Origin of the sequence: Streptomyces sp. NPDC007088 (assembly GCF_042869355.1) — a bacterium.
Classification (GTDB): domain Bacteria; phylum Actinomycetota; class Actinomycetes; order Streptomycetales; family Streptomycetaceae; genus Streptomyces.
Map to the genome: position 1 here is coordinate 338621 of NZ_JBIAFO010000002.1, position 56895 is coordinate 395515.

General features: G+C 69.9%; 54 protein-coding genes and 1 tRNA gene (1 of these 55 running past the window's edge). 39 read left to right on the plus strand and 16 right to left on the minus strand.

Annotated elements, in window-relative coordinates:
• Positions 1–17 precede the first annotated feature (17 nt).
• On the minus strand, positions 18–848 hold the full coding sequence (locus ACFYMP_RS04585) for a hypothetical protein (RefSeq protein WP_388851001.1): 831 nt from the start codon (positions 846–848) through the stop codon (positions 18–20).
• 544 nt (positions 849–1392) lie between these two features.
• Here ACFYMP_RS04585 and ACFYMP_RS04590 point away from each other — a divergent pair.
• The 5 genes from ACFYMP_RS04590 to ACFYMP_RS04610 are packed head-to-tail and all read left to right on the plus strand — an operon-like array spanning position 1393 to position 7472.
• Positions 1393–4665, plus strand: coding sequence for a nitrate- and nitrite sensing domain-containing protein (locus tag ACFYMP_RS04590; protein ID WP_388851004.1), 3273 nt, complete (start codon positions 1393–1395; stop codon positions 4663–4665).
• A gap of 35 nt (positions 4666–4700) precedes the next feature.
• A complete protein-coding gene (locus ACFYMP_RS04595; RefSeq protein ID WP_388851007.1) occupies positions 4701–5198 on the plus strand; it encodes a roadblock/LC7 domain-containing protein in 498 nt (165 codons plus the stop codon).
• Positions 5195–5602 (plus strand): DUF742 domain-containing protein, encoded by a 408-nt coding sequence (locus ACFYMP_RS04600; protein WP_388850396.1) that lies wholly within the window; start codon positions 5195–5197, stop codon positions 5600–5602. The genes ACFYMP_RS04595 and ACFYMP_RS04600 overlap by 4 nt, the downstream gene beginning before the upstream one ends.
• Entirely contained in the window at positions 5583–6218 is a 636-nt protein-coding gene (locus ACFYMP_RS04605) for an ATP/GTP-binding protein (protein WP_388850399.1), read from the plus strand. Before ACFYMP_RS04600 ends, ACFYMP_RS04605 begins: the two co-directional genes overlap by 20 nt.
• 18 nt (positions 6219–6236) lie before the next feature.
• On the plus strand, positions 6237–7472 hold the full coding sequence (locus ACFYMP_RS04610; protein WP_388850402.1) for a styrene monooxygenase/indole monooxygenase family protein: 1236 nt from the start codon (positions 6237–6239) through the stop codon (positions 7470–7472).
• A 209-nt stretch (positions 7473–7681) separates the two neighbouring features.
• Here the strand turns inward: ACFYMP_RS04610 and ACFYMP_RS04615 are convergent, their stop codons facing one another.
• The gene (locus ACFYMP_RS04615) at positions 7682–8020 is read right to left on the minus strand and encodes a hypothetical protein (RefSeq protein ID WP_388850405.1); all 339 of its coding nucleotides are present in this window, start codon (positions 8018–8020) and stop codon (positions 7682–7684) included.
• 68 nt (positions 8021–8088) lie between these two features.
• On the minus strand, positions 8089–9018 hold the full coding sequence (locus ACFYMP_RS04620) for a diiron oxygenase (protein WP_388850408.1): 930 nt from the start codon (positions 9016–9018) through the stop codon (positions 8089–8091).
• A gap of 172 nt (positions 9019–9190) precedes the next feature.
• Here ACFYMP_RS04620 and ACFYMP_RS04625 point away from each other — a divergent pair, with 172 nt between their 5' ends.
• Complete coding sequence (locus ACFYMP_RS04625; protein ID WP_388850411.1) at positions 9191–10420, plus strand: hypothetical protein; 1230 nt, start codon at positions 9191–9193, stop codon at positions 10418–10420.
• Between the two features lie 215 nt (positions 10421–10635).
• Here the strand turns inward: ACFYMP_RS04625 and ACFYMP_RS04630 are convergent, their stop codons facing one another.
• From ACFYMP_RS04630 to ligD, 5 genes are all read right to left on the minus strand, one after another.
• A complete protein-coding gene (locus ACFYMP_RS04630) occupies positions 10636–12111 on the minus strand; it encodes a penicillin-binding transpeptidase domain-containing protein (protein WP_388850414.1) in 1476 nt (491 codons plus the stop codon).
• Entirely contained in the window at positions 12108–13499 is a 1392-nt protein-coding gene (locus ACFYMP_RS04635; RefSeq protein ID WP_388850417.1) for an FtsW/RodA/SpoVE family cell cycle protein, read from the minus strand. Before ACFYMP_RS04635 ends, ACFYMP_RS04630 begins: the two co-directional genes overlap by 4 nt.
• Positions 13500–13654: 155 nt before the next feature.
• Positions 13655–14098, minus strand: coding sequence for an SH3 domain-containing protein (locus ACFYMP_RS04640; protein WP_388850420.1), 444 nt, complete (start codon positions 14096–14098; stop codon positions 13655–13657).
• Between the two features lie 233 nt (positions 14099–14331).
• Entirely contained in the window at positions 14332–15312 is a 981-nt protein-coding gene (locus tag ACFYMP_RS04645; RefSeq protein WP_388850423.1) for an ATP-dependent DNA ligase, read from the minus strand.
• Positions 15309–16190 carry a non-homologous end-joining DNA ligase gene (gene ligD / locus ACFYMP_RS04650; RefSeq protein ID WP_388850426.1) on the minus strand — a complete coding sequence of 294 codons (882 nt, stop codon included), beginning with the start codon at positions 16188–16190 and terminating at the stop codon, positions 15309–15311. The genes ACFYMP_RS04645 and ligD overlap by 4 nt, the downstream gene beginning before the upstream one ends.
• Positions 16191–16316: 126 nt before the next feature.
• Between ligD and ACFYMP_RS04655 the strand changes: the two genes are divergently transcribed.
• Together ACFYMP_RS04655 and ACFYMP_RS04660 are read left to right on the plus strand one after the other, a co-directional pair.
• On the plus strand, positions 16317–17360 hold the full coding sequence (locus ACFYMP_RS04655; RefSeq protein ID WP_388850429.1) for a Ku protein: 1044 nt from the start codon (positions 16317–16319) through the stop codon (positions 17358–17360).
• Positions 17361–17693: 333 nt separating this feature from the next.
• Complete coding sequence (locus tag ACFYMP_RS04660; protein WP_388850432.1) at positions 17694–18926, plus strand: HNH endonuclease; 1233 nt, start codon at positions 17694–17696, stop codon at positions 18924–18926.
• Here ACFYMP_RS04660 and ACFYMP_RS04665 read toward each other — a convergent pair.
• Positions 18849–20780 (minus strand): DNA/RNA helicase domain-containing protein, encoded by a 1932-nt coding sequence (locus ACFYMP_RS04665; protein ID WP_388850435.1) that lies wholly within the window; start codon positions 20778–20780, stop codon positions 18849–18851. The genes ACFYMP_RS04660 and ACFYMP_RS04665 overlap by 78 nt on opposite strands.
• 157 nt (positions 20781–20937) lie before the next feature.
• Positions 20938–21489 (minus strand): hypothetical protein, encoded by a 552-nt coding sequence (locus ACFYMP_RS04670; RefSeq protein ID WP_388850439.1) that lies wholly within the window; start codon positions 21487–21489, stop codon positions 20938–20940.
• Positions 21490–21594: 105 nt separating this feature from the next.
• Between ACFYMP_RS04670 and ACFYMP_RS04675 the strand changes: the two genes are divergently transcribed.
• On the plus strand, positions 21595–22518 hold the full coding sequence (locus ACFYMP_RS04675; RefSeq protein ID WP_388850442.1) for an FkbM family methyltransferase: 924 nt from the start codon (positions 21595–21597) through the stop codon (positions 22516–22518).
• A 101-nt stretch (positions 22519–22619) separates the two neighbouring features.
• Here the strand turns inward: ACFYMP_RS04675 and ACFYMP_RS04680 are convergent, their stop codons facing one another.
• Together ACFYMP_RS04680 and ACFYMP_RS04685 are read right to left on the minus strand one after the other, a co-directional pair.
• The gene (locus ACFYMP_RS04680; protein WP_388850445.1) at positions 22620–23378 is read right to left on the minus strand and encodes a glycosyltransferase family 2 protein; all 759 of its coding nucleotides are present in this window, start codon (positions 23376–23378) and stop codon (positions 22620–22622) included.
• 5 nt (positions 23379–23383) lie between these two features.
• Positions 23384–24172, minus strand: a complete 789-nt coding sequence (locus tag ACFYMP_RS04685; RefSeq protein WP_388850448.1) for a GntR family transcriptional regulator — start codon at positions 24170–24172, stop codon at positions 23384–23386.
• Between the two features lie 955 nt (positions 24173–25127).
• Here ACFYMP_RS04685 and ACFYMP_RS04690 point away from each other — a divergent pair.
• The 5 genes from ACFYMP_RS04690 to ACFYMP_RS04710 all read left to right on the plus strand — a co-directional run bounded on the left by ACFYMP_RS04690 (position 25128) and on the right by ACFYMP_RS04710 (position 31533).
• Positions 25128–26534, plus strand: a complete 1407-nt coding sequence (locus ACFYMP_RS04690; RefSeq protein WP_388850451.1) for a DNA cytosine methyltransferase — start codon at positions 25128–25130, stop codon at positions 26532–26534.
• 192 nt (positions 26535–26726) lie between these two features.
• A complete protein-coding gene (locus ACFYMP_RS04695; RefSeq protein ID WP_388850454.1) occupies positions 26727–27689 on the plus strand; it encodes a hypothetical protein in 963 nt (320 codons plus the stop codon).
• A gap of 535 nt (positions 27690–28224) precedes the next feature.
• Positions 28225–28719, plus strand: a complete 495-nt coding sequence (locus ACFYMP_RS04700; RefSeq protein WP_388850457.1) for a phosphohydrolase — start codon at positions 28225–28227, stop codon at positions 28717–28719.
• Between the two features lie 543 nt (positions 28720–29262).
• Positions 29263–30435 (plus strand): DNA cytosine methyltransferase, encoded by a 1173-nt coding sequence (locus ACFYMP_RS04705; protein ID WP_388850460.1) that lies wholly within the window; start codon positions 29263–29265, stop codon positions 30433–30435.
• Positions 30436–30453: 18 nt separating this feature from the next.
• Positions 30454–31533 carry a restriction endonuclease, SacI family gene (locus tag ACFYMP_RS04710; RefSeq protein ID WP_388850464.1) on the plus strand — a complete coding sequence of 360 codons (1080 nt, stop codon included), beginning with the start codon at positions 30454–30456 and terminating at the stop codon, positions 31531–31533.
• Positions 31534–31949: 416 nt separating this feature from the next.
• Here the strand turns inward: ACFYMP_RS04710 and ACFYMP_RS04715 are convergent, their stop codons facing one another.
• Positions 31950–33437: a hypothetical protein gene (locus tag ACFYMP_RS04715; RefSeq protein ID WP_388850467.1), complete on the minus strand. Its 1488-nt coding sequence runs from the start codon at positions 33435–33437 to the stop codon at positions 31950–31952.
• Positions 33438–34043: 606 nt separating this feature from the next.
• Between ACFYMP_RS04715 and ACFYMP_RS04720 the strand changes: the two genes are divergently transcribed.
• Positions 34044–34604, plus strand: coding sequence for an HDIG domain-containing metalloprotein (locus ACFYMP_RS04720; RefSeq protein ID WP_388850470.1), 561 nt, complete (start codon positions 34044–34046; stop codon positions 34602–34604).
• Here ACFYMP_RS04720 and ACFYMP_RS04725 read toward each other — a convergent pair.
• Positions 34592–35062 (minus strand): NUDIX hydrolase, encoded by a 471-nt coding sequence (locus ACFYMP_RS04725; RefSeq protein WP_388850473.1) that lies wholly within the window; start codon positions 35060–35062, stop codon positions 34592–34594. The two genes, ACFYMP_RS04720 and ACFYMP_RS04725, sit on opposite strands and share 13 nt — an antisense overlap.
• 46 nt (positions 35063–35108) lie before the next feature.
• Positions 35109–35840, minus strand: coding sequence for an XRE family transcriptional regulator (locus tag ACFYMP_RS04730; protein ID WP_359341910.1), 732 nt, complete (start codon positions 35838–35840; stop codon positions 35109–35111).
• A 156-nt stretch (positions 35841–35996) separates the two neighbouring features.
• Between ACFYMP_RS04730 and ACFYMP_RS04735 the strand changes: the two genes are divergently transcribed.
• From ACFYMP_RS04735 to ACFYMP_RS04795, 13 genes are all read left to right on the plus strand, one after another.
• Entirely contained in the window at positions 35997–36353 is a 357-nt protein-coding gene (locus ACFYMP_RS04735; RefSeq protein WP_007387638.1) for a hypothetical protein, read from the plus strand.
• A 3-nt stretch (positions 36354–36356) separates the two neighbouring features.
• Complete coding sequence (locus ACFYMP_RS04740; protein WP_388850478.1) at positions 36357–37712, plus strand: FtsK/SpoIIIE domain-containing protein; 1356 nt, start codon at positions 36357–36359, stop codon at positions 37710–37712.
• Positions 37713–37732: 20 nt separating this feature from the next.
• Positions 37733–37930, plus strand: a complete 198-nt coding sequence (locus ACFYMP_RS04745; RefSeq protein WP_388850481.1) for a hypothetical protein — start codon at positions 37733–37735, stop codon at positions 37928–37930.
• Positions 37931–37947: 17 nt separating this feature from the next.
• Positions 37948–38613: a DUF2637 domain-containing protein gene (locus ACFYMP_RS04750; protein WP_388850484.1), complete on the plus strand. Its 666-nt coding sequence runs from the start codon at positions 37948–37950 to the stop codon at positions 38611–38613.
• Positions 38614–38633: 20 nt separating this feature from the next.
• Positions 38634–38825 carry a mobile element transfer protein gene (locus ACFYMP_RS04755; protein ID WP_007387681.1) on the plus strand — a complete coding sequence of 64 codons (192 nt, stop codon included), beginning with the start codon at positions 38634–38636 and terminating at the stop codon, positions 38823–38825.
• A 9-nt stretch (positions 38826–38834) separates the two neighbouring features.
• Entirely contained in the window at positions 38835–38990 is a 156-nt protein-coding gene (locus ACFYMP_RS04760; protein ID WP_359341902.1) for a hypothetical protein, read from the plus strand.
• Between the two features lie 21 nt (positions 38991–39011).
• Positions 39012–39332 carry a SpdD-like protein gene (locus tag ACFYMP_RS04765; RefSeq protein ID WP_359341900.1) on the plus strand — a complete coding sequence of 107 codons (321 nt, stop codon included), beginning with the start codon at positions 39012–39014 and terminating at the stop codon, positions 39330–39332.
• Between the two features lie 92 nt (positions 39333–39424).
• On the plus strand, positions 39425–39607 hold the full coding sequence (locus ACFYMP_RS04770) for a hypothetical protein (RefSeq protein WP_388851010.1): 183 nt from the start codon (positions 39425–39427) through the stop codon (positions 39605–39607).
• A 5-nt stretch (positions 39608–39612) separates the two neighbouring features.
• Positions 39613–39858 carry a hypothetical protein gene (locus tag ACFYMP_RS04775; protein ID WP_388850487.1) on the plus strand — a complete coding sequence of 82 codons (246 nt, stop codon included), beginning with the start codon at positions 39613–39615 and terminating at the stop codon, positions 39856–39858.
• A complete protein-coding gene (locus tag ACFYMP_RS04780; RefSeq protein WP_388850490.1) occupies positions 39855–40520 on the plus strand; it encodes an SAM-dependent methyltransferase in 666 nt (221 codons plus the stop codon). Before ACFYMP_RS04775 ends, ACFYMP_RS04780 begins: the two co-directional genes overlap by 4 nt.
• 14 nt (positions 40521–40534) lie before the next feature.
• Positions 40535–41893, plus strand: a complete 1359-nt coding sequence (gene repSA / locus ACFYMP_RS04785) for a replication initiator protein RepSA (RefSeq protein WP_388851013.1) — start codon at positions 40535–40537, stop codon at positions 41891–41893.
• A 16-nt stretch (positions 41894–41909) separates the two neighbouring features.
• The gene (locus ACFYMP_RS04790) at positions 41910–42080 is read left to right on the plus strand and encodes an AlpA family transcriptional regulator (protein WP_053637576.1); all 171 of its coding nucleotides are present in this window, start codon (positions 41910–41912) and stop codon (positions 42078–42080) included.
• Positions 42077–43450 (plus strand): tyrosine-type recombinase/integrase, encoded by a 1374-nt coding sequence (locus ACFYMP_RS04795; protein WP_388850493.1) that lies wholly within the window; start codon positions 42077–42079, stop codon positions 43448–43450. Before ACFYMP_RS04790 ends, ACFYMP_RS04795 begins: the two co-directional genes overlap by 4 nt.
• A 214-nt stretch (positions 43451–43664) precedes the next feature.
• Here ACFYMP_RS04795 and ACFYMP_RS04800 read toward each other — a convergent pair.
• Positions 43665–43736 (minus strand) — tRNA-Arg (locus tag ACFYMP_RS04800).
• 270 nt (positions 43737–44006) lie between these two features.
• Here ACFYMP_RS04800 and ACFYMP_RS04805 point away from each other — a divergent pair.
• From ACFYMP_RS04805 to prmC, 11 genes are all read left to right on the plus strand, one after another.
• Positions 44007–44558 carry a response regulator gene (locus ACFYMP_RS04805; RefSeq protein WP_388850496.1) on the plus strand — a complete coding sequence of 184 codons (552 nt, stop codon included), beginning with the start codon at positions 44007–44009 and terminating at the stop codon, positions 44556–44558.
• 91 nt (positions 44559–44649) lie between these two features.
• On the plus strand, positions 44650–45657 hold the full coding sequence (nrtL, locus tag ACFYMP_RS04810; RefSeq protein ID WP_388850499.1) for an ArgS-related anticodon-binding protein NrtL: 1008 nt from the start codon (positions 44650–44652) through the stop codon (positions 45655–45657).
• A 20-nt stretch (positions 45658–45677) separates the two neighbouring features.
• Positions 45678–47075, plus strand: a complete 1398-nt coding sequence (lysA, locus tag ACFYMP_RS04815) for a diaminopimelate decarboxylase (RefSeq protein WP_388850500.1) — start codon at positions 45678–45680, stop codon at positions 47073–47075.
• A gap of 96 nt (positions 47076–47171) precedes the next feature.
• Positions 47172–48473 (plus strand): homoserine dehydrogenase, encoded by a 1302-nt coding sequence (locus ACFYMP_RS04820; protein WP_388850502.1) that lies wholly within the window; start codon positions 47172–47174, stop codon positions 48471–48473.
• Positions 48474–48479: 6 nt separating this feature from the next.
• Entirely contained in the window at positions 48480–49538 is a 1059-nt protein-coding gene (thrC, locus tag ACFYMP_RS04825) for a threonine synthase (protein ID WP_388850505.1), read from the plus strand.
• Positions 49539–49955: 417 nt separating this feature from the next.
• A complete protein-coding gene (thrB, locus tag ACFYMP_RS04830) occupies positions 49956–50873 on the plus strand; it encodes a homoserine kinase (protein ID WP_388850508.1) in 918 nt (305 codons plus the stop codon).
• A 428-nt stretch (positions 50874–51301) separates the two neighbouring features.
• Positions 51302–53458, plus strand: a complete 2157-nt coding sequence (gene rho, locus ACFYMP_RS04835; RefSeq protein ID WP_388850511.1) for a transcription termination factor Rho — start codon at positions 51302–51304, stop codon at positions 53456–53458.
• Between the two features lie 362 nt (positions 53459–53820).
• The gene (locus ACFYMP_RS04840; protein WP_388850514.1) at positions 53821–54927 is read left to right on the plus strand and encodes an LCP family protein; all 1107 of its coding nucleotides are present in this window, start codon (positions 53821–53823) and stop codon (positions 54925–54927) included.
• A gap of 152 nt (positions 54928–55079) precedes the next feature.
• The gene (gene rpmE / locus ACFYMP_RS04845; RefSeq protein ID WP_388850517.1) at positions 55080–55304 is read left to right on the plus strand and encodes a 50S ribosomal protein L31; all 225 of its coding nucleotides are present in this window, start codon (positions 55080–55082) and stop codon (positions 55302–55304) included.
• Between the two features lie 120 nt (positions 55305–55424).
• Positions 55425–56501 (plus strand): peptide chain release factor 1, encoded by a 1077-nt coding sequence (prfA, locus tag ACFYMP_RS04850; RefSeq protein WP_363148446.1) that lies wholly within the window; start codon positions 55425–55427, stop codon positions 56499–56501.
• 76 nt (positions 56502–56577) lie between these two features.
• On the plus strand, positions 56578–56895 hold the 5' end (the start) of the coding sequence (prmC, locus tag ACFYMP_RS04855) for a peptide chain release factor N(5)-glutamine methyltransferase (RefSeq protein WP_388850520.1). 528 nt of this gene lie beyond the right edge of the window; 318 of the gene's 846 nt are visible here — the first part of the coding sequence; it begins with the start codon at positions 56578–56580; its stop codon lies off the right edge, out of view.

Sequence of the window (56895 nt, forward strand, 5' to 3'; positions counted from 1 at the left end):
GCCCCCGATCAGCCCGGTCACGGTTCGAGCAGTGCCGCCGTCGCGTCGTCGTGCTGCTTGCCCGCCACCGGTGTGGTGGCCTCCAGGGCGCGGACCTCGTCGATCAGGGACTGCGGGCCCCGCGCGCGCAGGAGGTGGAAGAGGTCCGTCCAGGTGCCCCGGGAGAAGACGTCCACCCAGCGGCCCGCCCCGTCGGTCACCGCCGCGAAGGCGCGCAGCCGGGCCCTCGGCAGGGAGCCGGTGACGGCCAGTTCCGCCACCGAGGGGTCGGCGGCGGCGGTGAAGAAACCGCCCGGGGCGTTGCGCAGCGCCTCGACCCCGTCGACGTACGCGCGCGCGGCGGCGGCCCGCTCCGGGCTCCCGTCGGGGAGGGCGCGGACCGCGGCGCGCAGTGCGTCGATGTGTGGCGGCAGCCGGTCGAGCCGGTCGTCGAGGACCGGGACGACGGTGCCGTCGCTCTCCTCCAGCAGCAGCACCGAGTCCGACAGGACGAGGTACTCCAGGGCCGCGTCGTCCCAGCGGGCCAGCACCACGGTGGCCTGCGGTGTGCGCGGGTGAGAAAGGTCACAACCCGTTCGGTGAACCTCGGACGTGCGGAGGATGGACAGGCCAAGAATCTCCCGCAGCGTCAGATCCCCGCGCGAAACGGACAGTTCCGCCAGCGCCCCGCCCAGCCGCGCCGTGAACCACGGAACCGAGTGCTCGCATCCGCTCGGGCCCCGCGGCGGGGTGACCCCGTCCAGAAGGACCAGTGATCCTCCCTGACCGGAGGCGGGAAGCGTGACGGACAGGAAGTCCTCGTTGAGGTGGTCGGGCACGCTCGGCTCGGTGGCCAGTTCGATCCGCATGTCGACAGTCTGCACGAGCCCTTCACTCCAGCCCCCGGAATGTGGAGTCCTTCCAGGTCAGCGCCGGATTTCCGCCGGAATGATCAGCTCCGTCGGGAGGGGGCGGGGTATCTTGCCAAAGGCCGCGCGGCGCGTCCAACCGGCCCCCCGCGCGGTGCCGTGCTCGGCGGTGTGGGAACTTGCCCACCAACTCCCGGTGCATGTTCACTCCTTCGGGTGGCGGGGCAGGCGGTGCGCGCGACTACTTCCGCACAGGCACTGGAATGGTCGAGGACACGCGGACCGGGGGCGCCTGTGCTGACAAGCCGTCACCCAGGCGCAGGGGCAGGACGAGTCAGGAATGTGAGCACCGGTGCAGAAAACGCGGCCTCGGGGCAAGAGCGGATCACGGACCGAGGAGGTCACTGCCCAGGAGGGAACTGCGGAGCAGACCCCCGGGCAGGGTGCCGCACAGGTCCCCGGACCCAGGCGGGCCCCAGGACCGACGCGGCAGAACCAGGCGGGGCCCGCGGCCGAGGTGCCGCAGCCACCGGCCGGGCGCCGTATGCGGGTGCGCAGCAGGCTGGTGATCGCGGTGGCCGTGGTCGCCGCCGCCGTCGTGGGCGCCGGGGCCCCGGCGCTCGTCTCCGCCACGCGTGACGTCCACGAGTCGCAGCGGCTCGTGGATCTCGCGACCGTCGCCCAGCAGTCGATCGGGCTGGCCCAGTCGCTCGCCGACGAACGGGACGAGGTCACCGCCTACATCGCGGCGGGCCGGCCGCGCGGCGGCGGGCTCGCGGAGAACCGCAGCGCCCGGGTGGACCGCGCGATCCAGGAACTGAACGCCGCCGACGTCCCGGCCGATCTGCGCGCCGACCTCGACGCCGTGAACGGGGTGCGCCGTCAGGCCCTCACCGGCAAGGGCACCGCCCTGGCCGCCCACACCTCGTACTCCTCGGCGATCGCCCGGCTGCACACCGTCGTGGCGGAGCTGGCCGACCGGATGCCCGCACGGGCGGGGGGCGCCCCGCACGCGCTCGTCGACCTCGACGACGCGGTGGAGCAGGCCGGGATCGCCCGCGGCCTGCTGCTCGCCGCCTTCTCGGTACCCCGCGCCTCCGGCACCGACACCGTCATCGACCCGGTGACCGGACTGGCCACCGCCGTGCCCCGCCGCGACCCCGAGGCCGAGAAGCAGCGCGACGCGCTGAGCACCGCGGCCCAGCAGGCGCGGGTGCGGGAGGAGGGCGCGCTCGCCGACTTCCGCGCCGCCGCCCCCAAGGACCAGTCCGCCTCGTACGCCTCGACGGTCAACGGCGCCGACGTGGAGGTGGCGGAGAAGTACCTCAAGACCCTCACCGACCAGCCCACCCTGTCGCAGAGCGATCTCCGCCTGAGCCGCGACAAGGTGGACTCGGCGCTCACCGGGCGTCTGGAGCTGATGCGGGGCGTGGAGTCGGCGCTCGCCTCCGACCGCACGAAGCGCGTCGAGGCGCTGCGCGACGACGACGTGACCGGTCTGGAGATCCGGATCGCCCTGATCGGGGTCCTGCTGCTGGTCGCCGTCGGCGTCACGACGGGCACCGCCCGCTCGCTGACCCGCCCGCTCGCCGCGCTGCGGCTGGGGGCCGCCCGGGTGGCCGCCGACCCGGAGGCCGAGGAGCCGGTGCGCTTCAAGGGCCGCAACGACGAGTTCGCGCAGGTCGTGCACTCCGTCAACCTGCTGCACGCGCACGCCGTCGAACTGCACGAGCGCATCACCACGCTGGAGGCCGACCGCAAGCACCTCATCGGGCAGCGGCAGTCGATGGCCGACGAGCGCGAGTCCCTGCGCACCGCGCTCGCCGAGGCGAGTGCCCAGCTGGAGACGGCCAGGGGCTCGATCCAGGGCACCTTCGTGAACCTCGCGCTGCGCACCCTCGGCCTGGTCGAGCGTCAGCTCGCGGTCATCGAGGGCCTGGAGGAGCGCGAGCAGGACCCGGACCGTCTCGCGACCCTGTTCAAGCTCGACCACTTCGCGACCGTGATGCGCCGCCACAGCGAGAACCTGCTGGTCCTCGCCGGAGCCGACCACGGACTCCAGCACCCGGGCCCGGTTCCGCTGGTCGACGTGGTGCGCGCCGCGGTCAGCGAGATCGAGCGCTACGAACGGGTCCGGATCACCACTCTGCCGCCGCACGCCCACATCGCGGGCTTCTGCGCCGACGACCTCAGCCATCTGGTCGCCGAGCTGCTGGAGAACGCGACCACCTTCTCCCCGCCGGACGCCCAGGTGGAGGTCTGCGCCTGGCTCCTGGAGAACGGGGAGGTCATGCTCTCCGTCCAGGACGAGGGCATCGGTATGGCGGACGAGCGCCTCGGCGAGGTCAACAGGCTGCTCGCCGACTTCCGGCCGGGCGACACCCTCCAGCAGGAGGGCGGTGACGGTGGTCTCGGACTCGGCCTGTACGTCGTCGCCCGGCTCGCCTCCCGGCACGGCATCCGGGTCCGGCTGCGTGAGCAGAAGCAGGGCGGGACCGCCGCCGTCGTCGTGCTGCCGGCGCCCGTCCTCGCGAGTCCGGCCGCCGGGGTCGTGCCCCCGGGCAGCGGTGGCACGGTCCCCGGCGCCGCCCCCGCCGTGGCCCTGCCGGGTTCGGAGGCCGAGGCCAACTCCAACGAACTGCGGGGCAGGGGAGCGGAACCCGACCCCGCCCCGGCCACGCCCCCGGACGCCGCCGACCTCAACTCCAACCTCGACGCCGACGCCGACGCCGACGCCGACGCCGACGCCGACGCCGACGCCGACGCCGACGCCGACGCCGACGCCGACGCCGACGCCGCCTCCGCCGAGGAAGGCACCGCCCCCGCCGCGCCCGAGCACGCGCACGAGCCCGAAGCCGCGTCCGGACCCGCCTCGGGGCCTGGGGCCGCGTCCAGGAGGGCCGGGGAGGAGCCCGCCGCGGACGAGGACGCCGCCCCGCACCACGACCCGCTCATCGCCGCCGCCGAGCAGTCGGTACGCGAGGCGGAGGCCGGGGCGGTAGCGGGCGAGACGGCCACCACCGGCTTCGCGCCCGGGGCCCCCGCGGCCCCGGCCGCCACCGGCTCCGCCCCCGCGGCCCCTAAGCCGCCCGCCGCGGCCCCGGCCCCCGAACAGACGCCCTCGGCCGGTGCTCCCGGTCTCGCGTCGCGTCCCGTCGTGGAGACACCCGCCGAGACGACGATGGAGCTCCAGCTCCCGAAGCAGCCGGAGCGGGAGCCGGAGCCGGAGCAGCGGCCGCACACACCGCCCGGCCGGCAGCCGCGTACGCCGGACAGCCCCCGGGGCGGAAACCCCGCCCCCGTAGCCGCGCCGGCCGCGCAGCCGGTCCCCGCCCCAGCACCGCGACCCGCCGCGCCCGCCGGCCCGTACGCCATCGGGCCCGACGCCCACGAGCGCGTCCCGGACACCGCCGAGGCGGAGGCCGCCGCCGCCGAGCGGGTCGAGAAGTGGGACCGGGTCACCGACAAGGGGCTGCCCAAGCGCACCCCCAAGATCAGCGCCCCGACGCCGGCCGCCCGGCCCAGCGCGGGCGGGATCGACGCGGAGGCCCTGCGGCGCCGGCTCGGCGGCTTCCACCAGGGGGCCAAGGACGGCAGGCGCGACGTCGAGGCCGAGATGGCCGGGGAGACGGGCGCCGTACCTCGGCCGACGCGACCGGCCGACGAGGCCGGCGGCGCCCCCACCGACGACTCCACCGCAGGACTCACGGGGAACGCACGACCGCCGCACGCCGCCGACCCGACGGCACCGACCAGCGCGGATGCAGGACCAGATGCCACAGCCGAGGGGGACTCAGTCGAGGAGGCACGCAGTTGACTGCGCCCGGCCGTACCACGCGTACGGCAAGCACCATCGAGACATCCGCCGGGGCCCCGCGGCCGGACAGCCGCGGACTCAGCTCGGAGGCCCGTAACCTCCAGTGGCTGCTGACCAATCTGGTCGAGGAGGTGCCGGGCCTCCATTCGGTGGCCGTGGTCTCCTCGGACGGGCTGCTGCTGCTGTCCTCGGACCCGGGCACGGCCGCGCCGAGCCCCCAGGAGAAGCCCGAGGGCCCCAGGGGCTCCAGCGCCGACCTCGCCACCATCGTCTCCGGCCTCGGCAGCCTGTGCATCGGCGCCGCCCGCCTCATGGAGGCGGGGAACGTCAAGCAGACGATGGTCGCGATGGCGGAGGGCAGCCTCTTCGTCATGTCGATCAGCGACGGCTCACTGCTCGGCGTGCACGCCACCCCGGACTGCGACATGAGCGTCGTCGCGTACCACATGGCGCTCTTCGTCGGCCGGGCCGGGCACGTCCTCACCCCCGAACTCCGCAGCGAACTGCGCCAGTCGATGGAGAGCGTCCAGTGACCGAGCCCCGCAGTCCCAAGCTCCCCACCCGGGGGGCCGACCGCAAACCCGCGCGGGTCCGCCCGTACTCGCTCACCGGCGGACGCACCCGCTTCGGGCACGTCCTGCTGGTCGAGACCTTCGTCGCCGCCATCGAGGCGCCCGAGGCGCGGCCGGAGCTGACCAACGGCGACCTCGCCGGCAAGGTCATGCCCGAGATGCGGGCGATCGTCGAACTGTGCCGCAGAATGCGCACCGTCGCCGAGATCGCCGCCCTGCTCCGGATGCCTCTCGGCGTCGTCCGGGTACTGCTGAGCGACCTCGCCGACCAGGGAAAGATCCGCGTGTACGGAACCGGGCACGGCCCCGGTCAGCCCGACCGCGCACTGCTCGAAAGGGTGCTGAGTGGACTCCGCCGCCTCTGACCTCCTCACCCCGCCCGCGGCCCAGGCCGCCGAGGAGGTCCTCCAGCCGTGGCAGACGGACCGCACCCGTGCGCCCATCGCCACCAAGATCGTGGTGGCCGGTGGCTTCGGCGTCGGCAAGACGACGCTCGTCACCGCCGTCTCCGAGATCACGCCCCTGCAGACCGAGGCCCTGATGACCCGGGCCAGCGAGGACACCGACGACCTCACGGCGACGCCCGGCAAGTCCACGACCACCGTCGCCATGGACTTCGGCCGCATCACGCTCGACGACGACCTCGTGCTCTATCTGTTCGGCACGCCGGGCCAGCAGCGCTTCTGGTTCATGTGGGACGACCTCGTGCGCGGGGCCGTCGGCGCGGTCGTCCTCGCCGACACCCGCAGGCTCGACGACTGCTTCCCCGCCCTGGACTACTTCGAGAGCTGCGGGCTGCCGTACGTCGTCGCCGTGAACCACTTCGAGGGCAGCGAGGACTTCGAGCCCGCCGACGTCCGGGAGGCGCTGACCGTCCCCGCGCACGTACCTGTGATGATCATGGACGCGCGCCGACGGATACCGGTCATCGAGACGCTTCTCACGCTCGTCGGCCACGCACTCGACGTCCTGCCCGAATAGCCAAGGAGAACCGCCGCCATGCGGAAGATACTCGTCGTGGGAGCCGGACAGTCCGGCCTCCAGCTCGCCCTCGGACTGCAGTCGAACGGGTACGAGGTCACCCTCATGTCCAATCGCACGGCGGACGAGATCCGTTCGGGCCGGGTCATGTCCACCCAGTGCATGTTCCACACGGCGCTCCAGCACGAACGCGACCTCCAGCTCAACTTCTGGGAGAGCCAGGCGCCCCGCATCGAGGGCCTCGGCGTCTCCGTGGCCGCGCCCGACTCGTCCCGCGCCGTCGACTGGGTCGGCCGGCTCGACGGCTACGCGCAGTCCGTGGACCAGCGCGTGAAGATGGCCGGCTGGATGGAGACCTTCGCGCAGCGCGGCGGTCAGCTCGTCATCCACGGGGCGGCCGTCTCCGACCTCGACTACTTCGCGCGCACCTACGACCTCGTGCTGGTCTCGGCCGGCAAGGGCGAACTCGTGTCGATGTTCGAGCGCGACGCCTCCCGCTCGCCGTACGACGCCCCGCAGCGCGCGCTCGCCGTGGCCTACGTACACGGCCTCGGGCCGCGCCCCGAGCACCCCGAGTTCGACGCGGTGCGCTGCAATCTGGTGCCGGGCGTCGGCGAGTTGTTCGTCATGCCGACCCTCACCACCTCCGGCCGCGCCGACATCCTCTTCTGGGAGGGCGTCCCGGGCGGCCCGCTCGACGTCTTCAAGGGCGTCAAGGACCCCTCCGAGCACCTGGCCCTCACGCTGGAGCTGATGGAGAGGTACGTCCCCTGGGAGTACGCGCGCGCCACCAAGGTCGAGCTGACCGACGCGCACGGCACCCTCGCGGGCCGTTACGCGCCGACCGTGCGCAAGCCGGTCGGCCGGCTGCCCGGCGGCGGGGCGGTCCTCGGGGTCGCGGACGTCGTCGTGGCCAACGACCCGGTCACCGGCCAGGGCTCCAACTCGGCGTCGAAGTGCGCCGCCGCCTACCTCGGGGCGATCCTCGAACACGGCGACCGGCCCTTCGACGAGGAGTGGATGCGGTCCGCCTTCGACCGCTACTGGGACACCGCCCAGCACGTCACCAAGTGGACCAACGCGATGCTCGGCGTGCCGCCCGAGCACGTCCTCAACCTGATCGGCGCGGCCGGTCAGCTCCAGCCCGTCGCCGACCGTTTCGCGAACGGCTTCAACGACCCGGCCGACTTCGAGAACTTCTTCTACGAGCCGGAGAAGACGGCCGCCTTCCTGGAGTCGGCCGCCACCGCCTGACGGGGGGCCCGGCGGCACGCGTCCACCGGACGCGCCGTCCCGGTGGCACGTCCCCGGTCACCGGTCCGGCACCGCGCGGGGCCCGCTCGGGCGCCGCGCGCGTGCCGCCGCGCACCCGCTCGCGAAGGGCCCGCCACGCGAGAGCGCGTGGCGGGCCCGCCGTCTCTCACCTCCGGTCGCCCCTGCCCCAGCGCGACCGGTCCCGCTCCCTACCGATCGTCTTCGTGACCTACGGGCGCTCCGGTGTGCGGGGCCCCGTTCCCGGACTCCTGGGTACGGGCGCCGTCCACCGGCCGGGACCACGGCCAGCGCAGCCGGTCGATCCGCCCGGAGGGGTCGTGCAGGTAGCGCCAGCCGCGCGGCAGGCCGAGCCGCCTGCTCGGGGCGACCGGCTCGCGCCGGTACACGAGCACGGTCGGCGGACCACCCGCGGCGTCGGGCACCGGCACCTTGTACTGCTTGGGCGGCAGGCCGGTCGGACCGGTCAGCACGGGCAGCACCCGCCCGTCCAGCGGGCCGCCGACGAAGGGGACGTCCTCGGTTCTCACCCGTCCAGTGTCTCCCAGCGGCCCGTCCCTCCGGCTCCGGAGGGACGGACGGGGCGAAGAACCCCTGCTCAGGGGAGCAATCCGGAGGAGCGCCACATCCTGCGGCCGACACCCTGGAGCACCCCGATGTCGTCGAGGAAGTCGGTCAGCCGCTTCGCGCCGTTCTGCATCACCTCGCGGCGGTGCCCGCTCGCCTTGACCTGCTCCATCGCCTCGTGCTTGTCGAGCCCCACGTTGACGTACACCTGCGGGTTGACGAAGGCGGTGGAGAACACCCGGGCCGCCTCTCCGGAGGTGATCCGGGTCAGCCGGCGCTCCCACTTCGGCGCGGTCACCATCTGCCGCCGCAGCTCCTCACGGGCGTACCGCACGTGCCGGGCCTCCTCGACCACGTGGATACGGGTGACCCCGCGCACCAGGGTCTGCACCCGCTCGTCCGGGAAGGTCAGCCGCTGCATCCAGTCCAGGATCTCCTCGCCGAGCAGCGTGCACGCGAAGGAACCCGGCGTCGTGGAGACCGCCTTGAGGACGCGGGCCAGATTGTGGTTGAAGCGGGAGACCGGGTAGGCGGGGGCCCCGCCGGACTGGATCATCCGCGCGAACATCATCGAGTGCCGGCACTCGTCGGCGATCTCGGTCAGCGCGTACCGCACATGCGCGCTGGTCACCGGCTTGTCGTAGATGTGCCGCACGAGCAGCTGCATGAGGATCACCTCGAACCAGATGCCGAGCGAGGCGAGCGAGGCCGCCTCGTGCATGGCCAGTGCCATGCGCTGCTCCTCGGGCATCCTCCTCCACAGCGGCGTGTCGTACAGGGAGACCAGCTCGGGCGGCCAGAACCACTTCCCGTCCTCGAACGGCGCGTCCCAGTCCAGCTCCTTGTCCGGGTCGAAGGAGTGCTTGGCGGAGGACTCCAGCAGCCGTCTGGCCACCTGCTCCCGGTCCTTGAGCTCCCCGAGCGCGTCACGGAGAACCTCGACGTCCGTCATCGTCGCCATGCCGTCCCCATCTCTTCGTACCCATCCGGGTTACCGTCGGTCACACCACTATGAGACTGCGCGTCAGTAAGGGCGTCAATCCCCGTGCGCCGACTTTGCGCCGCGGGCCCGCCCGCGCGGGAACCACGGAAAGCGGTCAGGCCCGGTCCGCGCATGGCATACCGTTTCGGCCATGTCCATGCCCCCGGCGCCCGGAGCGGGCGATCCGCGTCAAGACCCGTACGGCTCGCACCCGTACGGCGCATCCCCGCCGCCCCCGCGGCAGCCGTCCGCGGACGGCCAGGAGCAGACCCCGTACGAGGAGCGGGCGTCCGCCTACGGGGAACAGCCGCCGGCTTACGGGGAGCAGCCGCAGGCCCCGTACGGGGAGCGGCCGCCCGCGTACGGCGATCCCCTCGCGCCGTACGGTGACACGTCCTCGCCGTACGGCGGCCCGCCCAGCCCGTACGGGGCGCAGCCCAGCCCGTACGGTGAGCAGCCCGCCGCGTACGGGAACGAGGCGTCACCGCCCTGGACTCCGGAGGGCCCGGCCCACGGCGGGCAGGGTGCCGCCTACGGCGCCCACGGGAGTCAGGCTCTCGCCGGTCAGTCCCAGCAGGCGGCGCCCCCCTACGGACAGCAGCCTCCCTACGGCGCGCAGCCCCCGTACGCCGCCCCGGCGGTCCCCGAGACCCCGTACGGTCAGCAACCGCCCTTCCCGCACCAGCCGTTCGGCGCCCCCGGGGTGCCCCCGGGCCCCGCGCCCTCCTCCGGGAAGCGGCGCGGGCTGCTGATCGGCGGGATCGCGGCCGGGGTGGTGGCCGTCCTCGTGGTCCTCGGTGTCGTCCTGGCCCTGTCCGGCGGCGAAGAGAAGAAGGACCCCTTCCCCGAGGCCCGCTTCCGGCTCGCCCCGCCCGTCAAGCTGCTCGGCGGTCAGTACGAGCGCGACCAGGACCTCTCGCAGAACGAGGGCGCCAAGATCGCCGAGGAGGCGGAGGGGGCGCGCGACGTCCGCGACGCGCAGGCCGTCGTCGTGACCTACCTCGCCGCCGACCAGGGCGAGGCGGGCGGCTCCCTGGTCGTCTCCGGGATGTACGGCCGGATCAAGAACCTCGACGGCACCCGCCGCAGCATGCTCAAGGGCGCGGGCGAGGCGAAGGGCGCGAGGATCGACGTACCCGCCAAGGACTTCCCGGGCAAGGGCGGTTCGGGCGTCACCGTCAGCTGCCAGACGATGACCAGCACCCAGGGGGCGGTGCGCATCACCTTCCCGATGTGCGCGTGGGCCGACGGCAACACGGCCGCCTCGATCGCCGAGATCACCCCGGAGTCCGTGGGCCGGAGCCCGAAGGACGTGGATCTCGCGAAGGCGGCCGAACGCGCCTCCCGGGCGCGCGGCGAGATGGTCAAGCCGCGAGGCTGAGTCCGGCGGCCTCCGGGGGCGGGCGGGAGTGGGAGACGGGGAGGCGGCTGGTCCCGGAAGGGACACCACCGCTCGCGTCCCCGTGTCCTCGCGTCCCCGTGTCCTCGGTCCCCGCGTCCCACGGCGCCGCAGGAGGCGCGAGCGACCCCCGCCACATGCCCGCGCCCCGGGTACGCGCCCCGGTACGCGCCCCGGGTACGCGCCCCCTCGCCTCCCTACCTCTTCTCGTCCTCCCGGGCCCTGAGCGCCGCCTGCATGACCGAGCGCGCGATCGGTGCCGCGTTCCCGCCCCCGCTGATGTCGCCCCGGTCCGCCGAGGCGTCCTCGACCACGACGGCGACCGCGACCTGCGGGGAGGGCGCGTCGGCCGCCTGCGCCCAGGACACGAACCACGCGTAGGGCGTGCCCTTGTTGCCGACCCCGTGCTGCGCCGTCCCGGTCTTCCCGCCGACCTGGACGCCGGGGATCGCGGCCCGCCCGCCCGTGCCCCGCTCCACCGCGTCGACCATCAACTCCCGCAGCCGCGCCGCGGTGTACGGCGTCATCGCCCGGTACAGGTCCCGCGGCCCCGGCTCGCTCACGACATCGCCGCCGTGCGTGACCGTCCGCCGTACGAGCTGCGGCTGCGGCACCGAGCCACCGCCCGCGACGGCCCCCGCGACCATCGCCATCTGGAGCGGTGTGGCCCGCGTGTCGTACTGCCCGATCGCGGACAGCGCGAGCTGGGCCCGGTCCAGCGAGGTGTCGAAATTGCTCGCCGCGACGTGGAAGGGGATGCGCAGCCCCTGGTCGTTGAAGCCGAAGCCCCGCGCCGTACGCGCCATGTCCCGCAGCCCGGTACGCACGCCGAGCGCCGCGAACACCGTGTTGCAGGACCACTGGAAGGCGTACCGCAGGGAGGCGTTCTGGCAGCCCTCGACCTCGTTCGACAGCGAGGTCGAGGTGCCCGGCAGGGTGTACGGGTCCCGGGAGCGGGTCGGCTCGTCGACGTCCCGGACGGCGCCCGCGTCCAGCGCCGCGGCCGCCGTCACGATCTTGAAAGTGGAGCCGGGCGGGTACGTCTGCGCGATCGCCCGGTTCAGCATGGGCTGCGCCGGATCGCTGAGCAGCCTGTTCCACGCGCCGGTCACCGAGCGGCCCGTCCCCGACAGCCGCGCGGGATCGTACGAGGGGGAACTGACCAGGGCGAGCACCCGCCCCGTGGTCGGCTCGATCGCGGCGACCGCCCCCGTACGCCCCGCGAGCCCCGCGAAGGCCGCCCGCTGCACGCCCGGCTCGATCGTGGTCACGACGTCGCCGCCCCGGCTGCGGGAGCGGGTCAGCTCGTTCCACAGCGGGAACGGGGACAGCGCCGGATCGCTCCCCGCCAGCAGCGGGTCCTCGGTCCGCTCCAGGAGGGTGCTGCCGAAGACCTGCGAGGTGTACCCCGTGACCGGCGCGTACAACGGGCCCTGGCGGTACGTGCGTTCATAACGCAGCAACTCGCCCGTGTCGCGGGAGCCGGTCACCGGGGAGCCGCCGACCAGGATGTCGCCCCGAGGCTGCCCGTACCGGGCGATGGAGGCGCGCCGGTTGGCCTGGTTGTCGTCGTAACCCTGCGCCCGGAACACCTGGACCCGGGTGGCGTTGAGCAGCAGCGCGACGAGCAGCACCAGGCACAGCGCGGCGGCCCGCCTGATGTACCGCGTCATGTCCGGTCCACCTCCGGAGTCCGGGCCTCCCGCGCCTCCACGGGCTCGGCGCCGGGCGGCAGCCCCCGCGCCGAGTCGCTCATCCGGATCAGCAGGGCGACGATGACCCAGTTGGTGACGACGGAGGAGCCGCCCTGCGCGAGGAAGGGCATGGCCATCCCGGTCAGCGGGATCAGCCCCGTCACCCCGCCCGCGATGACGAAGACCTGGAGCGCCACGATGGAGGCGAGACCGGTCGCGAGCAGGCGCCCGAAGGGGTCGCGCAGCGCGAGGGCGGTGCGGTAACCGCGCTCCACGAGCAGCGCGTACAGCAGGAACAGCGCCGTCAGGCCGGCGAGCCCCAGCTCCTCCCCGGCGGTCGCGAGGATGAAGTCGGACTTCACGGCGAAACCGATGAGCGCCGAGTGCCCCGCGCCCAGGCCCGTGCCCAGCACCCCGCCGGCCGCGAAGGCGAACAGCGACTGGGCGAGCTGGCTGGGCCCGCGCCCGGCCTCGATCGTGGCGAAGGGGTGGAGCCAGTCCTCCACCCGCTGGTGGACGTGCGGTTCGAGGGAGCCCACGGCGAAGGCCCCGAGGGCCGCCAGCAGCAGCCCCACCGCGATCCATCCGGTACGGCCGGTCGCCACGTACAGCACGATGACGAACAGGCCGAAGAACAGCAGCGAGGTGCCGAGGTCCCGCTCCAGCACCAGGACGCCGACGCTCAGCAGCCACACCGCGACGATCGGCCCGAGCACCCGGCCGCTCGGCAGCCGCACCCGCCAGATCAGCCGCCCCGTGAAACGCAGCGCGTTCCGGTTGGCCGCGAGATAGCTCGCGAAGAACACGGCGAGCAGCACCTTCGCGAACTCCCCCGGCTGGAGCGAGAAGTCACCGGCCCGGATCCAGATCCGGGCCCCGTTCACCGAGGGGAAGAAGATCGGCACGATCATCAGCACGAGCGCCGCGACCATCGACAGGTACGCGAGGCGCCGCAACGCGCGGTGGTCGCGCAACAGGGCCACGACCAGGATGAACAACCCGACCCCGACGGTGGACCAGACGAGTTGCGCGGGCGCCGCACGGTCGCCCGGCGTCTGGAGGTCCAGCCGGTGGATGAGGACCAGGCCCACCCCGTTGAGCAGTACCGCGATCGGCAGCGGCAGCGGATCGGCGTACGGGGCGCACAGCCGTACGGCGAGGTGCGCGAGCAGCGCGAGACCGCCGAGCCCCGCCCCGTAGCCGAGCGTGTCCGGGGGAGCGGCGCCCTCGCGGGTCAGCCCCACGACGAGGTAGCCGAACACGGACAGGACGACGGCGAGCACGACGAGCGTCAGCTCGACGCCCCGCCGCCGGGGCGGAAGCGTGGCGGCGCCGGGGAGCGGGGGCGCGCTGCTCGTTCCGGTCATGCCGGGAACGTAGCAAGCGACATACCTAATGTCCCGTTATGTCGGCTCCCTCGGGTCGGCCGGTACGGCCCGCTCGGCCGGTAGGGCCGACAGCCGGCTCGGGCCGACCGGCCGACGGCCCGAACCTCCGCTCCCCGCCGGTGCGCGGGTGCCGCTCAGCACCAGCGCGGGGCCGCGCCGACGGTCTTGACGTAGCGCGCCGAGCCCCAGGCCCAGGTTCCGTCCGTGAGCAGGTACCACGTGGTGTCCTGGTCCACCGTGTCGCCCGAGGTCCGGCAGTAGATGCGCACGGTGGCCCCGTACGGCACGTGGCGGATCACGGCGCTGTCCCGCGTGGGCGCGTCCCGCAGCAGCAGCCCGCCCCGCGCGACCACCTGCCCCTCCGTACCGACCTTCGGCGCGGACTGGTCGGCGCTGGTGGTGGAGCCGCCCTGCCCCCGGGGGTCCCCGGCCGCCCCGGCGGGCGAGGCCGCGCCGAGGGCCAGGGCCCCGGCGAGCAGCCCGCAGGCGGCGGCCGCGCGAAGGCGGGAGACGTGGAGGGGGGCCCGCAGGGGGGTGGTCGTCGTGGTCGGGCGGAGAGTGGCGCTGCGGAAGGACATGACGGCTCCAGTGGCGCGATGACCGAAAGTGACGACGAGCGGGCGTCACCTGCCCGATTCGCCTGATTAACGCTAAAAGCGATACGGAGAGAGCGCAATCGGCCACAGGGAGTGAAAGCGGCGGTGAGCGCGGTGCCGCAGGGGCCCCGGTGTCCGCCGAGGCGGCCCCCGGTCCCCCCGGTCCGGTGCCGCCGGGGCGGGCACCGGGACGCCGCCCGCGCCGCGGGTCCCGCTCACTCCCCTTCCGGCAGCCGGAAGCGCACGACCTCGACGGTGCCCTGCCGGGTGGTCTCCCGCCGCACCTCGACCACCGCGCCGGCGGCCACCCTCTCGTACGCCGTCTCGCCGGTCCCGGCGGCCGTGACCGTCCCCCGGCCGCCCTCGGCGGGCGGCAGCAGGGCGGCGGCCCGTGAGCGCAGGGCCGGCGCCAAGGGGGTGGAGGCCACCGGGGACCCGTCCCCGGGCAGGGCCAGGACGAGCAGCCGCGGCCTCGCGCGGCCACCGACGAAGCCGAGCACGAGGGCGTCCAGGGTGTCCCGGTGCCGCAGCTTGAGCCAGCCGCGCCGCCCGCCCCGGTACGCCTCGTCGAGCCGCTTCGCGACCAGCCCCTCCACGCCGGTGCCGGCCAGGGAGGCGTACCAGTGCCGCGCGGTCGCCCGGTCCTCGGTCACCGGGACCGCCTGGAGCGGGGGCCCGAGCGGGGCGAGCGTCTCGGCCAGCAGCGCGCGGCGCCGCTCGTACGGCAGGGAGCGCACGTCCTCGCCGCCCACGGCCAGCACGTCGAAGGCCGCGTACGAGGCGGGCAGCGCCCGTGCCAGGACGGCGGAACGGGCCACGGTGGCGGCGGCCCGGCGCTGCACGGCCGCGAAGTCGGTGTGCCCGTCCGTCCACACCACGACCTCCCCGTCCAGCACGGTCCCCGGCGGCAGCGCGAGCGCGGCGGCCACGAGATCGGGGAAGGCCCGTGTGACCAGCCGCCCGGAGCGCGCCTGAAGCACCACCTGGCCCCCGCCCCCCGGGTCCCCGGAGGCTTCCTCGGCGCCCTGAGTGTCCTGAGCGTCCCGGAACACGAGCATCCGGTGCCCGTCGAACTTCGGCTCGAAGGCCCAGCGTCCGCCCTCGGGCAGCTCGGACACGGACTCCGCGAGAGCGACCCGCAGCGGTGGCCGCAGCCCGCGCGGCAACGCGCCGCCACGGTGCTTTGGCGCGCTCACGGCAGCGCCCCCGCCCCCTCGCCGCTCACCAGGGGCGCGAGCAGCTCCCCGTACCGCTCCAGGCGCCCCGGCACCTGCCCGGCGAGGACGACGAGGTCCTCGGGCCGCTCGCAGCCCTCGACCTCCTCCCAGGTGACCGGCGCCGAGACGGTCGGCTCGGGCCGGGCGCGCAGGGTGTACGGGGTCGCGGTGGTCTTCGCGGCGGCGTTCTGGCTGAAGTCCACGAAGACCTTCCCGGCCCGCAGACTCCGCTTCATCCGGTGCACGACCAGCTCGGGCAGCTCCCGCTCGGCGGTGACCGCGAGGCGTTTCGCGTACGCGGTCACGGTGGCCGAAGCGACCGGTTCGAGCGGCGCGAGCAGGTGCAGGCCCTTGCTGCCCGAGGTCTTCGCGTACGCCGTCAGCCCGTCCGAGGCCAGCCGCTCCCGCAGCCACAGGGCGACCCGGCAGCACTCGACGACGCTCGCGGGCTCCCCGGGGTCCAGATCGAGAACGAGCCGGTCGGCGAGGTCCGGCCGGTCGACGCACCACTGCGGCGTATGGAACTCCGTCACCAGATTGGCCGCCCACATGAGCGAGGGCAGATCGTCGACCACCACCTGTCGCCCCCTGCCGTCGGACCGCACCACGGTCGCCGTCCGCACCCACTCGGGCGCCCCGGGCGGCGGGTTCTTGCTGAAGAACCGCTCTCCCGTCACCCCGTCCGGATACCGCAGGAAGGAGGCCGCGCGCCCCCGCAGGTGGGGGAGCAGGGCCTCCTCCACGGTCGCGTAGTAGTGCAGCAGCTCCCCCTTGGTGAAGCCGCTGTCCGGATACAGCACCTTCTCCAGGTTGCTGAGCGCGAGCTGCCGCCCCGCCACGCGAGCGAAAGGAGTCATAAGATATGAATCCCACAAAAACACGCCGCTAACCGGATAAAGCGAGTGGCTGATCGCTGAGCGCAGGGCCGGACATCACGGGCCCGGACGGTGGGGAGCGGCGTGCAGCGGCGGAAAGGTGTGCACGTGCGATCCATCTGGAACGGCACCGTCTCCTTCGGCCTGGTCAGCATCCCGGTCAAGCTCATGAACGCCACCGAGAACCACACGGTCTCCTTCCGCCAGATCCACACCGAGGACGGCGGCCGGGTGCGGTACCGCAAGTACTGCGAGCTGGAGGACAAGGAGATCCCGGCCTCCGAGATCGACAAGGCCTACGAGGACGCCGACGGCACCCTCGTGCCGATCACGGACGAGGACCTGGCCGCCCTGCCGGTCCCGACGGCCAAGACCATCGAGATCATCGCCTTCGTACCCGCCGGACGCATCGACCCGCTCCAGATGGAGACCGCCTACTACCTCGCGGACGGGGGAGCGGCGGCGGCCAAGCCGTACACCCTGCTGCGCGAGGCCCTCAAACGCAGCGACCGCGTGGCCGTCGCCAAGTTCGCGCTCCGCGGCAAGGAGCGCCTCGGCATGCTCCGCGTCGTCGACGAGGTCATCACCCTTCACGGACTGCTGTGGCCCGACGAGATCCGCGCCCCCGAGGAGGTCGCCCCCACCGAGGACGTCAGGATTCGCGACAAGGAACTCGACCTGGCCGACGCCCTGATGGACACCCTCGGCGAGGTCGACATGAACGACCTGCACGACGACTACCGCGAGGCCGTCGAGGAGATGATCACCGCCAGGACCGAGGGCACCGAACCGCCCGCCCCGGGCGCGAAACCCGAGGGCAAGGTCATCGACCTGACCTCCGCCCTGGAGAACAGCGTCAAGGCGGCCAGAGACTCCCGCGCCCAGGACCCCTCCGACCGGGAGATGGCCGAGGTCCACCACCTGGAGGACCGCAAGAAGCCCCCCACCAAGGCGGAGAGGCCCCAGGACGGGCCCACGGAAAAGCCCCCCGCGAAGAAGCCGGCCACGAAGAAGCGTCCCACCCCACGCTCCCCCTCCGGCGGAACGAAGAGCGGGACCAGGAGCGGGACCAAGAGCGGGACGAAGAAGACGGCCGCGAAGAAGTCCACCCCCGCGAAGAAGACCTCCACCACACGCCGCAAGGCCTCCTGAGCCGAACGGCTTCCGCGGCCTCGCCGGACTAGGAACCGAGGCCGGTAACCGGTATGCCAAGCTGTCGGCATGGGAGTGCAGACAGTCACGGCCGCCTCGGAACCGTCCCCGGACACGCAGTGGGTCCTGCAGCCGAGGGGTGGGGCGAGCAGCGGCGGGAAAAGGCACTTCGCCTACTCTGTGCTGGAAGGGGTTCCGCTCTCGGTATGCGCTCCGCACCTCGGTGATCACGAGGCTGCTCTCCGCGAAAGGTACGGAGGTGACCGCCTCCGGCTCTGGGGCGCGACGCCGCCGCGGAGGAGCGGGAACGCCAAGGCCCGTGCGCTGCGGAACATGCGCGTCGGGAACGAGATGCTCTTCTACGCGGAGTACAAGTTCATCGCGCGTGCCAGGATCACGGACCGGATGCGCAATCCCGGGCTGGCGGAAACAGTGTGGGGCCGCGATCCGGAGACCGGCGCTGTCTGGGAGCACGTAGTGGTGCTGGAGGATATCGAGGAGATCGAGATCGACGCGCGCCCGATACTCGGCCGGCTCTCTCTCACACCGCCCCTTCGCAGCCTCACTCTGGTCAGTGCCGCGGACTCTCGTCGGATCTCCGGGCTGGTGCGGCCCCGAGGAGTGCTGCGAGTGGGGGAGGCGGAGCGCAGGCGTCATCCGGCCACCCGCGCGTCCACCCAGCCGCTCGACCACCGTGGCCTGATCCGAGGGCTGATGGAACTCCTGCCTCAGTCGACCTCGGCGGAAGCGCGACGGGCCGTCACCGTCATGATCCTCCTGGCCGGCCTCACCGTTCGGGAAGAACAGAGACTCAGACCGTGGCCGGAACTCTTGCGACAGGTGGCGGGCCTGCGGGGTGACGACGACGTGACCGTCGTGGCAAGCTCCGCCGAGGAAGCCTCCGCGCTGGCGCCCTCGGCGTTTCCCCTCTCCGGCCGTGCGCGGGCGGTGTGGGAACTGGCCGTCGGAGCGGACGGTGTTTCGCGTGTCGGATTCACGGTCCGGGCCAGGCGCCTGCTGGAACAGCCACTGGTGCGAGCCGAAGTGGTGGGGCAGCTACGGCGCTTCCTGCCCGTGGGCCTCGAGGACGAACTCCTCGCGGCACTTGGACTGGCCGGATACGCCCACGCCGGAGGAGTGGCCGTAACCAGCGAGGCAACCCCGGACACCGGGCCGGTCGAGCGCACCGCCGTGCGGTCCTCCCGCGCCGCGCGCGACACGGAGACGGCTCGAAGCGTGAAGGCACTCCACCGGAACGGGTGCCAGATCTGCGGGATTCGCCTTGAGGTCAAGAACGGTCAGCACTTCAGTCAGGCCGCGCACATCCAGGGCCTCGGACGGCCGCACTACGGGCCGGACCGGCTCGACAACCTGCTCTGTCTGTGCCCCAACTGCCACCTGCAGTTCGACGACCTGGCGCTCTACGTCGACACCGACTGGTCGATCAGGTGGAGCAAGAACCACGAGGCGTACGACGGAGGAAAGACTCTAGTGCGTGTTCCCGGGCACGAGATCGACCCTGGGTTCCTCACCTACCACCGGGCCCTGTGCGGCCGGTACGAGTGAGGAGAGATAGGCCCGGGTACCGGGGTCGACGGAGTAGAGACGGGTCGCCTTGGTACCTCTGGTCATGAGCACGCGGTAGACGTTGAGGGCCAGACGAAGGTACTGGTCGGGCGGCAGGTGCCGCAGCTTCATGTCGTGGCTGCGGCCAGGATGCCCTACCCACCGGCCGCCCTCCCAGGTCACGTCGTCCCCCATGATCACACCGCCGTACTCGTACTCGATCCCCTGCGCCGTGTAGATGCAGCCGATCTGCCGGTGGCCTCCGGAGTCGGTACCCCAGTAGGGCCGGCCGGGGGTTTCCTCGCCGGCACGTTGGTCCTTCGCCGCCGCGTTCCACGGACGACTCCAGGTGCCGCTCTCGGTCCCGCTCTCCCAGGAAATGACGACCTCCTCTTTGAGCGGTGGCCGGGCCGGCGAAGTCCAGGGCCAGCAGAAGCCGGCGGCGATCCTCGCCGTCTCCCCCCGGGACGCGTGCGCGTCGATCCATTCGCCCAGATCCTCCGGGCTGTCGACGAGCGCCAGGTCGTAGCCGACGCCGGACCAGGCCGGGGCTGCGGGGGCCGGGGAGGTCAGGGCGTCGACCCATCTCAGGTAGGCGAGGGATCCCCCGCAACGGAACTGCGTGTGAAGGTCGATATGGGAGAAGGGCACCCCTTTGGCCTCGGACAGCCTTCGCAGCTCGTCCAGTGACGTCCCCTCATCGGGACGGACGACCTGCCGTTCGTCCAGGAACAGGACGAGGACGCCGACCTTGTCCACGAGACGGGTCAGGAGAGCGGGCAAGCCGGAGCCGGGGGTGCGCGTGGCGGTCGGCAGGCGGTGCGCCTCGTCGATGAGGGCCACGCTCCGCTCGTCGAGGGTGCCCGGCAGCCCGCTCCGCATGGTACTGATGAGACCACTGCCCGTATCGCCGAGCGCACGACTGAGCTGGCTGGTCAGGGTGCTCGAGGGAGAGAAGAGGCGGGGATTTCCCCCTTCCGCGCACTGGTCCCCGAATGCCCGCACCGCGATCGCGGTCTTGCCTGTTCCTGGTCCGCCCGTAACCACGACGACATGACCGGGGGTACCTCTTCGGGCGGCCCCGATCGCCCCGACGATCGCTTGACGTGCCTGGTCCTGCTGCCCGACCAGATGAAAGTCACGGTTGTCGGCGATGTTGGTGGCGGCCTGGGTCAGCAGTGTGGTGGACGGTCGATGACGTGCCCGCACGAACCTCCGCAACCCGTCTTCGCTCGGAGGGACCAGGCCGTGGCAGCGCAGCCGTTCGGCCAGTTCGGCGGGCGACAACTCCTCGGACACGTCCTGCGGTCCGAGGATCGGGTAGTGCGCACTCGGCCCGCCCCGCACCCGCTCCCGCAGGAACGACACGAACGAGGGCGAGGCGTTGTGCAGGAACGACAGGCCGTCGACCCGCAGCCCCAACTCCTCGGGGAACCAGTGGCGCAAGTAGTGCGCGTATCCGCCCACCTGGCGGGACGGGTGCAGAACCTCGCGCCGGTCGACGTACAACTGCGCTCGCAGCGGGTGCGGTTCGGCCGAGCTCCACTGCTTGAGCTCCACGGCCACGGCGTGCAGGGCGGAATCGGTGGCGTGCTCCCCGAGCAGGAGCGCGTCGACGCGGCGGCTGCAGCCCGGCAGGCCGTACTCGAGGAACAGGTGCATGTCCCTGGCCGGTGAACGGTCCAGGCAGTGCAGAAGAGGCGGCCAGCTCTGCCGCCAGCTGCGGATCTCCGCCTCGCCCGGGGCTTCCCCCGAGTTCTCCACGAACCTTTCGACACACCCGCGCACAAACGCTTCCCAGCCGTCCTTCACGCTGTCGACGACCTGGCGCGCTGTCCCCGAGTAAACATGCATGCTGTCAGTAATACTGCACCCCACCGACACCGCGGTCGGCCCCTGCCGGACTCCCGCCCTGACCGGTGCGGGCACGACGGGCGGCGTCAAGCTCTCGGGAGAGGGAGGGGGAGAGGGAGGAGTCGACGGGGCCGCTCGGTGGTGCGGAGAAGAGGCCTCAGGAGCGTCGGGCCCCCGGCAGCAGCAGATCCCGCTCCGGGTGGCTTCCGCCCGTCACCTTGCCCCGGACGCCCAGGTCCGTCCTCGCCGCGTCGTGGAAGTCGTTGATCCCGCGGAAGGCGTCCCTGTTCCGTTGCCGCCACTCCTCCAGGCTGCCGTCCGCCTCGCCGGTCGCCTGCCAGTCCACCGCCATGACGCGGACGTTCAGTTCGTGCGCGGCTTCCACCACCTCGTCGCCGCCGAGGAGCATGATCTGTTCGAAGCTCCGGCCCCGCAGACGTTTGGCCTCGGCCATCTCCTCCAGCATCGCGGTCTCGGAGTGGTTGCTCTCCCGCAGGCCCGTACGGTGTTCGTAGAGCTGGACCGCCAGGAAGATGCCGGCGCGGACACGGTCGACATAGCCCGCGTACGCGTCGAGCTTGCGGTTGTCCCAGCGGGTGAGGAGTTCGCGGCGGTGGCGGCTGCGCTCCATCACGAAGTTCGTGAGATGTGTGCTCAGGGCGCCGAGCAGTACCGCGGCGATCGTGATCCACTGGCCACCCGTGTCCAACTCAGCCCCCCGAGAGCGATCTTCAAGCGTCCCGAGGATCGTAGGAGGCGTGACCGCTTCGCGCAGGCCCTTTCGTCCGCCGGGCATCGGGGACAGGATCTCCCCATGACCCCGTCCGTACCAGATCCCCTGGTCACCCTGGCCCGCGCCTACGTCCGCCGGGCCCCCGGCGTCCTCGGGAAGGCACAGCTCGTCTCCGGGTTCGTCAACCCGCGCCTGAGTGACCGGCCTCGGCGTCGCGTCGTGCCCAGCGTCTTCGGGGCGCGGTACGCCGTCGACACGCAGGACCTCATCCAGCGCTTCATCTACATGTTCGGCGTCTGGGAGCCGCACATGACCCGGTGGCTGCGGGGGCGGCTGCGGCCCGGGGACACCTACGTCGACATCGGTGCCAACATCGGGTACTTCACCGTGCTCACCGCCCGGCTCGTCGGCCCGCGCGGGCGCGTGGTGGCGATCGAGGCCTCGCCCGTCTTCCACCAGCGGCTCCTCCAGCAGGTGCGACTGAACGGGCTGCGCAACGTACGGGCCGTGAACGCCGCCGTCTCCGACACCGAGGAGACGCTGAACTTCGTGCTGGCCAGCTCGCGGAACATGGGCGCCAACAGCATCGTGCCCTACGACGGGCCCGCGGAGTCCTCCTTCGACATCGCCGCACACCCCCTGCCCACGCTGCTCGACGACGAGGAGATCGGCTCCGCCCGGCTCATCAAGATCGACGTGGAGGGCGCGGAGGGCTCCGTCGTCCGGGGGATGGCCCCCCTGCTCGGCCGGCTCCGCCCGGACGCCGAGATCACCGTCGAGGTGACCCCCGAGCGCATGGAGCAACTGGGCGACTCGCCGGAGGAGTTGATGGAGACCATGCGCCGCAACGGATTCCACGCCTACCGGATGCCCAACAGCTACGCGCCGGGGGCCTATCCGGCGGCGATGCGCGCTCCGGTCTCCGTTCCCGTGCGCTGGCGGGGCCCCGTGACCGAGGAGAGCGACCTCGTCTTCTCGCGGGTCGAGGCCGAGTCACTGGTCTGAGGAAAGCCGGACGTCACCGCCTGCGCGTCAGCCACGGACCACCACCCGATCCGATCGGTGCGCGGCCGTCGCGCCCGGCCTCAGGCCCCGTGCGAGAGCGTTCAGCGGGCCGCCGGGTACTGCCAGCGCAGGCGCGCGAGGGCCAGGGCCCGCTGCTCGACCAGCGCCATGCGCGCGTCGCGCTCGACCCGCGCGGAGTGGGCCAGCTGGTTCGTCACCTGCCCCTCCCACTTCCGGTAGTAGAGCCCGACCTCGCTGCTGAACCACCCGTGGCTGCACGCGTCGAGGGCCAGGAGCAGACCGGTGTCCTCGGAGGCCGGCAGCGCCATCCAGCCGCCCAGCGCGAGCACCAGCTCACGGCGGGCGAACAGCGTCGCCGGGTGCACCGGGAGACGGAAGTCGTGCTCCTGCCAGAAGCGCATCACGGAGCCCTCGGGGAGCCGGCCGTGCCCGGGGTCGCCCGCGAAGCCCACCGTGCTGCCGTCGGGCAGCAGGTCCAGGACCCGGGAGGTGGCCCACCCGATCCCCGGATCGGCCTCCAGCGCCGCCAGGTCGCGGGCGAGGGCGCCGGGCGCGAGCTGGTCGTCCGCGTCGAGCACCTTCAGGTACTCGCCCCCGGCCACCCCAAGCGCCGTGGTCCGGGCCACGCCGGGCCCGCCGGCCCGCCCCTGGCGGAAGGTGACCCGGGCGTCCTCCGGGACGTACGGCGCCACCTCCTGGCCGTACCCGTCCTCCTGGACGAGCCAGTGCCATTCCCAGCCCGCCGGAAGTTCCTGCTCGCACAGGGACTTGTAGGCATCCGGGAGGAAGCGGGCCGAGGGCGCGTGGACGGCGGTGATGACGGTGATGCGCCGGCTCACGGCACTCACCACCTTTCGAGGGGAGTGGTGAAGGCCAACTCGGTACGGTCGCCGGGAAGGATCACGTCGGACAGCTCGACGACGCGGCCCCGGACATCGTAGGAGATCTTCCGCAGCACGAGCACGGAGGTGCCCGGCGGGAGTTCGAGTTCCCCGGCCTCCTCCGGCGTCGGGGGCCGGGCGGACACGTGCTCGACGACACGGTCCAGCTCGATGCCGACCGTACGCAGCTGGTTCTGCGTCCCGCCCGGCCACGGCTCCTTCGTCTCGTCGAGAAGGTCCGGATTGCCCTCGACCAGCCCGCGGACGAGGTAGGAGGTGACGAGGCCGAAGGGCGCGTTCTCGGCCGAGTACCGGGTGCGGTAGGCGCGTTCGAGGAGCGCGGAGCCCTCGGCGAGGCCGAAGGCTTCCGCGAGCGCGGCGGACGCGGTGATCCCGCGATACGAGGCGTGGAAGACGAGGTCGTCGAGGACGAGACCCGTGTCGTGCTCGGTCGCCCCGGTGGCCAGCCGGACCTGCTCCGGTTCGGCGGCGCGCCGCTTCTCCCACTGGTGCCGCTCGTTGGTCCGCAGCACCTTGGTCCGGGGGCTGCGGACGAAGGTGCCGCGGCCGTGCTGCTTCTCCAGCAGGCCCTCGTCCCGCAGCGTCCGGAGCGCGTCGCGGATCGTCGGCACACTGCGACGGTACCGCTCGGCGAGCTTCGCCTCCGAGGGCAGACGGTCGCCCGGCCCGAGGGCGCCCGTGCGGATGGAGGCACGGATCTCGTCCGCGATGCGCTCGTACGCCTTGGCCACGCCGGTCACCTCCCCCGGTGGAGAGCGCGCGGACGCTGAGCGGCCCTCCCGGTACGGGAGGACGCCCCCGCCACGGACACCGCCCGACCCTCACCGCGAACGGAACCGCGAACGGAGGGGAACGTCCCCGCCCGCGAGACGTCGTCACCGCACACCATGCGCACTCCTCTGCCCACCGCCGGCTTCCTGCCCCCTCAGCGTACGACTCATCAAGAGATCCTGATGACTGGTGAGGGATTTGTCCCGTCCTGGGCGAACCGGCGGATGGGCGCGCGGAGTTGAGGCGAGCGGAGTTGAGGCGAGCGGCGACCGGTCGCGGAAAGTGCGTGACGAGGGCGCACGCAGTGCCCACGACGACGAAGAGCGGGACCCAGTGAGACTGGGCCCCGCTCTTCGTACATGGCAGCTACGCCGGCCAACCGCTGGATCAGCTGGTTGAGGCGAAGTGCCCCCGGCAGGATTCGAACCTGCGCACGCGGCTCCGGAGGTCTTTTGGCCAATATGCATTGGAATTGGTCAGGGCAGCGTGCACGAGGAAATGACCTTAGCCAGTCCACTGCTGGTCCACGGACTTTGCGCCGCCAACGAACGAGTAACGCAATCAGCTATGCGATCCGTGAATCCCCCTGGGTCGCCCTGCCGCTCCATGAGAAGTGCGCAATGCCAGCGTCAAGCTGAGCTTCGTGGACCGAGCCTGAACCCTGTCCTCATCACCGTGGGTTCGGACGCAGGGTGATGCAGCGATGCTGGCCCAGCAGTGGGGTGAGAGAGCCGGACACTGGGTAGTCCGGTGAGCAACCTGACATCAAAGGCCTTGATGCCTCAAACGAATAGGCCTCCTGTCGCCTACCGGGCGGTGTCCGCTCCGTAGTCGTTGACCAGGGCCTCAGTCGCTCGCGCAGGCAACTTGCACCACGATGCCCCAGCCCTTCAACTGAACGGCTATATTGCCTCCATGCAGCAGCCCAACCTCAACCAGGCCGTGACCGCGAGTTCTGCCCAGACGCGAAGAGTCACCGCAGTGGACCTCTTCGCTGGTGCCGGCGGCCTGAGTGAGGGGTTGCAGGCAGCAGGAGTTGATGTGGTAGCAGCAGTTGAACTGCATCCACACGCCGGCTTGACTCATGCTTTTAACCATCCAGCCACAGACGTGCTTGTGGGTGACATTAACGACCTCAAGACGGAAACGCTTGAGAACGTACTGGTCGCGAAGTCGGTCACCCGTGTTGATTTGGTCGTAGGTGGCCCCCCGTGTCAAGGATTCAGTACGGCTGGCCAGAAAAATTCACTCGACCCGAGAAATAGGCTTTTCGAGCACTACCTGCGTGTTGTTAAGTATTTGAGGCCGCGAGCCCTGGTCATGGAAAATGTGCCCGGCTTCAAGACCATGCATGGCGGGCGAATCTATGAGGAGGCCACGAGAGGTCTCAAGGAGCTGGGCTACGAATACCGTGACACGATTCTCGATGCTGCGGACTTTGGGGTGCCTCAGAGGCGACGACGCTTCGTTCTGATTGCTTGGCTGCCCGAGGAAATGCCCCAGATCAGTTGGCCTGCTAAAACTCACCGTGCAGAGGACAATGGCGAACCTCTCGGGCTGTTCGGCATTTCCATGCAGCGATCCTATGTCACGTCAGGGGAAGCGCTCGCAGACCTTGACTTTATTGAGCCTGGTTTCGAGGGATTCAATTTCCCCAATGAGGCAGATGGTGATTACCAGAACGAGCGCAGAAAGAATTCGCAGCACCTTCTTAATCACTTGACGACGAAGCATCGGGCTAAAGCTGTTCAAATGCTGAGCTGCATCCCTGAAGGTGGCAATATCAGGAGTGTTCCAGAAGAGATTCGCTCTGCGAAGCGCACTATGGTGAGGTTGCACAGGTCGAGGGTTTCGAACACTGTCGTATCGCTTCCGGACGATCTGATTCATTATTCGGAGAACAGGATTCTCTCCGTCCGAGAGACAGCGCGTTTGCAAAGCTTTGATGACGACTACGTATTCCTCGGTAAGCGTACGTCATGCAATACGCAGCGGCGCTCCGACTGCCCCCAGTACACGCAGGTTGGAAACGCTGTTCCGCCACTTTTGGCTAAGGCGATCGGGCAATCTTTGATGGAAGCCTTCGGCTCTACAGTGGCCGATAACCGCGACCTTGCTGAGCGCCGACACCGAGCAGCTCACCTCTGTGGTAGCTCGGGAGGAAACGGGTACACGCTTTCCAGCGCCCTTCAGTTGCCCAATTTCCTCGACGTCGAAGGACGCCCTCTCGAGGTGCCTCGTGGCGACGGCGCATGCATTGCGGATCAACCAGACGTTGTTGCGTGGACGGTTAAGCGAGCACGCACTAAGAAGAGTTCTTAGCGATCCGGGGGCGAGTTGAATGCGCTTAAATCGACTCTGGTTCCGCAGGCCTTTTCTAATTGCCCGGCCGGTGTGGAACCCCGGACTTGGCCACGCCTCAGGCGTTAGTACCTTCTGCCCAAGAGTCGGCCTCCTTAGCGTACGTTAGTCCGCCACTCATTGGGTCGATCGAACAGTTGAAGAACAGGTGTCATGTTTCCGGTTGATGCAGTTGATATTTCCAAGAAGAACAATCTTGCCGTTATTTCGCGGATAGGCAAAAGAGCGGAAGATGCCGAAGGGGTTCTTGGGCCTTGCTTGAGAGCTTACTGCGATCAAGTGTCACAAGCAGCTAACCCGCAGGAGCTTCTGAGTAATCTTACTGCACCGCTTCTTGCCGCTTTCGATGAAACTCGCCTCGGTATTGAACGTCGTATGCGAGAAAAGTGGAGGCATGACCCGGAGCGAGTTCAGAGCTCGGTGACTAACTCCCTGCGTCGCTCTGCTGGTACGAACTATCAGGCCCTCGTCACTTACGCGCTGGCGAAGTACCTGCATACTGTCGGCTCAGCTTGGTACGTTCAGCACCCTGTTCCGAAAGGCCTTCAGCAATCTCTTGCCATCGTGTTCGGGGCCGGCGTCGATGATGCCGACGTGATCGAGGACGTTGCGGACGGCGAAGAGGGCTCTGATGTTGCGCCCTCAGAATACGTGGTGGCGCCTGACGTCGACGTACTGCTTCGTAACGCAGCTTGGGTAGAAGGTGAATCGGGCGAGCCTGTAATCCTTCTCTCAGTCAAAACATCTCTCGCGGACCGAGCCGGCATGGCGGCGCGATGGAAAACATACTTCGATCAAGCAACCCAACCCTGCCCTCACTCCCGTGAACCGGGCTGCGCTTATACGCGCCTGGGTATTTCAATGCCGAATGCCGGACGCTTCGCCATCACGCATGGAATTGTGACAGCGAACATCTATAAAATTAACTTCCATGATTCGAGGTACCGAGTCGGGGAACTCTCTTCCGGGCAGACCAGAAGTAATACGTACATGTTCGATTTGCGATTGACCACGCGAGACGATGGAATAGCGTTTACTCCGTCTGACTGGGCACAGTTCCCAACTATCGTTGAGGAGCTCAAAATTCATTCCCAGCGCCATGGTCTACCTCAGTGAGTAGAAAAAGAAGCCGAGGTCGGTGGAGCGGCTTTGGGTCGAGTGATCTTGGCCCCGTAAGCTGATGGCGAGTCGGGCAGTCTGTGGACCTGTCCGTTAAAGCATGACGTTGGGGCCAAGATCTTGGAGGCTCGCCCCAAAGTGGCTGCCTGAAGCCGTGGAGCCGACCGCCCCAGCCACGACGGGGTTCTGACCTCAGCATCGCCCTCTCACCTTCGCCCCGGCCTGGTCTTCGCCCCCTTGCGCGGCGAGGGCGAGCGCCGGCGCGCGGCCCCGGTGACGGAGGCAAGGAGGGGCCACGCGGCGGCGACCGACCGGCGCCGCCGCGCTGTGCGCGGCACCTCCGATCTGTGATCGGACTGCTCGCAGTTCCAGGAGGGCCATGCCTAGCGGCTGATCCCGGGGTGTCGGCAATGCGTTGATCCGGGCTACCGCGCGGTCTGTGCCCTCTGGGCTGGACACGCCTCACGGCGCGGCTGAACTGGCTGAGTCGCTCTTGCCTCCGCTCGGGAATCGCCGGCTGCACGCTCAGGCGGTGGCGGCTAGGGCAAGCGAAACATCCGCGGCCGTGTCCGAAGAGGGCCGTGATCTGCTCGTGGCCGCTGCCTGGCTGCACGACATCGGCTACGCCCCGGGGCTGCGGGACACAGGTCTCCACCCGCTCGATGGCGCTCGTCACCTGGAAGCCCTCGGGACGCCCTCGCGGCTCGTCCGCCCCGTCGCCCATCACTCTGGGGCCGTGCACGAGGCTGAACAACGCGGCTCGTCTGCTGAGCTTGACGTGTACGAGCGGGAGGACTCTCCCGTCCTCGACGCGCTGATCTACACGGACATGACGACTGGGCCGGCCGGACAGTCTTTCGACTTCGACCACCGCATTGACGAGATCCTGGTGCGGTACGAGCCGGGCAGCGAGGTGCACAACGCGATCAGCAAGGCGCGTCCGTACCCCGGGGCTGCCGTTGAGCGGACGCGCTCTCGCCTCGCTGGTCAGCCGATGCAGGGATCGCGGTCGTCGGTCGACCCGTAGTCGATCCGCATCCGCATCGACGGGTGGATGTTCAGGTCGTCCAGTCGGCTGGGGTGGACGAACGCCACTTCCTTGCTCAAGACCCCGTCCACGCCTCGCCCACAGACCTCGACAGACGCCCGCTGCGAGCGGCACACGCCTGCACATACGCGAAGACCCCGGCCTCAGCGTTTCCGCTGGTGACGGGGTCTTTGGGCACCTCATAAAGGGTGCCCCCGGCAGGATTCGAACCTGCGCACACGGCTCCGGAGGGCGATTGTGTCCCAGTCGTCTATGCAGGTCACAGGGGCCGAGCAGCCCGCAGATACGGCCACTCGTCCACAGGGCGTCCACGCCTGGGCTGTCGACTCAGCAGGACGCTGGCGAACATCGCAAGTCGTGCCGGAAGCGGCTGGTCGTGTGCCGCCCGGCTGCCGGGTGCGCTCGAGGTAACCGGTGTCCTAGCCACCTGCGCACCAGGGGCCGGAGGGGAGGGTGGCGAGCTGGCTAGTGTGACTGTAGCGATCACGGTCCCCCGAGGTTGCGATACGTTAGGGTGGCGCGGTGAACCGTGAGCTTCCTGTGATTAGTCTGTTCTCCGGGGCCGGCGGCCTCGACTGCGCCATTGAGAGCTGCGCTGAGCCACCGCTGGTCCAGGACGGCTCCGGGTCTCCGCTACGTGTCGCGGTTGCCACTGACTACGAGCAGACCGCTCTGGATACGCTGTCGGCCAACTTCCCGGACACCAAGACGCTGTGTGGCGATATCCAAACGATCCCGACCGCAGAGTTGCTGGAAGCCGGCGGGCTTAAGCCCGGCGATCCCACCCTGGTCATCGGTGGTCCTCCCTGTACCCCGTTCAGTAAGTCCGGATTCTGGATCGAGGAGAAGCGCAACAGCGCCGACCCCAATGCTTCCCTCCTCGACGAGTACGTCCGTGTGGTTCGGGAGAGCAAGCCTGAAGCCTTCATCCTGGAAAATGTGCAGGGTCTGACTTACAAGACCCATCGGGCTCAGTTCGACCGACTCATTGCGGGTCTTAAGGATGCAGGCTACAACCCGACGTTCCGAGTGCTCCTTGCGGCCGAGTATGGGGTTCCGCAGCTCCGCAGGCGAGTATTCGTCGTGGGGCGACGTGACGGTAAGGCTTTCCACTTCCCAGAAACTACGCACTCTGGCGAGTCGGAGCGAGATCGGGTGATTGATCACAGCAAGGTTCCGTTCACGAGTCTTCGCGAGGCACTTGCCGGACTGCCGGACGTTCCTGAGGCTGGAGAAGTTGCTGAGGGAACCTACGCTGAACTCGCTGCGGAAGTTCCTCCTGGGCAAAACTATCTATGGCACACCGACCGATATGACGGTCGCAACGAGTTCGAATGGCGTAGCCGCTATTGGACTTTCCTGCTGAAGGCGGACCCAGACCGTCCTTCTACGACGCTGCAGGCTCAGCCAGGTCCATGGGTCGGACCATTTCACTGGGAGAACGTGAAGAACGCGAACGGGGAAGAGCGAGCGCGTAGGTTTCGCGTTGCCGAGATGAAGCGGATCATGACTTTCCCTGATGAGTTCGTTTTCACCGGAGTGAAGCGCGAGGTGCAGCGGCAGATCGGTAATGCCGTCCCGGTGGAGTTGGGGAAGGTCGTCGCTCGGGCTCTGATGGAACAACTCGGCTATCTTGATTCTCGCGGTACTACCGTTCCTGGCCAAGCTGGCCACGAACAGCTCGAATTGATCTAGAGCGGCATGGGGGGGGCAATGGGAATAACAATTAAAAAGAGCACGGCGGAGCAGGTTCTGAGGAAGGCATACGAGGCGGCTGCTTCGGATGATGTATTCCTCGAGGATTGGACATTCTTGGCTACTTCGCTACGCGAGGTAGATGCTCCAAGGACATACACGGCTGCGCTTGTGACAGCATTGCTCGCGCGTGCATGTGATGACAGGGTTGACCCACGCTCCATCAAAGAGAAGTATGACGATCGCGCCTTCTCTCTGCGTACCCTTTGCCACGGTGTAGTGGTTCCGATGTCTGTAGAACTTGGGTTTGATCTGGGGGCTACGGGTCGTGAGCCGATCAACAACCAGCCATTCTTCCGTTACGACCATTACAGCGAGATTGTCAGAGTCCGAACGAAGGCGCGCCCCTATCTGGACCGAGTAAGTAGTGCCCTTGCTAGGGTCGATGAAGAAGACTATTCCACTGAAGAGTCGTTCCAAGCGCTTGTCGCCGTCTTGGCAGTGTGTATCTCTGTGGCGAACAAAAAGCAGCGCGTCGCCGTCGGGAGTGCCATCGTCGAGGCAAGCCTAATTGCTGAGACACAGAGCTTCGTTGTGAGCGGCAACGACATTCCACGAAAGCTCCAAGCTTGTGTTGCGGCTGGCCTTGACATGGTCTATAGCGAGGTAATCTCACGAAGGATCAATGACCCTTCTCGCGACTTTCCCGGTGACGTTCAAGTGCTTTTGGACGGCGATCCATTGCTGACAGTCGAGGTGCGTGGAAAGAGCGTTTCGGGGGAGGGGCTTGAGCAGTTCGTCAGCAGTGCAGCGTATGCCGGCTTCCGACGAGTTGCGCTCATGGTCGATGCGGCGTCGCACGTGTCGCTCATGTCGGCCGACGATCTGACCAGCGCGCTTGAGCGGAAGTACGAGTGCATCGTCAAGGTGAACGAGAGCGTGTCGAGCTTCCTGCGTGACGTATTCGTCTGGTCACCTCGCGACACCCACTCGATCCTTTCGGATTTTCCTGAGGCAATGTATCGGCGAATGGTAGAGATCGAGGTACGGGAGACCGAGATGGAACGGTGGGCCCAGCTCTTCCCTGCCGATGCCTGACTCCGTGCCGGTGTAACCCCAAAATGTTCACGGGAGGGTCCCGTCCACGGTGGATGGAGAGACGTGGTCCATGGAGAACGGCGAATGGCGCGGGCGGTCTCTCGGGGACGTCCCGTGCGGGTGTTCACATGCCGGTCTACCGGGACTGAAGAAGCCCACGGCTCTGACCAGTTCAGATGCCGTGGGCTTCTGCCGTTGTAGGTGGACGTCGGTTGACCATGGACGCCCCAGGCCCCGGCCTCGGATTTCGCTGGCTTTTGGGATGCGACCTCTTCGTCCCGAAGCAACTTGGGATGCCTGTTGCCCCTAGGCTGATGTGCCTGTCACCTGTGCTGATCCTCCGTTGACGTTCACGGTTGTTCGCGGGTGTGCGTCGCGGTTGTCACGCAGCTAGACACTCACCCATGCCTCAGGACTCAGCTGACAAGGAGCTTGTAGCGCTCACGCAGGAGCGGGTAGTCAACGATGCGCGGAGGGACCTCGGGCTGCTTAGGCGGCGTCGCCGGGGGAGTCCAGTTGATGGCAGTCTTGACGTCTTCCACCAGCTGTGACATGTCGTCGTCGTCTAGGGCTACGACGAACCCGCGGCGGTCAAGGGCAGTGTCTCGGCACCTGTCTAGGAATCGATCCTTATTCTTGAATGAGCGGCACGCAAGGATTCCAAACTTTCCTCGCAGTGGAGAGAAGCGAGATGAAAGCTGGTCAAGCTCCGGATTGTTGACTTCGTGCCCATAGTTTTTGCATTCAATGAAAATGTACTGCGCGGGGATTTTGTGGCGAATCAGGAAGTCGAAGAACCCATCTTTTGCGTTGTTCGTGTAGGTGATGTCGATCCGTTTGCGCCCCTGGTGGATCTCGTGCTCCATCTCTGGCATGATGAGTGATGGATAGAATAGTGCTGTCAGGAGCGCCTCTACCCGTGCGTGGTAGTTATTCGCCTCAGCGTTTCCGGTCGGAGTTTCTAGCGCAGCCTGGAGGAGTGCATCGTAGTCTGGCAGTGGCGTTTTGTTGGCTGCGCTTAGGTCCGCGTGGGACATCGCGTCAGGTGCCACTCTATTCTTGATCTCTTTAAAGTTTCGATAGACGGAAGGGCGTACAAGCGTCTCGCGTCTTACGTCGGGCTTCTTCTTTCCGTACTTTCCTTCAATCTTTTTCTTGTAGACCTTCCTTTGGCCGCTCTTGAGCACCTTGACTAGTTTGCTGCGAGGGTCGGCCTCCTCCTCGGCCTGCAGGGTTGGCACCAGATGATTGCTGTAGTAATCCGACTGGGACAGGTGTAGATTGCGGCGCACTATTACCTTTGGCACCAAGAGCAACTTCTTGCCGTTCGGGAGTGGCAGATCGATCAGGCCGTTCTCCCATTCAAGTTTTTGCGGATTCCATACCGGACCGCTGTCAACACCTTCGACGAGAGGGATTCCCAGGGCGAGAGCCATCTGATGCGTGTATGCGATGAGGGGGCCTCGGATGATGTTTGTTGTAACGTCCGAGATTATGTCCTTACCGACCTTATCAATGAAGAAGGCTGTGTCCTCTAGGTCCTCAATCAGTCCCGTCTTTGCGGCCTGGCTTTGTGCCAGTTTGGAGGCGAACTCCTCCCGCATCCATTTTCCGAAACCCCTTCCTGCGCTAGCCCCTTTGGATATTCCTAGGTGAGTTTCGTTTGGCTCCCCTAGGTTCCCGAGAAGGTAATCGGCGCGAGGCTTGTCATTCTGACGTACCGCATCGAGAACGCTGTCGAAGAACGTGGTGAGCATCCGAATGCATTCTTTGCCCCAGTCGTCTGAGAGGTGCCGGATTGTGCTCGGGTCGATGTAAACAGGGACGTCTTTCACTATGTCTACGTCGACAAAGTCCAGCGTCCCTTGGTTACGGTTGAGGCCGTAGAACTCTGAAACCCGCATGCTTCCCCCCACGGTACGCAGTGCTGATGGCCGTGCCGTACCCACATACTCACTCTGCGTAAACCACGCGTCTACGTGTCACCTTGCGGGCGGCACTCCTACCACCCACCCCAGCTCCCATCCCGTCCGCCGTCGACCCACACACCGTGGAGCGGGCGTGGTTCAGGGCGTCCAGGTGGAGCGCGCCACTGTACGAACGACCTGGACGCCCTGGGCCGCGTCTGCTCGGCTCTGCCTGGGTCGACGGTGGTCGGGATGGGAGCACCCCACGTACGCCGCCCCAACGTGCCCGCGGTCGGCAACGGCGCCCCCTCCATCCCGGTGCCGGCCGATCCCCCGCCGGAGGCATCCTCTTTGACCGCGCCCCGTTCTATGCGGTGATCGACTCATGGCCTCCGGCCCTATCCACATGTGGGCGCGCGTCGGCGCAGCCCGGGCGGAGCGGGCCGAAGGCAGGAGCGGCGCCCGGAGCGGAGCCGGGAAGCGCGCCCGGCGGAGCGGAGCGCAGCCGGGGCTTGATGATGTAGAGAAACTCTTACCGCGCCACGCCTTGGGTCGCTGGCCCGGGGTGTCGGCTACGCGTCCGTCTCGGCTACCGTGCGGACTATGCCCTCTGGATTGGACACGCCTCACGGCGCGGCTGAGCTGGCCGAGTCGCTCTTGCCTCCGCTCGGGAACCGTTGGCTGCACACTCAGGCGGTGGCGGCTCGTGCGAGTGAAGCGTCCGCGGCAGTGACCGAAGGGGACCGTGACCTGCTCGTAGCCGCTGCTTGGCTGCATGACATCGGCTACGCCCCGGAACTGCGGGACACCGGGTTTCACCCGCTCGATGGCGCGCGTCACCTGGAAAGCCTCGGGGCGCCCTCCCGGCTCGTCTGCCTCGTCGCTCACCACTCTGGCGCCGTGTACGAGGCTGAACAGCGTGGGCTCTCTGCTGAGCTTGAGGTGTACGAGCGGGAGGACTCTCCCGTCCTCGACGCCCTGATCTACGCGGACATGACGACTGGCCCGGCCGGACAGTCCTTCGACTTCGATCACCGCATTGACGAGATCCTGGTGCGATACGAGCCGGGCAGCGAGGTGCACAACGCGATCAGCAAGGCACGTCCCTACCTCGGGGCCGCCGTCGAACGGACGCGCTCTCGCCTTGCTGATCAGCCGACGTAGGGATCGGGGCGATCACTCAGCCCGCGGTCGATCCGCATTCGCATCGACGGGTGGATGTTTAGGTCGTCCAGTCGGCTGGGGTGGACGAACGCCACCTCCTTGCTCTCGCTGCTGGTACGCAGCTCGCCGCCCACGATGCGGGACCGGAAGCAGATCGAGAACTGTTGGCGCACCTCGCCGTCGTCGTACGCCATGACGTGCGCTGGGTTGGTGTAGATGCCGACCAGACTCGTCACCTCGACGTCGAACCCGGTCTCTTCCTTGGTCTCGCGCACGGCGGCGTCGGGGGCTGACTCGCCGACATCGACCCCACCGCCGGGCAGGGCCCACAAGTTGTTGTCCGTCTTGTGGATCAGCAGGACTTCCCCAGCATCGTTCAGCGCCACGGCGGTGACGGACGGAACAATGCTGTTCGCCTTCGGGGCGTTCGGATCGTTGAAGTAGTCGACTCGGGCCATGCCTCAAGCCTTGCACGCTCTGCCGGTGGCGATACCTCCCGGCTGGCTACTCGGGCCGACCGTGCTCCCATGCGTAGTCGAAGCTCCGCATGTAGTGCCGGAACGTTCGGGCGCCGGGTATGTAGCGGAAGTGCAGTACGGGGTTCTGCCCCGCGGGTGCGCCGAGTACGTGTGGGTTCACCAGCACGTCGTCATCGAACCGATAGATCGAGTTGTACAGGATCGTGTCGTGCAACCGGACTTCGACACCTGGCGTCGTCATGGCCGGTGCCAGGTACCGCCGGGTGATCCGGGCTCGTGCGGCCAGATCGCCACCGATGCCTTCCTCTTCGCCGCGCTGGCGGACCATCTCCGAGTCGGGGTCGCCGAGCAGGACGCGCACTTGTCCTCCGGCCTTGGCCTTCTCTGCCAACTGGTCCGGAAGATCCGGATGGCTGTCGAAGAGGAACAGCCCCGCGTACACCAGGATGTCTACGTGGTCCCTCGCCTTCTCAATCAGGGATGACCACAGCGTTGCCGGCACTGCCCCGCGGTGCGGGTAGTACGTGATCAGCTCGGAAGTACTCGCCGACTCGGCTTGCTTCTGTACAGCGGGCCAGATGTATACCTCATCGACGCCCAGGAAGCTCGCGGCCTTCCAGCGGTGCCCCCGGTGCGGCGTGCGGTCCGTTGTGATCCACCGTTCCACGCTCTTGGGGTCCACCCCGACGTGCTGTGCCACGGACTGGATCGTCTCGCCCTTCGCTGAAATCGCCGCGCGCAGACGCTCGTTCGCCATGACGTGTCCTTCCGTGGACGCCGTAGGGACGTTTTGACGATAACTCAGACGTCCCCAAACGTCCATACGGACCGTGATGCGTCCACTACCTTTCGCGGTCTCCTGATCTCACCGCCGGATGGCGGCTCAACTCCCACTAGATCAGGAGAACAGACGATGCGTCAGATTCCCGTCGACACGTCCACCGCCACCGTGATGGTGGCGCAGTCCCCGCAGCCGAAGGTGAAGGACCGCCGTACCGGCGAGCGTGCGATGGACGCCGAGACTGGCGCCGCACTGTCGACCGTGGACGTGATGTTCGCGGCCAACGGTGAGGTGGAGATCCTGTCCGTGACCGTCCCGGAGACCGGCATCTCCGGTGACCTGATGATGGGCACTCCGGTCGCGCTCACCGGTCTGATCGCCCGGCCGTGGGAGAACGAGTTCAACGGCCAGAAGCGCCACGGCATCGCCTTCCGCGCGGTCGCCGTGACCTCCCTCGCCGCGGGTGCCTCGTCCTCGAAGGCGGCCTGAGCCATGACGTGGCTGACCGTCGCCCTGGTGCTGGTCGTTGCTGCTGCGGGTCTCCTGCGGTGGCGGCGCCCCGCCTGGTACTGGATGACCTTCGGGGTCACCCTCGCCGCGCTGCGGGTCCTGGTCCGCTACGGCTCGGTCATGGACGCCTGCGGGCTCACGGTCCCGGCCCCGCGCTGGCGCCTGACCCTGGCCCGGATGACCAACCGGCCGATCCCCGGCCCCCGTGCCCCGCGCATCCTGCGGCTGCGGGTGACCCGGACCGGCCTGGTCCTGCGGCTCAAGCTCCGGCCCGGTCAGGACGCCTTCGACGTGGCGGCCTCGTGTGACCGGCTGCGGCACTCGTTCGCCCTGTACGGGGTCACCTCGCGTGAGGTGCGCTCGGGTGTGGTGGAGCTGCGGATGACCGGCTATGACGTGCTCAAGCGGGTGCAGATGCCCGCCCGTGTCGACACCCGGCCGATGCGGGTCCCGGTCGCCCTGCGCGAGGACGGAGCCGTGCACTACCGCGACTACCGCACGGTCCCGCACGGGCTCACCCTCGGCGCCACGGAGTCCGGCAAGTCGGTCTATCAGCGCAACCTCGTCGCCGCGCTCGCGCCGCAGCGGGTCGCCCTGGTCGGCATCGACTGCAAGCAAGGGGTGGAGCTGTTCCCGCTGGCCCGCCGGTTCTCCGCGCTCGCCGACAACCCCGACACCGCCGCCGAACTCCTCGCCGCCCTCGTGTCGCACATGCAGGACGTCTACCAGCTCATCCGGGCAGAGCAGCGGATCACCGCGGACGTGCCGGATGCCGACGTTGCCGCCGACATCTGGGACCTGCCTGAAGACCTGCGCCCGGTGCCCATCGTGGTCCTGGTCGACGAGGTTGCCGAACTCGCCCTCTTCGCCACCAAGGACGACGAGAAGCGGCGGGACCGGATCATCACCGCGCTTGCCCGGCTGGCGCAGCTCGGCCGCGCTGCCGGCATCTATCTGGAGATCTGCGGGCAGCGCTTCGGCTCCGAACTCGGCAAGGGCATCACGATGCTCCGTGCCCAGCTCACCGGCCGGACCGCACACCGCGTCAACGACGAATCGTCGGCGAACATGGCCTTTGGCGACATCGCCCCGGACGCCGTGCTGGCCGCGATCCAGATCCCCACCGACACGCCCGGCGTCGCCGTCACCGGTGACTCGTCCGGCGGCTGGGCTCGCATCCGTGCCCCGCACACCTCGCTGCGCCAGGCCGTGAACGTCTGCAACCGGCACGCCGACCTGACCCCGGACCTGCCTGCCCTCGCGCCGTTCCGGCCCGCTCTCGGCACCCCCGCGCCGGTTTCGGCCCCGGCTATCGAGTCGGCCCCGGCCGCCGCCTGACCCGCCCTGGAGGCCCCGTCATGGCTACCGCGAAGAAGCCCACCACCCGCCGCAAGACCCGGCCCGCCACGCCCGAACCGGCGCCGTGCCCCGACTGCGACGGCACCGGCGAGCACACCGAAATCGTCCGCGTCGGCGCCCGCAAGGGACGCGCCACCGACGACCACCAGACCGCCCTGTGCCTCACCTGCTGGGGCACCGGCCAGTCCATCGACTGACCAGGAAGGAGGACACCATGGCCCGCACTGCCCTTCGCGTCGATGCCGTCCTGGTCCAGGCCGTCATCGCCGGTGCCCTGTCCTTCGCCCACCTGCACGACCTTGCCGCGGCTGCCGGACAGGACGGGTGGAAGGCCTGGGCTTACCCGGTCTCGGTCGACCTGCTCTTGGTCGCCGCGTGGCGCCGCCTGCGTTCCGATGGTCCGTCCCGGCTGGCGTGGTGCTGGTTCCTGATCGCCCTGGTGGCCTCGCTCGGCGCGAACGTGGCCACCGCCGGGTTCCTCGACCTGGAACACCCGCCCGCCCTGCTCCGCCTCGGCGTCGCGGGATGGCCCGCCCTCGCCTTCCTCGGCGGCACCCTCCTCGCCCACTCACCCACCGCCCGCGCCTCGATCCCGGACACCCCCGCGGCTCCGGACCCGGCCCCCGCGCCCGAGGTACAGCCCGAACCGGCCCCCGTCGCCGACCCGGCTCCGGTCGACACGGCCGACGACGCCCCGGCTCTCCCGGCCCCGGCATCGCCTCCCGCGGTTGCGGTTCCGGCGGCGCTGGTCGACCACGCCCGCAAGGTTGCCGCCGACCACGAGCACCGCACCGGCGCCCGGATCGACATCGACACGCTTCGAGCCCGCCTCGGCGTCCCGCCGCACATGGCCGACGCCATCGCCGCCCAACTCGCCTGATCCGAGAGGAGATCACCGTCATGCCTGCCCGCGACTTCTTCCACTCCGTGATGCGGATCGGACCGGTGCAGATCGGCACCCATCGTGACCGCCACGGCCAGACCAAGCACGCCGCCGTGTGCAGCTCGGACGGCTGCGGCTGGTCCGCCGACTACACCAGCCAGTCCGCCGCCCAGCTCGCCGCCCGCACCCACCGCTGCAAGGTCCGCTAGGAGGCCGTGATGGACGTCCCGCTCTGGTTCGCCCTGCTCTGCGTCGGAGTCCTCGGCGTCAAGCTCATCCGCCCGCCCTGGTGGCTCATCGGCGTGCTTCTCCTCGGCGGGTTCCTCCTCGCTGACAGCGTCCTCGCCCCGGTCATCGAAACCGCGATCAAGTAACCGACGGAAGGAGGAACGTTCATGTTCCGGCCCAAGCTCCCGACCATGCCCCAGCCCACCGGCATCGTCACCCCGCCCGCCGTCATCGAACCGACCACGATCACCCCCGGCACCCCGACGGCCCCGGCCGCTCCGGCTCCGGTCCCGGCCTCGTCCCGGCCCACGATCCAGCTCACCCCGGGGACCGCGCTCGCCCTAGTCGGGGGCGGCACCGCCGTCGTCCTGGTCGTCGGCGCCGTCCTGGTCTCCATGCTCCTGGCGGTCGCCATCACCGGCGCCTCGGTCGCCGTCTGCGCCGTCGTCCTGCGCTCCTTGCTCGCCTCCGGCAACCGGCGCCGCTAACGGCCCCCGGGGCGGCATCCGTCGCCAAACATCCGCCGCCCCGGGCGCCTTCCCACCTTCCAGACCCAATGGACCCGAAAGGCACGCCCATGATGCCCCAGCACGCCCCGACCGCGCGCATCTGCCGCGACTGCGACGGCTTCCCGACCGTCGCCATCACCACCGGCACCCGCCACCAGGACGGCTCCCGCGTCACCCTCCGGATCACCTGCCCGGCCTGTAAGGGCACCGGACACACCATGCCCGCCGCTGCGCTAACCCGGACGGGGCGGTGATCGTCGTGGGACTCCTGAACTGGAACTCCGGACAGCACTACGACCACGCCGGCGACTGCCCGTGCACCCAGTGCGGCAAGCCCACCCCGCTGCGCTCCCACGCCGGTGAGCCCGTCCACAAGGTGTGCGCGGAGGACTGGAATGACCGCAACTCGAACGCCGCCCGGCACGAGCACGACGGCCGCGACCTCGGTACCCACCGGTTCCACTCCGACCTCCCGCGCAAGAGCCGCAAGGGCGGTGCCCGATGAACGCCGCGCTTCCCAACGGCCTGCGGGTGCTGGACCTGTTCTGCTGCCAGGGCGGGGCCTCCATGGGCTACCACCTGGCCGGTTTCGACGTCACCGGCGTTGACCTCGCCCCGCAGCCCCGCTACCCGTTCCGGTTCGTCCAGGCGGACGCGCTCGCCTTCGTCCGCGAGCACGGCGCGGAGTTCGACTTCATCCACGCCTCGCCCCCGTGCCAGCGCTACACCCTCGCCCAGCGCATCCAGCACCGCGACCACCCCGACCTGATCGCCCCCGTCCGGACCGCCCTGGAAGCCACCGGCCGGCCGTGGGTGATCGAGAACGTGGAAGAGGCGGGCCCGGAGCTGCGCGAGCCGGTCACCCTGTGTGCGGCGGTGTTCGGCATGCACACCTATCGCCACCGCCTGTTCGAGACCGGCGGCGGCTTCACCTTCACCCCGCCCCGCCACCGGCGGCACACGGCGCCGCTGACAAAGATGGGCCGCCCGCGGGCTGCCGGGCACTTCGCGCACTACGTCGGCAACTTCTCCGGCGTCCAGGAAGCCCGCGACGACATGCGGGTGTCCTGGATGAACCGCGACGGCATCCGCGAGTGCATCCCGCCCGCCTACACCGAACACGTCGGCACCGCCCTGTACGCCTCCCTCCTGGAGGTCGCCGCGTGAACGGCACCGCCACCATGGCGGGCCTGGACCCGATCACCCTCGGCGACCTGCTGCGGGTGGCCGGGTCCTCGGGCTTCGACCGCTGGCAAGACCAGATCCGCCGCACCGGCGGTTGCTCCGACCCGATCCACCTGAGCGGATGGACGATCCACAAGGACAAGACCACCGGCGAGACCCTGCACCACTACACCACCGCCGACGAGCCCGGCGGACGGCTGCGTGTCGCCTGCGGCAACCGCCGCGCCTCCCGCTGCCCCTCCTGCGCCTGGACCTACGCCGGCGACACCTACCACCTCATCCGCGCCGGACTCGCCGGTGACGAACGCCGCGACATCCCCGCCACTGTCCGGGATCACCCGCGGGTCTTCGCCACCCTCACCGCCCCCTCGTTCGGCCCGGTCCACAACCGGCCCGACCGCGGCATCTGCCGCTGCGGAACCCGCCACACCCCGGACGCCCCGGAGCTGGGCAGCGCCCTCGACCCGGCGACGTACGACTACGCCGGCGCTGTGCTGTTCAATAACCACGCCGGGCAGCTATGGCAGCGTTTCACCAACCGCCTGCGCCGCGAGATCGCCGCCCGCGCCGGCATCACCCAACGCGAGCTGAAGGAGTGCGCCCGGCTGTCGTACGGCAAGGTTGCCGAGTTCCAGAAACGCGGCGCCGTGCACTTCCATGCCGTGATCCGTATCGATGGACCCGACGGCCCGGACGCCCCGCCACCGTCCTGGGCCACGGTCGATCTCCTCGCCGACGCCATCCGCGCCGCCGCCGCACACTCCTACACCTCCGTCTCGGTTCCGGCCGCCGACGGCCAACCGGCCCGCACCTTCCGGTGGGGCACCCAGCTCGACGTACGGCCCGTGAAGGCGTTCGGCGACGGCTCCGACATCACCGAACAGGCCGTTGCCTCGTACGTCGCCAAGTACGCGACCAAAGCGGCTGAGAACACGGGCACGCTGGACCGCCGGGTGGGGGAGCTGTCTGAACTCGACCGCCACGGCGTCCCCGACCACGCCCGCCGGCTCATCGCCGCGTGCAAGACGCTCGATCCGCTCTATCCGGACCGGCGGCTGTGGGCCTGGGCTCACATGCTCGGCTTCCGCGGCCACTTCTCCAGCAAGAGCCGCCGCTACTCGACCACCCTCGGCGCCCTCCGCCAGGCACGCGCCGACTACCGCGCCGCCCAGGAACACGCCGCCCTCGCCCTGGACGACCGCGAGCCAGACACCGTCCTCGTCCTCACCGACTGGCAGTACGCCGGCCACGGCCACACCCCGGGGGAGTCCGTGCTCGCCGCCACCATCGCCCGGGATCTCCAGCTCAACCGCCAAACCGCCCGCGAAGAACTCGCAGCCCTGGGAGGAGCCTGACGTGAAAGACGAGCTGATGACCGTTCCGCAGATCCTTGATGAGCTTGGGGGAGTCTCCCGGCGTACGTTCTATCGGTGGCGTGAGCTCGGACACGGGCCGTCCGCATTCAAACTGCCCAACGGGGAACTGCGAGTGTGGCGGAGCGACTTCCGCACTTGGCTGCGGCAGTTGGAGACCGCCGCGTGAAATCACTCGACGTAAAGGTCTGGAGTGTCCGTAAGCGGGACACGAAGACACCGTCTTACGGAGTTCGCTGGTCAGTGTCCGGCAACGTCTTCTCTGAGTCCTTTCGAACCAAGGCTCTCGCCGACCACTACCGCACCAAGCTCATGCGTGCGATGCGTGATGGCGAGGAGTTCGATACGGGTACCGGTCTCCCGGTGTCGATGGAAGAGACGAAGTCGGCCGTGTCTTGGTATGACTTCGCACTGCGGTACCTCGCAATGAAGTGGCCGCATGCTGCCCCCAACACGCGCGACGGCATCAACGAGTCGCTCACCAGCGTGACCATGCAGCTTCTCGGCGAGCGTCCCAGTAGGCCGTCTGACGAGATGATCCGCAGAGCACTCCGCAATTGGTCTTTCGTTCTTCCGGCGCCGAACGACCGCGAAGTCCCGGACGATGTGCGCAACGTTCTTCATTGGGTGTCCAAGGCGTCTCGGCCGCTCACTGATCTCGCCGAACCTGCCACGGCTCGTGCAGTGCTCGACGCACTGAAACTCAAGCTCGACGGAACAGCCGCAGCAGCGGAAACGGTGCGACGTAAGCGCCGGACGCTCGTGAACGCTGCGAACTACGCAGTAGACCTGGGCGAGCTGCGAGAGAACCCGATTACGGCCGTACGGTGGCAGAAACCGAAGGTGTCCAACCAGGTCGATCCGCGGGTGGTTGCCAATCCGGAGCAGGCTCGCAACCTCCTGGCGGCCGTCTCTTACGTCGGTGTGCATCGGCGTGCTCGTGGGCGTCGGCTCGTGGGCCTGTTCGCCGCCATGTACTTCGGTGGGCTCCGGCCGGCGGAAGCGGTCGGCCTCGTCGAGACTGACCTGAAGCTCCCCGAACACGGCTGGGGCTCGGCGTTGCTCCACCGGACCCGTCCGTCCGCTGGCAAGCAGTGGACCGACTCGGGGGAGACCCACGACGACCGAGGGCTGAAGAACCGACCGGCTGAGGATGTCCGCCGGGTGCCCATCCCGCCGCACCTCGTCGCGGTGCTCCGCGAGCACCTGGCTACCTTCGGCACGGCGGACGATGGGCGGCTGTTTTTCAGCGAGAAGGGCGCGGTCGTCCCCTCCTCGACCTACTACCGCGTCTGGCAGGAGGCCCGGCTCCTCGCGCTTCCGCCGGCCGTTGCGGCCTCGCCGCTCGCGAGTCGGCCGTACGACCTTCGGCACTCGGCGCTGTCGACGTGGCTCAACGCCGGTGTCGACCCGACTGAGGTGGCCGAGCGCGCCGGCAACAGTGTCGAGGTCCTGCTAACCCGCTACGCGAAGTGCCTCGACGGGCGGCAGGACGTCGCCAACCGGCGCATCGAGGATCTGCTCCGCGAGTACGACTGACACCACCTGACCGCGCCCGACGCCCCTGGCACCCTGTCCAGGGGCCTCCGCGTTTTCGGCGGCTCACCTGGGACAACGCTTCAAGATCCCGTCCACGCCTCGTCCACAGACCTCGACATACGGCCGCTCCGAGCGGCATACGGCTGCACATACGCGAAGACCCCGGCCTCAGCGTTTCCGCTGGTGACGGGGTCTTTGGGCACCTCATACAGGGTGCCCCCGGCAGGATTCGAACCTGCGCACACGGCTCCGGAGGCCGTTGCTCTATCCCCTGAGCTACGGGGGCGTGTCTGCCGCTGTCGCGGTGACGGGTAGAACACTACCAGCTCTCCGGGGGTGGCCAGGAACGGGTATTCCGCGTGGTGGGGGGAGGGGCGCGGCCGCCTCCGGCGGGCGGGGGCGGTGGGGTTTCGCGGCAAGCCTTGCCCAGAGCTGCTGGACGGATGATCGACTCCCGCGCGGGCTTGCCGGGGGCGGCCCGGTGGCGTCCCCCGGTAGGGGGCAGAAGTCGTGAAAAGCGGGACGGGGTGTGGTGGGGGCGCCTACTCTCGTCGTTGTGCCAGGCGCGACCGGCCGGGTCCTTGTCGTCGACGACAACAAGGTGATCCGGCAGCTGATCAGGGTCAATCTCGAACTTGAGGGGTTCGAGGTCGTGACCGCGACCGACGGCGTCGAGTGCCTGGACATCGTCCACGAGGTGCGGCCCGATGTCATCACCCTCGACGTCGTCATGCCGCGGCTCGACGGGCTGCGGACGGCCGCCCTGCTGAGGGCCGATCCCCGTACCCGCGACGTTCCGCTCGCCGTCGTGAGCGCCTGTTCCGCGAGCGAGGTGGATCGCGCCACGGACGCCGGGGTGGACTCCTTCCTCGCCAAGCCCTTCGAGCCGGACTGCCTCGTCGCCGTCGTGCGGGAACTCCTGGAGCACGGCCGGCGCGGGGCGCTCCGGGTCGCCGCCTCCGAGGCACACGCCGAGCGGGACGGGGCCACGGACTCCAAGGGGAGCACGGCAGCCGAGCTGCCCGCTCCCGAGCCCCGCGGCGAGGGCGGCCACGGCGACCAGGGACACCACGGCCCGCCCCCGCCGCCGGGCGGCGGCGGCCACTGAGGCCGGCCGGACCGCTTCCCTGTGTCCACATCCCGGGACCTCCGGTAAACCCGTTGGCCTCCACCACCCCTCTCTCCCATACGCTGGACTCGTGACCCCCGCCGAGCTGTCCCGCACCGTCCAGCACGCCGTGCGCCGTGCCGTGGACGCCGGGGAGATCGAGGAGGCCGAAGGCGTCTGGGGGCGTGTCGTGGTCGCGCCACCCCGGCCCGGGGGGTTCGGGGACTACGCCACCAACGCGGCTCTCCAGATCGCCTCCGCCCTGGGGCGACCCGCCCCCGAGATCGCCCGTCTGCTGCGCGGGCGGCTGCTCGCGAGCGAAGGGGTGGCCGAGGTACGCGTCACCGGGCCCGGGTTCCTCAACATCGCGCTCGACGGGGGCAGCCGCGAACGCTCCCTCGTGACGGTCGTCGCCCGGGACGGCGCGCGCTACGGGCACGGGGACGAACTGGCGGACACGGACCTCGTGCTGCGGGCCGCCGAGGACGACCTGCGGGCTCAGGTCTTCGCGGACGCCGTCGTCCGGCTCGTCCAGGCCCAGGGCGCTCGCGCCCGGCGCTCGTCCACCGAGGGCCTCGCGCCGCGTACCGCCCCGCCCACCCCCGTCGTCCGCGACCCGTACGCGCTTCTCGGCGAGGACGCCCTGCACTGGGCCCTGTTGTCCGCGGCCGCCCACGACCGGCCCGTACTCGATCCCGGGACCCTGCTCGCGCAGCGGGCCGAGAACCCGCTGTTCCTGGTGCGCTACGCGCACTCCCGGGCCCGCCGTCTCGTCGGCAACGCACGCGAGCTCGGCTTCGGGCCGGAGGCCGGGGAGAGCGGGGCGGAGGGGGCCGGGCTGGTGCGCGTGCTGGGGGAGTGGCCCTCCGTGCTGCGGCTCGCCGCCCGGCGGCGGGCGCCCGAACGCGTCGCGCGGGAACTCGTCCTCGTGGCCGGGGCCTTCTTCGACTTCCACGACCGGTGCGGCGGAGTGCTGCCGCTCGGCGGGCACAAACCCCTGGCCGCCCACCGCGCCCGGCTCGCCCTCGCCGAAGCCGCCGGGACGGTGCTCGCCGGTGGCCTGTCCCTGCTCGGCGTCAGTGCGCCGGAATTCGTCTGAGAGAGACCGAGAGACCCGTCATGAGCCGTTCCGCCCACCCCGCAGGACCCCGGCACGGAGACGTCCTGCCCGAGGGGCACTACTCCGCCCCGCCCGCCGACCTCAACGCGCTCGACCCGAAGGTCTGGGCCCGTACCGTCACCCGCGACCCGGCCGCCGAGGGCGCGCTGACCGTCGGCGGGGTGTCCGTCACCCGGCTCGCCGAGGAGTTCGGCACCCCCGGCTACTTCCTCGACGAGCAGGACTTCCGGGCCCGCTGCCGCGCGTGGCGCGCCGCCTTCGGGGAGGGCGCCGACGTGTTCTACGCGGGCAAGGCGTTCCTCTCCCGCGCCGTCGTGCGCTGGCTGCACGAGGAGGGGCTCAACCTCGACGTGTGCTCGGGCGGCGAGCTGCTCACCGCGCTCGACGCCGGGATGCCCGCCGAGCGCATCGCCTTCCACGGCAACAACAAGACCCCCGAGGAGATCCACCGGGCCGTCGAGGCGGGCGTCGGGCGCATCGTCGTCGACTCCTTCCAGGAACTCGTCCGCGTCTCGCACACCGCCCAGGACCTCGGCAGGCGGCAGCGCGTCCAGATCCGGGTCACCGTCGGCGTCGAGGCGCACACCCACGAGTTCATCGCCACCGCCCACGAGGACCAGAAGTTCGGGCTCGCGCTCGGCGACGGCAACGCGGCCGAGGCGGTACGCCGGGCGCTGACCCTCGACGGGGTCGAACTCATCGGCATCCACTCCCACATCGGCTCGCAGATCTTCGACATGGCCGGCTTCGAGGTGTCCGCACGCCGGGTCGTCGGACTGCTCGCCCAGATCCGTGACGAGCACGGCGTGGAACTGCCCGAGATCGACCTCGGCGGCGGCCTCGGCATCGCGTACACCTCGGACGACGACCCGCGCGAACCGCACGAGATCGCGAAGGCGCTCAGCGAGATCGTGACCCGCGAGTGCGAGTCCGCCGGGCTCGCCGTGCCGCGCATCTCCGTCGAGCCCGGACGCGCCATCGTCGGGCCCACCGCCTTCACGCTGTACGAGGTCGGCACCATCAAGCCGCTCGAAGGGCTGCGCACCTACGTGTCGGTGGACGGCGGGATGTCCGACAACATCCGTACCGCGCTCTACGACGCCGACTACACCGTGACGCTGGCCTCCCGCACCTCCGAGGCCGAGCCGATGCTCGTCCGGGTCGTGGGCAAGCACTGTGAGAGTGGCGACATCGTCGTACGCGACGCCTTCCTCCCCGCCGACCTCGCGCCCGGCGACCTCCTCGCCGTCCCCGCCACCGGCGCCTACTGCCGGTCGATGGCCAGCAACTACAACCACGCGCTCAGGCCGCCCGTCGTCGCCGTCCGTGACGGCGGGGGCCGGGTGATCGTCCGGCGGGAGACGGAAGAGGATCTCCTCCGGCTCGATGTCGGCTGATGAAATAGTCGTCTCGTCATCCGGACGGGGGGTAAAAACTCCCGTCCGGTGCGTGAGACTGGACCCACCGCAACAGAAGTAAGGAAACGAGGTCGGATGATGCGTACGCGTCCGCTGAAGGTGGCGCTGCTGGGCTGTGGGGTAGTCGGCTCAGAGGTGGCGCGCATCATGACGACGCACGCCGACGACCTCGCCGCGCGGATCGGCGCCCCGGTGGAGCTCGCGGGGGTGGCCGTGCGCCGCCCCGGGAAGGTCCGCGAGGGCGTCGACCCGGCCCTCGTCACGACCGACGCCACCGCCCTCGTCAAACGCGGGGACATCGACGTCGTGGTCGAGGTGATCGGCGGCATCGAGCCCGCCCGCACCCTCATCACCACCGCCTTCGAGCACGGCGCCTCCGTCGTCTCCGCGAACAAGGCGCTGCTCGCCCAGGACGGCACCACCCTGCACGCCGCCGCCCAGGAACACGGCCGCGACCTCTACTACGAGGCCGCCGTCGCCGGGGCGATCCCGCTGATCCGGCCGCTGCGCGAGTCCCTCGCCGGCGACCACGTCAACCGCGTGCTCGGCATCGTCAACGGCACGACCAACTTCATCCTCGACAAGATGGACTCGACCGGCGCCGGCTACCAGGAGGCCCTCGACGAGGCCACCGCCCTGGGCTACGCCGAGGCCGACCCGACCGCCGACGTCGAGGGTTTCGACGCCGCCGCGAAGGCCGCGATCCTCGCCGGGATCGCCTTCCACACCCGGGTCAGGCTCGACGACGTGTACCGCGAGGGCATGACCGAGGTGACCGCCTCCGACTTCGCCTCCGCGCGCGCCATGGGCTGCACCATCAAACTCCTCGCGATCTGCGAACGCGCCGCCGACGGCCGCACCGTCACCGCCCGCGTCCACCCCGCGATGCTTCCGCTCAGCCACCCGCTGGCCTCCGTCCGCGAGGCGTACAACGCGGTGTTCGTCGAGTCGGAGGCGGCCGGACGGCTCATGTTCTACGGGCCCGGGGCCGGCGGCGCGCCGACCGCCTCGGCCGTTCTCGGCGACCTCGTCGCCGTGTGCCGCAACCGGCTCGCCGGCGCCACCGGCCCCGGCGAGTCCGTCTACACCGGCCTCCCGGTGAACGGCATGGGCGCGGTCGTCACGCGCTACCACATCAGCCTCGACGTGGCCGACAAGCCGGGCGTGCTCGCCCAGGTCGCGACGGTCTTCGCCGAGCAGGGCGTATCGATCGACACGGTGCGCCAGCAGGGACGCGGGGACGGGAGCGGCGAGGCCAGCCTCGTCGTCGTCACCCACCGGGCCCCCGACGCGGCCCTGACCACCACCGTCGAGGCGCTGCGTCGCCTCGACACCGTGCGGGGCGTCGCCAGCATCATGCGGGTCGAAGGAGAGTAGGCAGTCATGGTCCACCAGTGGCGCGGCATCATCGAGGAGTACCGGGACCGGCTGCCGGTGTCCTCCACCACGCAGATCGTCTCGCTCGGCGAGGGCGGCACGCCCCTCGTCCACGCGCAGGTGCTCTCCGAGCGCACCGGGTGCGAGGTGCACCTCAAGGTCGAGGGCGCGAACCCCACCGGGTCCTTCAAGGACCGCGGCATGACGATGGCCATCACGCGGGCCAAGGAGGAGGGCGCGAAGGCCGTCATCTGCGCCTCCACCGGCAACACCTCCGCCTCGGCCGCCGCCTACGCGGTACGCGCCCGGATGGTCAGCGCCGTCCTCGTGCCGCAGGGCAAGATCGCGCTCGGCAAGATGGGCCAGGCCCTCGTGCACGGCGCGAAGATCCTCCAGGTCGACGGCAACTTCGACGACTGCCTCACGCTCGCCCGCGCGCTCTCCGACAACTACCCGGTGGCGCTCGTCAATTCGGTCAACCCGGTGCGTATCGAGGGCCAGAAGACCGCGGCCTTCGAAATCGTCGACGCGCTCGGCGACGCCCCCGACATCCACGTCCTCCCGGTCGGCAACGCGGGCAACATCACCGCGTACTGGAAGGGGTACACCGAGTACGCCGCCGACGGGGTGTCCACGCACACGCCGCGCATGTGGGGCTTCCAGGCGAGTGGTTCGGCGCCCATCGTGCGCGGGGAGGTCGTCAAGGACCCGCAGACCCTCGCGACCGCCATCCGGATCGGCAACCCCGCCTCCTGGAAGCAGGCGCTCGCCGCCCGCGACGCGTCGGGCGGTCTCATCGACGAGGTGACCGACCGGCAGATCCTCGCCGCCTACCGGCTGTTGGCGGGACAGGAGGGCGTCTTCGTCGAGCCCGCCTCGGCCGCCTCGGTCGCCGGCCTGCTCAAGGCAGCGGAACTGGGCAAGGTCGAACCCGGTCAGCGCATCGTCTGCACGGTCACCGGCAACGGGCTCAAGGACCCGGACCGGGCCACCGAGGGCGCCCCGCGGCCCACCGTCATCCCGGTCGACGCCGCGGCGGCGGCCGAACGCCTCGGTCTCGCGTAGCGGCCACGGCGCGCGCGGGTGCCGTACGAGCCGGTACGGCACCCGGCCCCGGGTGGACGCGGGGGCGACTCGCGGGGACGACCCACCGCATACGGCCCGTCAGAGGGCGAATCCCCCCGGGTCGCACACGGGGCACGCGACACGCGCCGTGCGCCTCCTGTGCGCCCTATGTCGCCGCGCATCCTTCCTTCGATAGGCTGTACCCCACCTGCCCCGCCGCCCGTGCCGCGGTGCTGCCGCCGTTGTGGCCCCTGGATGATTCCGCAGTTCCTCACAAGCGCGGAAAAACCCCGGCCCAGCACGTAAATTCCGCACATCCGACCGTCATCGTCCGTGCGGCCGTCCGAACCGGCCGTACGAAATGGGGCGGTCGTCCCGCCCGCCGTCACGAGCCGTCACAAGGAGAGTCCACGAGCGATGGCCCCTCCCGCCTTCCGCGCCGCCGCCGTCCGGGTGCGCACCCCCGCCTCCAGCGCCAATCTCGGCCCCGGTTTCGACGCCTTCGGACTCGCGCTGGGGCTCTACGACGACGTCGTGGTCCGGGTGGCCGACTCCGGGTTGCGGATCGACATCGCGGGTGAGGGCGGCGACTCGCTGCCCCGCGACGAGAACCACCTGCTGGTGCGGTCCCTGCGCGCCGCCTTCGACCTGCTGGGCGGACAGCCGCGCGGACTGGAGATCGTCTGCGCCAACCGCATCCCGCACGGCCGGGGCCTCGGCTCCTCCTCCGCCGCGATCTGCGCCGCCGTCGTCGCCGCCCGCGCGGTCACCATCGGCGGCGAGAACCGGCTCGACGACCCGGCGCTGCTGGAGCTGGCCACCGAGATCGAGGGCCATCCGGACAACGTCGCGGCCTGTCTGCTGGGCGGGTTCACCCTGTCCTGGATGGACGGGGGGTCCGCGCAGGCCCTCCGGATGACGCCGCACGCGTCCGTCGTCCCCGTGGTCTTCGTCCCCGGCAACCCGGTGCTCACCGAGACCGCGCGCGGACTGCTGCCGCGCACCGTCCCGCACGCCGACGCCGCCGCCAACGCGGGGCGCGCCGCACTGCTCGTCGAGGCCCTGACCAGGCGCCCCGAGCTGCTCTACACGGCCACCGAGGACCGGCTCCACCAGGAGTACCGGGCCCCGGCGATGCCCGACTCGCTGGCCCTGGTGGAACGCCTGCGGGCCGACGGGGTCCCCGCGGTCATCTCCGGCGCGGGCCCCACGGTCCTCGCGCTGGTCCAAGGCGACGCGGCCGACAAGGTCGCGCGGCTCGCGGGCGACGGGTGGGCGGCCAACCGGCTCGCGCTCGACACCGCGGGCGCGAGTGTGCTGCCGCTGGCACCGTGATCCGCGGTTGCCAGGACAAGAGAGGGGGAATATTTGTTGGATACGGTACTGTTAACCTGTGGTACGCACCCGACCACTGGTCGACGAGGTGCTTCGTGTCACCGCAGTTCCTGTCACCGTCAGCAGCTCAGGACGGGACGACTCATCTTCCGGGAGCCTCCGTACCGCTCCATGCCACACCCAGGAATTCCCCAGCGGGACGACCTCGGCATGAAGCGGCGCCGATCCGCTCCGGAACGGGCGTGAACCAGCCTCGTGACACAGACAAGTGGTGACACGGCTGAGTCAGCCGTCCCCACCACCGTATTCTTCCGCCTCTTTGGCGGTCCACCGCCCCGGCACAGTCCGTACACCGAGGACCACAGCCGGACAGCACAACCGGTCGCCGAGCCAGACAGGCCGACGTCCGCTCCAGGGAAGGACCCTTCGTGAGCGACACCACCGATCTGATGGGCATGAGTGCCGACAGCACGGCTGATGCGGCCGCGCCCACCACGGATGCTGCCTCCGGTGCCTCGGCCGGAACCCGGCGGCGCCGCGGCACCGGCCTTGACGGCATGGTGCTGGCAGAACTTCAGCAGGTCGCCTCCGGCCTCGGTATCAGGGGCACCGCGCGGATGCGCAAGAGCCAGCTGATCGACGTCATCAAGGAGGCGCAGGCGGGCAACGGGGCCGCCGCTCCGGCCAAGAGCGCCGAGGGCGCGCCGAGCAAGCCCAAGCGGCGTGCGACGGCCAAGACCCGCACCGGCGAGGACGCCGAGAAGGAGGCCGCTCCCGCCGCTCCCGCGAAGGAGCCGGCCGCGAAGGAGCCCACCGCCAAGGCGGAGCGCGCCCAGCAGCCCGACCCCTCCGGTCAGCAGCAGATCGACATCCCCGGTCAGGCCCCCAAGGCCGCCGAGCAGGGCGCCGGCGCCGAGGAGCAGCCCGCGGGCGAGCGTCGCCGCCGCCGGGCCACCGCCGAGGCGGGCAGCCCCGAGACGGCGGGCGGCGAGGCCAGGACCGAGACCGCGGAGCGCGGCGAGGGCCGCCAGAAGCAGGACCGCCAGGACCGCCAGGACGGCGGACAGGGCGGCCAGCACACGGACGGCGAGGGCAACAACGCCGAGGGCCGCACCCGGGACCGCAACAACCGGCGCGACCGCAACAACCGCGACGGCGGCGGCAACCGCGACAACAACCGCGACGGCGGGGGCAACCGCGACAACAACCGCGAGGGCAACCGGGACCGGGACAACAACCGGCGCGGCAACAAGGGCGGCGGCGACGACCAGTCGGGCGGCGGCCAGAACCGGCAGAAGCAGCACGACCGCGACAACCGGGACAACCGCCAGGACGACTTCGACGACGAGGGCGGCCGTCGCGGCCGGCGCGGACGCTACCGCGACCGCAGGGGCCGCCGGGGCCGTGACGAGATCAGCGAGCCGCAGGTCCACGACGACGACGTCCTGATCCCCGTCGCGGGCATCCTCGACATCCTCGACAACTACGCGTTCATCCGGACCTCCGGCTACCTGCCGGGCCCCAACGACGTGTACGTCTCGCTGGCCCAGGTCCGCAAGAACGGCCTGCGCAAGGGCGACCACGTCACCGGCGCGGTCCGTCAGCCCAAGGACGGCGAGCGGCGCGAGAAGTTCAACGCGCTCGTGCGCCTCGACTCGGTCAACGGCATGGCGCCCGAGTCCGGCCGCGGCCGGCCCGAGTTCCAGAAGCTGACCCCGCTGTACCCGCAGGACCGGCTCCGTCTGGAGACCGACCCCGGGGTGCTCACCACGCGGATCATCGATCTGGTCGCCCCCATCGGCAAGGGCCAGCGCGGACTGATCGTGGCCCCGCCGAAGGCCGGCAAGACCATGATCATGCAGGCGGTCGCCAACGCGATCACCACGAACAACCCCGAGTGCCACCTGATGGTCGTCCTGGTCGACGAGCGTCCGGAAGAGGTCACCGACATGCAGCGCTCGGTCAAGGGCGAGGTCATCTCCTCGACCTTCGACCGGCCCGCCGAGGACCACACCACGGTCGCCGAACTCGCCATCGAGCGGGCCAAGCGCCTCGTGGAGCTGGGCCACGACGTCGTCGTGCTGCTGGACTCCATCACCCGTCTGGGCCGCGCCTACAACCTGGCGGCCCCGGCCTCCGGGCGCATCCTCTCCGGTGGTGTCGACTCGACCGCGCTCTACCCGCCGAAGCGGTTCTTCGGAGCGGCGCGCAACATCGAGGACGGCGGTTCGCTGACCATCCTCGCCACCGCGCTGGTCGACACCGGCTCCCGCATGGACGAGGTGATCTTCGAGGAGTTCAAGGGCACCGGCAACATGGAGCTCGTCCTCGACCGCAAGCTCGCCGACAAGCGGATCTTCCCCGCCGTCAACGTCGACGCCTCCGGCACTCGTAAGGAGGAGATCCTCCTCAACAACGAGGAGCTGGGCATCGTCTGGAAGCTGCGCCGGGTGCTGCACGCGCTCGACCAGCAGCAGGCGATCGAGCTGCTGCTGGACCGCATGAAGAAGACGAAGTCCAACGCGGAGTTCCTGCTCCAGATCCAGAAGACGACACCCGGGGTCAACAACAACGGCAACGAGTGACGCTCTCGTCCTCGCGGGCCTGAGCGACGGACGCACGGACGCGGCGGAGGGCCGCCCCCTTACGAGGGGGCGGCCCTCCGCCGTGTCCGTGTCCGTGTCCGTGTCCCTGTCCGGGGCCGCCCCGCGAGAGCTTTGCCACAGCCGGGGTACGCCGGCCCACGCGTCCGGGCGCGCCCCTCGTACGAGGAAACCGCAGGTCACGCGCGTGTGGCGGCGAAGTAGCCGGGTCCGGGACGCCGTTCCCACGCCCCGGGAACGCTCAGGCCGCTGTGCGACGCTGGCCCGGTGCCGGCCCGTAGCACGGACCGGAACAGGACATACCGCCAGGGGGGTAGCCGAACGGCAGGAGAGCTGAGGAGCACATGCCTGAGACCAGCACGGCCCCGGACAGTGCGCCGCGCCGCAGAGCCGGCAAGGGGCGCCGCCGCAGGCCCCGCGCCCGACGCAGAGGGCTCGTCGTGGCCGCCTGGAGCGCGGCCGGGGTGGTCGTCCTCGGCGGCTCCGGGCTCGGTTACGCGTACTACCACCTGAACCACAACATCAAGGGCGTCGACATCGACGCGGCCCTCGGCGACGACCGGCCGGCCGACGCCGACAACGGCTCGATGGACCTCCTGGTCCTCGGTTCGGACTCGCGTTCGGGGGCCAACGGGCAGTACGGCGCCGACGAGGGCACCGCCCGCTCGGACACCGCGATGGTGGTGCACCTCTACAAGGGCCACAAGAAGGCCAGCGTGGTCTCCATACCGCGCGACACCCTCGTCGACCGGCCGCAGTGCACCACTCCCGAGGGGAAGCGGGTGCCCGGGGCGCGCCAGCAGATGTTCAACAGCGCCTACCAGACCGGTGGGCCCGCGTGCGCGGTCAAGACCGTCGAGGCGATGTCCGGCATCCGCATGGACCACTACGTCGAGGTCGACTTCACCGGGTTCAAGAAGCTCGTCGACACCCTCGGCGGCATCCCGGTCACCACGCACAAGGACATCCAGGACCCGAAGAGCCACCTGTCCCTCGCGGCGGGGCGGCACACCCTCGACGGCGAGAAGTCCCTCGCGCTGGTGCGCACCCGGCACGGCGTCGGCGACGGCAGCGACCTCGGCCGCATCCAGTTGCAGCAGGCGTTCGTGAAGGCGCTGCTCCAGCGCGTCGAGCACGTCGGCGTCCTGGGCAACCCCGCGAAGGCGTACAAGCTGGCCTCCGCCGCGACCAGCGCGATCACGACCGACTCCGGCCTCGACTCGGTGGGCTCGCTCGCCTCCTTCGGGAAGTCCGTGAAGGGCGTGGACTCCTCCGGGACGACGATGGTCACGCTGCCGGTGCGCTACGACCAGATGAACGCCAACCGGGTGCTGCCCGACACCGCCAGGGACCAGCAGGTGTGGCAGGCGCTCAAGGGCGACAAGCCCGTCCCGAGGACGGCCACCGACGGGGACGCCGAGGGCGGCGCCGACGGGGTCGTCAGCGGATAGTCCGGCTGGTGGCCCGCCCCGGGGAATACCTGCGGCCGTACCCCGGTTTTGGGGGATGCGGCCGGTCCTGGCAGACTGGTACGTCGGTCCCGGTTCACGTACGGACAATCCGCTCGTACGACCCGGCACCCTCCCGAAACTAGGAGACACCCTTGAAGCGCGACATCCACCCCCAGTACGTCGAGACGCAGGTCAGCTGCACCTGTGGCGCGTCGTTCACGACCCGCAGCACCGTCGACAACGGCACCATCCGTGCCGACGTGTGCTCCGAGTGCCACCCGTTCTACACGGGCAAGCAGAAGATCCTCGACACCGGCGGCCGCGTGGCCCGCTTCGAGGCCCGCTTCGGCAAGGCTGCCGGCTCCGCCAAGAAGTAGCGAGCCACCCGCGCCGGTCCTCGGCCGCCCCACGGGGCGACCGGGGCCGGCGCTTTTTCTTCCAGCCGTCCGCCGGACGGCTGTCGCAGCCCTCTCGTGAGCAGTAACAGGAGCCCGGAGATGTTCGAGGCGGTCGAGGAACTGATCGGCGAGCACGCCGATCTGGAGCAGAAGCTCGCCGACCCTTCGGTCCACGCCGACCAGGCGAACGCGCGCAGGCTGAGCAAGCGGTACGCGGAGCTGACCCCCATCGTCGGCACCTACCGCGCCTGGCGGCAGACCGGTGACGACATCGGCACCGCCCGTGAACTCGCCGCCGAGGACCCGGACTTCGCCGCCGAGGTCAAGGAGCTGGAGGAGCGTCGCGAGGAGCTGACGGAGAAGCTGCGGCTGCTCCTGGTCCCGCGCGACCCCAGCGACGACAAGGACGTCATCCTGGAGATCAAGGCGGGCGCCGGCGGCGACGAGTCCGCCCTGTTCGCCGGCGACCTGCTGCGCATGTACTTGCGCTACGCGGAACGCGTGGGCTGGAAGACCGAGATCATCGACTCCACGGAGTCCGAACTCGGCGGGTACAAGGACGTCCAGGTCGCCGTCAAGACCAAGGGCGGCAACGGGGCCACCGAACCCGGCCAGGGCGTGTGGGCCCGCCTCAAGTACGAGGGCGGGGTGCACCGCGTGCAGCGGGTGCCCTCGACCGAGTCGCAGGGCCGCATCCACACCTCCGCCGCGGGTGTCCTCGTCACCCCCGAGGCCGAGGAGGTGGACGTCGAGATCCACGCGAACGACCTGCGCATCGACGTGTACCGCTCCTCCGGTCCCGGCGGCCAGTCCGTGAACACCACCGACTCCGCCGTGCGCATCACGCACCTGCCCACCGGTGTGGTGGCCTCCTGCCAGAACGAGAAGAGCCAGCTCCAGAACAAGGAGCAGGCCATGCGCATCCTGCGCTCGCGGCTGCTGGCCGCCGCCCAGGAGGCGGCCGAGCGCGAGGCCGCCGACGCGCGGCGCAGCCAGGTGCGCACCGTGGACCGCTCGGAGAAGATCCGCACGTACAACTTCCCCGAGAACCGCATCTCCGACCACCGGGTCGGGTTCAAGTCGTACAACCTGGATCAGGTGCTCGACGGCGAACTCGACGCCGTCATCCAGGCGTGCGTGGACGCGGACTCCGCGGCCAAGCTCGCCGCGGCGTGAGTGTGACCATGCGAGGCCCCCGCTCCCGCGGGGCCGCGGCAGCCGGCGGCGCCGGCGCCAGAGGAAGGACAGGCGCGTGAACCTCCTGCTCGCCGAGGTGGCCCAGGCCACCCAGCGGCTCGCCGCCGCCGGCGTGCCCTCCCCGCGCAACGACGCGGAGGAGCTGGCCGCCTTCGTGCACGACGTCAAGCGCGGAGAGCTGCACACCGTCAAGGACTCGGACTTCGACGCGCGCTACTGGGAGACCGTCGCCCGCCGCGAGGCCCGCGAGCCGCTCCAGCACATCACCGGGCGGGCCTTCTTCCGCTACCTGGAACTCCAGGTCGGCCCCGGCGTGTTCGTGCCCCGGCCGGAGACCGAGTCGGTCGTGGGCTGGGCGATAGACGCCGTACGC

Bases quoted from the DNA above. Each gene is read 5' to 3' on its own strand.
- ACFYMP_RS04585 (WP_388851001.1), bottom strand. From the start codon at position 848: ATGCGGATCGAACTGGCCACCGAGCCGAGCGTGCCCGACCACCTCAAC.
- ACFYMP_RS04590 (WP_388851004.1), top strand. From the start codon at position 1,393: ATGCGGGTGCGCAGCAGGCTGGTGATCGCGGTGGCCGTGGTCGCCGCC.
- ACFYMP_RS04610 (WP_388850402.1), top strand. From the start codon at position 6,237: ATGCGGAAGATACTCGTCGTGGGAGCCGGACAGTCCGGCCTCCAGCTC.
- ACFYMP_RS04620 (WP_388850408.1), bottom strand. From the start codon at position 9,018: ATGGCGACGATGACGGACGTCGAGGTTCTCCGTGACGCGCTCGGGGAG.
- ACFYMP_RS04625 (WP_388850411.1), top strand. From the start codon at position 9,191: ATGTCCATGCCCCCGGCGCCCGGAGCGGGCGATCCGCGTCAAGACCCG.
- ACFYMP_RS04630 (WP_388850414.1), bottom strand. From the start codon at position 12,111: ATGACGCGGTACATCAGGCGGGCCGCCGCGCTGTGCCTGGTGCTGCTC.
- ACFYMP_RS04635 (WP_388850417.1), bottom strand. From the start codon at position 13,499: ATGACCGGAACGAGCAGCGCGCCCCCGCTCCCCGGCGCCGCCACGCTT.
- ACFYMP_RS04640 (WP_388850420.1), bottom strand. From the start codon at position 14,098: ATGTCCTTCCGCAGCGCCACTCTCCGCCCGACCACGACGACCACCCCC.
- ligD (WP_388850426.1), bottom strand. From the start codon at position 16,190: ATGACTCCTTTCGCTCGCGTGGCGGGGCGGCAGCTCGCGCTCAGCAAC.
- ACFYMP_RS04660 (WP_388850432.1), top strand. From the start codon at position 17,694: ATGCGCGTCGGGAACGAGATGCTCTTCTACGCGGAGTACAAGTTCATC.
- ACFYMP_RS04665 (WP_388850435.1), bottom strand. From the start codon at position 20,780: ATGCATGTTTACTCGGGGACAGCGCGCCAGGTCGTCGACAGCGTGAAG.
- ACFYMP_RS04675 (WP_388850442.1), top strand. From the start codon at position 21,595: ATGACCCCGTCCGTACCAGATCCCCTGGTCACCCTGGCCCGCGCCTAC.
- ACFYMP_RS04690 (WP_388850451.1), top strand. From the start codon at position 25,128: ATGCAGCAGCCCAACCTCAACCAGGCCGTGACCGCGAGTTCTGCCCAG.
- ACFYMP_RS04695 (WP_388850454.1), top strand. From the start codon at position 26,727: ATGTTTCCGGTTGATGCAGTTGATATTTCCAAGAAGAACAATCTTGCC.
- ACFYMP_RS04710 (WP_388850464.1), top strand. From the start codon at position 30,454: ATGGGAATAACAATTAAAAAGAGCACGGCGGAGCAGGTTCTGAGGAAG.
- ACFYMP_RS04715 (WP_388850467.1), bottom strand. From the start codon at position 33,437: ATGCGGGTTTCAGAGTTCTACGGCCTCAACCGTAACCAAGGGACGCTG.
- ACFYMP_RS04720 (WP_388850470.1), top strand. From the start codon at position 34,044: ATGCCCTCTGGATTGGACACGCCTCACGGCGCGGCTGAGCTGGCCGAG.
- ACFYMP_RS04725 (WP_388850473.1), bottom strand. From the start codon at position 35,062: ATGGCCCGAGTCGACTACTTCAACGATCCGAACGCCCCGAAGGCGAAC.
- ACFYMP_RS04730 (WP_359341910.1), bottom strand. From the start codon at position 35,840: ATGGCGAACGAGCGTCTGCGCGCGGCGATTTCAGCGAAGGGCGAGACG.
- ACFYMP_RS04735 (WP_007387638.1), top strand. From the start codon at position 35,997: ATGCGTCAGATTCCCGTCGACACGTCCACCGCCACCGTGATGGTGGCG.
- ACFYMP_RS04740 (WP_388850478.1), top strand. From the start codon at position 36,357: ATGACGTGGCTGACCGTCGCCCTGGTGCTGGTCGTTGCTGCTGCGGGT.
- ACFYMP_RS04745 (WP_388850481.1), top strand. From the start codon at position 37,733: ATGGCTACCGCGAAGAAGCCCACCACCCGCCGCAAGACCCGGCCCGCC.
- ACFYMP_RS04750 (WP_388850484.1), top strand. From the start codon at position 37,948: ATGGCCCGCACTGCCCTTCGCGTCGATGCCGTCCTGGTCCAGGCCGTC.
- ACFYMP_RS04755 (WP_007387681.1), top strand. From the start codon at position 38,634: ATGCCTGCCCGCGACTTCTTCCACTCCGTGATGCGGATCGGACCGGTG.
- ACFYMP_RS04760 (WP_359341902.1), top strand. From the start codon at position 38,835: ATGGACGTCCCGCTCTGGTTCGCCCTGCTCTGCGTCGGAGTCCTCGGC.
- ACFYMP_RS04765 (WP_359341900.1), top strand. From the start codon at position 39,012: ATGTTCCGGCCCAAGCTCCCGACCATGCCCCAGCCCACCGGCATCGTC.
- ACFYMP_RS04770 (WP_388851010.1), top strand. From the start codon at position 39,425: ATGCCCCAGCACGCCCCGACCGCGCGCATCTGCCGCGACTGCGACGGC.
- ACFYMP_RS04780 (WP_388850490.1), top strand. From the start codon at position 39,855: ATGAACGCCGCGCTTCCCAACGGCCTGCGGGTGCTGGACCTGTTCTGC.
- repSA (WP_388851013.1), top strand. From the start codon at position 40,535: ATGGCGGGCCTGGACCCGATCACCCTCGGCGACCTGCTGCGGGTGGCC.
- ACFYMP_RS04790 (WP_053637576.1), top strand. From the start codon at position 41,910: ATGACCGTTCCGCAGATCCTTGATGAGCTTGGGGGAGTCTCCCGGCGT.
- lysA (WP_388850500.1), top strand. From the start codon at position 45,678: ATGAGCCGTTCCGCCCACCCCGCAGGACCCCGGCACGGAGACGTCCTG.
- ACFYMP_RS04820 (WP_388850502.1), top strand. From the start codon at position 47,172: ATGATGCGTACGCGTCCGCTGAAGGTGGCGCTGCTGGGCTGTGGGGTA.
- thrC (WP_388850505.1), top strand. From the start codon at position 48,480: ATGGTCCACCAGTGGCGCGGCATCATCGAGGAGTACCGGGACCGGCTG.
- thrB (WP_388850508.1), top strand. From the start codon at position 49,956: ATGGCCCCTCCCGCCTTCCGCGCCGCCGCCGTCCGGGTGCGCACCCCC.
- ACFYMP_RS04840 (WP_388850514.1), top strand. From the start codon at position 53,821: ATGCCTGAGACCAGCACGGCCCCGGACAGTGCGCCGCGCCGCAGAGCC.
- prfA (WP_363148446.1), top strand. From the start codon at position 55,425: ATGTTCGAGGCGGTCGAGGAACTGATCGGCGAGCACGCCGATCTGGAG.